Genomic DNA, 57,671 nt, shown 5'->3' with positions numbered 1-57,671 from the left:
ACCTTGCAAATCGGCTGCACCGCCTGCTGCAAAGCCGTGACCGAGCCATAGCGCAGGATCGGCCCCAGCAGGTCGCGGCGGATGCGCCACTGCCCGCGCCCAGGGCAAAGCTCCGGCACGCGGCGGGCCATGTAAACGGCTGCCAGCACGGCGCTGGCGGCCTCGGCCGCCACGGTGGTGACGGCGCTGCACACGATGCCGAAGCCCAGCCCACCTATCAGAATCAGGTCGAGCACGGCGTTCAGCACGGCGGAGAACGCTAAAAATTTCAGCGGCGTTTTGCTGTCGCCGACGCTTTTCAGCCCCACCGCCAGCGCGTTATAGAAAAACGTGAACGGTGCGCCCAAAAACGTGATGCGCAGATAGATGGCTGTGATGCCGAAAATCGCATCCGGCACGGCCAGTGCGCGGAGTATCCACGGCGTCGCCACACAACCCAGCGCCGCAGCGCCGCAGCAGAGCGCCGCCCCGAACAGCAGCGTCGTCGCCAGCGTTTCTTGCAGCCGGTCGGTTCGTTTGGCCCCGAACGCCTCACTCATCAGCACGCCCGCGCCGATGCACAGCCCGCTGATGGCCAAAATTACAAGGTTCATGACCGGCCCGGCCACGCCCTCGGCGGCCAGGGCATCCTGCCCGATGAACCGCCCCGCGATGATGGAATCCACCGCATTGTACGCCAGCTGCAGCCAGTTCCCCAGCAGCAGCGGCACCGCATACAGAAAGAGGTGCCCCAGCGGGGCACCCTTGGTCATATCACGCATCATTATCAGCTCTCAAAACGGAAAATCTGCCACCTTCAGCGTGACAACGCCGTCGATGGTCTGGATACAGCCATCTGCCGGGTAGTTGGGCATGGCCTTGAACGCGTCGGAATTGCTGATGGCACGGACAGTCTCGTCCGCGCATTCGTTGAGCTGGACGCCCAGCTCGTCCCACACCAGCACATACCAGCCGTGGGCGTTGAACGTCGGGTCGTAGGAGAGCGGGCCGAACTGCGCCAATTCCCCGGCCATAGGCTTGAGCGGGGATTCCTCCGGGTACGCGCCGCGCTTCGGCTCGCCCAGGATCACGACCTCGGCGCCGTTCTGGTAGTCGGCGTTTTCTTCCAGCCGGGTACACAGGCGGTTGGCGAGGTTCACAACGGTGGTCTTTTGTTTCAGCATGACCGCCGCGTCGTTGTTGACCTGCACGGCAAATCCGCGCAGCAGCACCGCACAGAACGCCGTGCAGAGCGCCATCCCCCAGGAGAACGCCCGTTCCGTCAACGCGGGAGCCGCGTCGATCACGGCGATAGCAAACGGCACCACGATGGCCAGCGAGCCCGCCATCCGCAGCGCCACAGTGGCCCCGGTGTTGATAACGTCAGTCACATTGGCTGCGGCGGGCAGCAGGGCCACCAGCATCACCGCCGCAGCGGCGGCCTTGCGGTCATGCAGCACGACGAGCCACCGCAGCCCAGCCAGTGCCGCCAGCACAAACAGCAGCAGGTAGCCTGCGATCTGCCCATAGTGGTTTTGGGCAATGCCGTGGGTGAAGAAGTAGGCGTAAAAATCAAAGTAGGCGTTTTTCAGGCCCAGCGGCAGACTGCGCAGCGTGTCCAGCCCCACAGCGTTGATGCCGTTCACACCGGACAGGCCCACATCGTACAGCCGCAGGAACACCTTTAAAATCAGCATATACAGCACCGCGCCGCTGCCGCCCATCAGCACCATGCGCAGAGTGGTCAGGCCGGTGGCTTTCCACGCGCCGGGGCGGCGCAGAACCGCCAGAATCAGCAGCATGACGCACAATCCTGCCGCCGTACCCAGGTTGGCCTGGTACATACCCAGCGAGAACGCCATACAGACCGTGCCCGCCAGCCAGGCAAAGCGTAGACCGCAGACAGCGGACTGCACCGCCAGCACAGCCAGCAGGAAGGACAGCGCATAGGACACGCTGCAATAGTGGAAAAACTCGATCTCCGCCACATAGGGCGCACAGACCAGCGTGAGGGGAATCAGATATTTTGCCGTGCGGCTGCGCACGCCGAACAAATCCGTCAGCAACACACCCGCCAGCGCGTAGAGGAACAGCATCAGCAATGCAGAAAGTGCAGGCTGGTTGATGCCGCCGCGCAGCATATCCACCAGGTGCAGTGCCCAACGGCCCTGCTCGGTTTCCCAATACAGGTGCTCGGGCCAGCCGTCGGCAATGTACAGTGCGCCGATGTGTACGGCATCCATCGTGCCCAGCTGGTTAGCGTAGATCGTGTAATGTACGCCGCAGCCGACCAGCAGCGCCACGACCAGCGGGCGGAAGTTTTTGGCCCACCACAGGCTTACTTTTTTCTGCCAGTCCATCGTTTATTTTTTATCCTCTTCGGTCTCGGCCACAATGTAGATGGGGCGGTGCTTGACCTCTAAGTAGGTTTTGGCCAGGTACTCGCCCACGATGCCGGTGCAGAACAGCTGGACACCGCTGCACAGCAGAATGATGCAGACAAGGCTTGGCCAGCCGGAGGTCGGGTCGCCGAACATCAGCGCCCGGACAATGACAAAAATAATGCCGATGAACGCCAGCAGGCAGAACAGCACACCCACGCCCGCCGCCATCAGCAGCGGCGTGGTCGAGAAGCCGACAATACCCTCGATGGAGTATTTGAACAGGCCCCAAAAGTTCCACTTGGTCGTGCCGGCCACGCGCTCAATGTTCTCGTAGTCGAACCACTTGGTCTTGAAGCCGACCCAGCTGAAAATGCCCTTGCTGAAGCGGTTGTACTCGGCCATGCTCAAAACCGCGTCGGTCATTTTGCGGCTCATCAGGCGGAAATCCCGCGCACCATCGACAATCTCCGTATCAGACATCTTGTTGATGATCTGGTAGAATTTGCGGGCGAACCAGCTGCGCAGCGGCGGCTCGCCCTTGCGGGTGGTGCGGCGGGTGGCGGCGCAGTCGTATTCGCCGGTCAGCAGCGTGTCCAGCATCTGCGGCAGCAGCGCAGGCGGGTCCTGCAGATCGGCGTCCATCGTGGCGACGTAATCCCCCTTGGCGGCCTGTAAACCCGCGTAGATACCGGCCTCCTTGCCGAAGTTGCGGCTGAACGAGACATACCGCACGCGGGGGTCTTGAGCGTGCAGCTCACGCGCGACGCGCAGGGTGCCGTCGCGGGAGCCGTCATCCACAAAGATGAACTCAAAATCCGCGCCGTGGCTGGTTTTCATCTCAGCCGCCACGCGGGAGGCTTCTTTATAAAAAAGCGGCATCGCTTCTTCTTCATTGTAACAGGGTACGATCAAACTGATGAGCATGGTGTGACCTGCTTTCGTCAAAATATTGTATCTTTTATTATAGCGTAGTTTGGCGGGTTTGTAAACAATGGATGTGGCGGGGTTCCTAAAGCCTTGGCCCCGCAGGGCCGGATGAGGGGCGCGTGTGCCGCAGCCGCCCAGTAGCGGGTTGTAAGGCAAGGCCGCCTCTCATCAGTCAGCGGTCGGGGCCGCTGACTGAATGGCTTCTTCAACACAAAAAAGGCAGAGCTTTCGCTCTGCCTTGGGTTCGTGCTAAAAATCAGCCTTTGACCGCGATATTGACCAGCTTGCCCTTGACGTAGATTTCCTTGGCAATGGTCTTGCCGGCGATGGCTTCGGCCACGGCGGGCTCGTCCTTGGCGGCAGCAATGGCGTCCGCGCTCTCGATGGCGGCGGCCACCTTGATGCGCACCTTGACCTTGCCATTGACCTGCACGGCAATTTCAATCGTCTGCTCCACGCACTTGGCCTCGTCGTAGGTGGGCCAGGCGTGGTAGGCCAGCTGCTCGGTGTGGCCCAGCTGCTGCCACAGCTCCTCGGTCATGTGGGGGGCAAACGGGTTCAGCAGCTGCAACAGCAGCTCGTACTCGGCCTTGGTCGCACCACCGTTATCGCTCAGCGCGTTGACATAGATCATCAGCTGGGCGATGGCGGTGTTGGCCTTCAGTGCGTCGATATCCTCGCCGACCTTCTTGATGGTGCGGTTGGCAACGGCCTCCAGCGCAGGGCGGACGCCCTCGCCGGGAACGAGCTTCTCGCTCATGGACCAGATCTTATCCAGGAAGCGCTTGCAGCCCTTGATGGAGGAGGTGTTCCACGGAGCGGCCTTCTCGAAGTCGCCGATGAACATCTCATACAGGCGCAGGGTGTCGGCACCGTACTCGTTGACAACATCGTCGGGGTTGACAACGTTGCCCAGAGACTTGGACATCTTGACGATCGGGTGCTCGGCCATCTCGCCGTACTTCTCAACAAGGGCCTTGCGTGCGCCCTTCTCATCGCCGTACTCGGCCAGCAGGCGCTTGCGCTCGGCGTCGGGCTGGTTCTCAAACGCATGGGGGTTCAGGCCCAGAATCATGCCGTGAGAGGTACGCTTCTGGTACGGCTCCTTGGTGGGGACCACGCCGATATCATACAAGAATTTATGCCAGAAACGGCTGTACAGCAGGTGCAGGGTGGTGTGCTCCATACCGCCGTTGTACCAGTCCACCGGGCTCCAATACTCCAAAGCCTCTTTGCTGGCGATGGCGTCGTGGTTCTTCGGGTCGCAGTAGCGCAGGAAGTACCAGCTGGAACCGGCCCACTGGGGCATGGTGTCGGTCTCGCGCTTGGCGGGGGCACCGCAGCAGGGGCAGGTCGTGCTGACCCACTCGGTGTGGCGGGCCAGCGGGCTTTCGCCGTTCTCGCCCGGCTCAAAGTCCTTGATCTCGGGCAGGCGCAGGGGCAGCTCGCTCTCGGGCAGGGGCACCCAGCCGCACTTGTCGCAGTAGACCATGGGGATAGGCTCGCCCCAGTAGCGCTGGCGGCTGAACACCCAGTCGCGCAGCTTGAAGTTGACCTGCTTGTGGCCCTTGCCGTTCTCCTCGAGCCAGGCGTACATCTTGTTCTTGGCATCCTCAACAGACAGGCCGTTCAGGAAGTCGGAGTTGACGAGCGTGCCGGTGGCCACATCGGTGAAGGCCTCCTTGTCGAGGTCGCTGGGCACAGTGCCCTTGACGACCTCGATGATGGGCAGGCCGAACTTTTTGGCAAACTCCCAGTCGCGGGTGTCGTGGGCGGGCACGGCCATGATGGCGCCGGTGCCGTAGGTTGCCAGGACGTAGTCGGAGATAAAGATGGGGATCTCCTTGCCGTTGACAGGGTTGATGCCCTTGACGCCCTCGATGACGACACCGGTCTTTTCCTTGTTCAGCTCGGTGCGCTCGAAGTCGGACTTGCGGGCGGCTTCCTCCTGGTAGGCAGCAACAGCGTCGGCGTTCTTGATGAGACCCGCATCGACCCACTTTTTGATGAAAGCGTGCTCGGGGCTGATGACCATGTAGGTCGCACCGAACAGCGTATCCGCGCGGGTGGTGTAGACGGTCAGGGTATCACCGGCGGTGGTGTCGAAGTTGATCTCGGCACCGTGACTGCGGCCGATCCAGTTGCGCTGCTGAGTCTTGACGCGGTCGATGTAATCCACATCGTCCAGGTCGTTGATGAGGCGGTCAGCGTAGGCGGTGATTTTCAGCATCCACTGGCTCTTGTTCTTCTGCACAACGGGGCTGCCGCAGCGCTCGCAGACGCCGTTGACAACTTCCTCGTTGGCCAGAACGACCTTGCAGCCGGTGCAGTAGTTGACGGTCGTTTCCTTCTTATAAGCCAGACCCTTTTTGAACAGCTGAATGAAGATCCACTGCGTCCACTTATAATATTCGGGGTCGGTGGTGTTGATTTCACGGTCCCAGTCGAAGGACAGGCCCAGGGCTTTCAGCTGGCTCTTGAAGCGGGCCACGTTCTGGGCGGTGACGATCTCGGGGTTGATATGGTTTTTCAGGGCGTAGTTTTCAGTGGGCAGACCGAAAGCGTCCCAGCCCATGGGGTACAGGACGTTATAGCCGCACTGGCGCTTTTTGCGCGCGACGATATCCAGCGCGGTGTAGCTGCGCGGATGGCCGACGTGCAGACCGGCGGCAGAAGGATACGGGAACTCGACCAGAGCATAGAACTTCGGCTTGGAATGGTCGATTTCAGCGTGGAAGGTATCCTCGTCCTCCCACACCTTCTGCCATTTGGCCTCAACGGTTTTAAAGTCGTACTTCATAAATTTCTCCCCACAGATAAATTTTTGATGGGTCGTAACCTTCTTAAAGCCTTCCCCCGAGGGGCTGCGCCCGCAGGCGCGTGTCGGAGCGCAACCGCCGAAGGCGGCTCTTAGCGCGTAGACTGAAGGTGGCCCCGCAGGGCCGGATGAGGGGCGCGTGTGCCGCCGCTGCCCGTTTATAGGCTGCCACGGGAAAGTCTGCCCCTCATCAGTCAGCGGTCGGGGCCGCTGACAGCTTCCCCCGAGGGGGAAGCCGTTCCGCATTTTTACTGCTCGTCCGCACCTTCGTCCGGCATCCACTCGCTGGCGGGCACGACCGTGGCATCGGCCCAGAGGTGCTCGAGGTCGTAGTAGTCGTGGGCCTCCTGCGTAAAGACATGGACGATGACGCTGCCGTAGTCCAGCAGCACCCAGCGCTTGCCGTCGTGGCCCTCGGTGCGCAGCACCTTGACGCCCTCGCGGTCCAGCTGGAACTCGGCTTCATCGGCCAGGGCGCCCACATGGGTGGTGGACATACCGGTGGCAATGACAAAATACTCGGTAACGGTGGTCAGGTCCTCAACAGCCAGGATATGGACGTTGACGGCCTTCTTCGCGTCCAGCGCACGCGCCAGACGAATGGCAAGTTCTTTGCTTTCCATAGTGTAAACTCCTAGTGTAAATTACGCGGCGGGCTGGCTTTCGCTCTCGGTGGAATTGCTGCTGCTGTCCGCGGTGTCGGTGGACTCGGAATCAACATACTCCACCGTGTGCGAGCCGTCCAGGTTCTGGTTCTGCTGGGCGTCTGCGGCCTCCTGGTTCAGCTGGCCCATATACTGCACGTTCGCGTCGGTTGCCGTGTAGCCGCTCAAATCAAAGCCCAGCACAGACGCATCGTCGCAGAGCTGCAACTCGCTGGCATCCACAAAGCCGGTATTCTCGCGGAAATACTGGTTCAGAATGTCGGCGTCCTCCTGGCGGGCCGGGTAGACAACGGACTCTCCGTTGTACTTTCCGGCCATCTTAACGGGCATCTGGCAGATCATGATCTTGCTGGAGTCGATCTTCAGCATACTGACCGCAAAGCTGACAAGCTTCGAGGCGCTCAAACTAGTCTCCATATAGTTCAGCACGGCGGGGGTCAGCTTGGCGACGTCCCAGATGTTGCCGATGCTCTTCAGGCGGCGGAACAGTGCCGAGTAGAACTGCCGCTGCATATTCAGGCGGCCAATGTCACCGTTGTTGTAGACATGGCGGGTACGCAGCAGGAACTCGCAGGCGTCACCGTTCAGCGTCTGGTAGCCCTGATCCAGGTGGCTGCCTTTATAATCCATCTCCTGCGGGACGTACAGTTCAATGCCGCCGAACGAATCGACCAGCTGCACCAGCATTTCCAGACGGATGGTCATATAGCCATCGATCGGCAGCTGGTACATATTCGAAATCTGCTCACACAGGGCGGCCATGTTCATGCTGTTGCTGTCCGCGGCCTGCGTCTTAGCGATGTTATTGATGCGGTAGTTGCCCGACACGCTGCGGTCGGTCGTGACCATCGTGTCGCGGGGGATCTGCAGCATCTTCATCTCGCCCGTCTCGTTGTTGAAATGGACGTAGAGGATCATATCGGTGTTGCCGTCATCGACGCCTGCATCATTGAGGTCGTCGCCCTCCTTCTGGGACGAGCGGTCGATGCCGACCATCAGGAAGTTCAGCTCCTTGCCCTGGAATTCCTTCGGCGTGTTGATGAGCTGATTCAGCTTGATGCTGCCGCCTGCCGGGGCGATCGATCCCATAATAAGCGCGAACGCGCCGCCGAAGATCAGCGCAATGACCAGCAGCGTGATGAGCAGGATCTGCCACCAGCGGATCTTTTTCTTCTTTTTGCCATTGCCGCCCTTGCCGTCGCCGCCTTTTTTGCCGGACTTTTTCCCTTTGGACTTGCGCGGGGCGTCGCCGGTATCACGCGGGGGCTTGCGGCCGCCATTGCCGCCTGCGGCGGTTTTGGGCGCACCGGCGCGTTTGGCGCGGCGCGGTGCGGCGTCTTCCAGCTGAATGCCGCCTGCGGCCTCGATGTCATACATCGGCTTGCTGCCCTGGGCGGCGCGCAGGTCCATTTTCTGCACTTGGGCGCGGGGGCGCTGAGCGGCGGGCTGCCGCGAGGCTGCCGCAGGCTGGTCGTACAGGCGGTTTGCGGCCTGCTGTGCCTGCTGCGGGGCCGCCGTCTGGGCTGCCTGCGGGCGGTTCACGGTACGGCGGGGGCGCTGCACCTGGAACTGCAAGGTATCGCCGTATTTGCGCTCAGCTGCGGCGCGGTAGGCCATGGCCTGGCGCTGGGCATAGGTCAGCTCACGCCGGGCGTCAGGCTGGGGCGCGGCTTGCTGGACAGGCTGCTGCACCGGCTCCTGTATGGGTTCCCGGATCGGTTCCGGCTCGGGCCGGGCCGCCGGGCGCTGGCTGATGTGCCGCCCCTGGGCCGTGCGCATGGGCTGCTGCACCGTGCGGCGGCGGGCATTCTGTTCGGCCAGCTGCTGGGCGCGGCGGCGGGCAGCCTCGTACTGCTCCTGCTCGGAGCTTCCGGTCGCGCCGGCGGTATACAGCTTACGCGGTTCGCTCATTGTTTTTCCTCCCTGCTGTATGGAGTGTTTTTACTTTAGCTGTGCTTTTGCATACTCGTAAGCGGCTACGCTTTCAGGGTCCAGCGTGCCGCCCTTTTCTTCCACAAAATCGATGCTCCGTTTTAACGCGTCGCAAAGGGCCCGGTCCAGGTCCTGCATTTCCAGTTTGCGCAGTTCAACCACGCCGGGCCAGTCGCGCTCGGCGCTGGTCATATCGGCCAAGTAGATGATCTTATCGAGCAGGGACATATCCGCTTTGCCGGTGGTATGGCAACGGATGGCGGACAAAATCTCCGGGTCGGTAATGCCCCACTGGGTCTGGGCCAGGATGGCGGCGGCTATACCGTGCCACACCGGCGAAGGGCGTGCAGGGGCATTTTCTGCTATTATAGCATTATCGGCGAAAATCTGCAACAATTCTTGTTTAGGCAGTTCCTTGGCGGAATCATGCAAAATTGCCGCCATAGCGGCCTTTTCCGGGTCAGCACCCCAGCGTTTGGCAAGTTTTACTGCCATTTTTTTTACATTCTTCGTGTGGGTCCAGCGTTTTTCGCCGAGTCTTGACTTCACAAGCTTCTTGGCTTCGGTGTAATCCATGCTATATATTCCCCTCTCCTTGGCGGTAGGGGCCGGGCATGCCCAGCCCTCAACCTTGCCTTACCTGCCCTTGAATGGCCAGCAGCTTTTATGCGGAGGGCCGGGCATGCCCGGCCCCTACATGGCACCATACAATTTATTTTTCCGGATAACCGCCAACACTTCCGGCGGCAAAACCTCCGGCCACTTTTCCGGCGGTATCTTCCCGCTGCGGATATCGCTGGACGCACAGGGGTAGCTTTCGGCCTGGGCAAACAACACCGTGCCGCCCGCCTGTTCCAGCTTGGCAGCAGCGGCGTGCAGGGCGGCATCGTCCGTGCCGGTACGGCTTTCCACCACCAGCGCGGCCATTTTTAACATATCCTGCCAGCGGTACCACTCGCCGAACGTCAGCAGCATATCGCTGCCGACGCAAAGATACAGTTCCGCGCCGGGGTTGGCGTCCCGCAGCATTTCCAGCGTGTGGACGGTGTAGCTGCGGCCGCCCTGGCGTATCTCCCAATCGCTGACTTCCACTGCCGGGGACAGCGCCCTAAAGCACTGGCACATCTGCAAACGCAGTTCCGCCGGGGTGGCACTGGCGTGTTTGTGGGGCGGCGTGCCCGCCGGCATGACGATGGCCCGGTCGGGCCGCACCCGTTCCAGCGCAGCCCGCAGGTTGTTCTTGTGGCCGTTGTGGGGCGGGTCGAAGGTGCCGCCGTAGAGCAGTATCTTCATTTTGCCAGCACAGCGGCGTAGGCGCTTTCCTTTTTTTTCTGCTTGAACAGGACGAACTTGCGGCCAATGACCTGCACGCACTCGCAGCCGACGGCCTCACAGAGGATATCGGCGGCCTGGCGGGGGTCATATTCGCTGTTTTCCAGGACTTTGACCTTGATAAGCTCGCGGGCGGCGATGCAGTCGGCAATTCCTTGGATCAGGGTCTCGTCGATCTCGCCCTTGCCGATCTGGTAGACAGGGTCCATCGTATTGGCTGCGCCGCGCAGAGCCGCGCGCTGTTTGCTGGTTAAAGACATAGGGTTTCTCCTTTATAATTATCGTATATATCGTATCGCGGTAGGGGCCGGGCACGCCCGGCCCTCGGCCTTGCCTTGCCTGCCCTTGAACGGGTAGTATTTTTCATGTTGAGGGTCGGGCATGCCCGACCCCTACGGACTGTTATTACTTCAAAAACGCGGGCAGCTTTTCTTCCAGCTTCTCCATCGCCCGGCCTCTATGGCTGATGGCGTCCTTCTCGTCTGGGGTAAGCTGGGCATAGCTGCGGGCCTCGGCGTTGGGGTGCTTGCCATCGGGTGCGCCATACTCGTCGGGGATGAACAGCGGATCGTAGCCAAAGCCGTAATCGCCGTTCTGCAGGCTGAACGCAATGCGGCCCGGGCACTCGCCCTCGACTTCCAGTGCGCGGCCATCGGGCAGCATAAAGCAGACCGCCGAGACAAACTTTGCGCCGCGCTGTTCGGCGGGCACATCGGCCATTTCTTGCAGCAGCTTTGCGTTGTTGGCGTCGTCATCGCCGTGATGCCCGGCATAGCGGGCGCTGTACACACCGGGCGCACCGTTCAATGCATCGGTGCAAAGGCCCGAGTCATCGGCCACGGTTGGCAGGCCGCTGGCCTTGCAGAAGGCCTCAGCCTTGATGCGGGCGTTTTCGGCAAACGTCGTGCCGGTCTCCTCGGGGTCCAGGGTGATGCCAAGCTCCCGCAGACTCTTGACCTCATGCCCCATGCGTTCCAAAATGCGGCGCAGCTCTTTCAGCTTGCCCGCATTGTTGCTGGCGGCGCAGACGATCATGCTTCGCCCTCCTCTTCTTCTTTCTGTTCCTCTTTCTGCAGGGCCGATTCCGGCAGCAGGCTTTCCACAAAGGTCTGGGCGTCAAACTCCATCAGGTCGTCGATTTTCTCGCCGACACCGATGAACCGGATGGGCAGGCCCAGATTCTCCCACACCGAAACCGCGCAGCCGCCGCGGGGCGTGCCGTCCAGCTTGGTCAGCACCACGCCGGTGGCGCTGGCAGCCTTGCAGAACTCCTCGGCCTGGCTGATGGCGTTCTGGCCGGTGATGGCGTCCAGCACCAGCAGCACCTCCAGGCTGGCCTCGGGGCTGGCCTTTTTGACGCTGCGGGAGATCTTGGACAGCTCGTCCATCAGGCCCTTTTTGTTGTGCAGGCGGCCTGCGGTATCGGCAATGACCATGTCATAGCCGCGGGCGTTCGCACTCTTGACCGCATCAAAGATGACGGCGGCGGGATCCGCGCCCATGCCAGCCTGCACCAGCGGCACACCGGCGCGGTCAGCCCAGAGTTCCAGCTGCTCGCTGGCAGCGGCGCGGAAGGTATCGCCCGCAGCCAGCATCACGCGGCGGCCCTGCTTTTTGTACAGCGCGGCCAGCTTGGCGATGGTCGTGGTCTTGCCCACACCGTTGACGCCGATGACGAGAATGACGGCGGGCTTGCCGTCCAGCTCCATCGGGTAGCGGGGGGTCAGCTCCTGGCAGATGATGCCGCGCAGGGTGTCCAGCGCCTCCTGGCCGGTTTTCAGGTGCTTTTCCTCGACCTCGTCGTGCAGCTCATCCACCAGGCGCACAGCGCAGGCGGGGCCGACGTCGGCCAGAATCAACTGCTCTTCCAGCTGGTCGTACAGGTCGTCGTTGATCTGCGCGTGGGTCAGCGTGTTGACGATGTTCTGGAAAAAGCCGGTGCGGGTCTTTTCCAGCCCGCGCTTGACCTTTTGCTGTTCCTGAAATTCTTCTTCTGAAATATCACGTTTGAAAAAGTTGAAAAAGCCCATGGCGGCCTCCTTTTTTTAGGGCAATACCGCACAATTCTAAGTGCCGATACGGCGAGCGAGGTGCGGCAGATGCTAAGCCAAAAGCGCAGATAATACTTTGTGTATTATCGAGCATTTTGGCAACGCAGATGCCGTGCCGCACACCGAGCCGCAGCGAGGCGCTTCGGAGCGCAACCGCCGCTTGCGGCGGCTCTTGGCGCGGAGATCCGCCGAAGCGGTGCTTAAGCCGTCAGGCGGGAATTGTGCGGTGTTGCCTTAGGTAATCAAATCCGCACTGACATTATCCAGATCCAGCCGCAGAATCTTCGATACGCCGTCTTCCTGCATGGTGACGCCGTACAAAACATCGGCGGCTTCCATTGTGCCGCGGCGGTGGGTGATGACGATGAACTGGGTGTGGTCGGTCATGCGGCGCAGGTATTGTGCGTACCGCGCGACGTTGACGTCGTCCAGTGCGGCCTCGATCTCATCCAGGAAGCAGAACGGCGCGGGGTTGACGTTGAGGATGGCAAAATAGATCGATATAGCGACCAGTGCCTGCTCGCCGCCCGAAAGGGCAGACAGGTTTTTGATGACCTTGCCCGGGGGCGAGACCTCGATCTCGATGCCGGATTCCAGCACGTTCGCCTCGTCGGACAGGTAGAGCCGCGCGTGGCCGCCGCCGAACAGTTCCCGGAAAATCTGCTGGAAGTGGGTGTTGATCTGCTTGAAGCTCGTCGTGAACAGCTCTTCCATCTCGCTGCACAGCTCGGCAATCATTTTGGTCAGTTCGCTCTTGGCCTTTTCCACGTCGGTGACCTGGGCTTTCAGGAAGTCATAGCGCTCCTTGACCTCTTTGTATTCCTCGATCGCGCCAACGTTGACATTGCCCAAGCCGCGAATTTTGCCGCGCACCTCAGTCACGCTGCGGCGCAGCTCGGTCAGGCTCTCGAAGGGCACACACTGGCTGCGGGCTTCGCTCTCGGTCAGCTGGTATTCCTCCCACAGCTTGCTGTTGGTGTCGTTCAGTTCAGTCTCGGCGGCGGTGCGGCGCTCGGCCAGGCGGGCCATTTCGCCGCTCATCCGCTCTCGCTCGTCGGTCAGGGCACGGTTGTCCTGGCCCAATTTGGCGATGGCGGCTTCCTTCTCCATGCGGGCCGCATTGGCGGAACGGATGGTTTCCTCCGCCGCTGCGATCCTCTGCTGGTTTTCGCCGCGGGTGCGCTCCATCTCGGCGATTTTCAAGGTGTTTGCCTCGATTTTCGCCTTGGCCGCGTCGATGGCGGCGTGCAGCTCCCGGGCGCGGGCCTCGGCCTCGCCGGTACGGCTCTGCAAGCCCTCCAAAGCGGCCTCATGCAGGCTGATGTCCTTCTCGTCGGCCAGTCGCTGCATCTGCTTTTCAGAGAGCTCGCCGGTGATTTTTTCTCGTTCTGCCGTGAGACTTCCGGTGCTCTCCCCCAGAGCCGCCAGCTCTGCGGTGTACCGGACCATCTCGGCTTCGGCGTCGGCCTGGGCCTTTTCTGCCTCAGCACGGGCTGTCTCGTTCTGGGTCACGGCGGCCTGCTGGTTCGCAATTTCGGCTTCGATGTTGCGGGCCGTCTCCTCGTACTGGGCGGCAGCTTTCGTCAGGCGTTCCAGTTCCAGCCCGGCGCGGACGTGTTCGGTGGCGGCGTTCATGCCCTCGCCCTCGGCACCCGCCAGCTGGGCACTGAGGTTATCTACCTCGGCCTTGCGGGCGGCCAGTTCCTTTTCGGCTTCGGTGCGCTTTTCTTCCAGCTTTTTCAGCCGGGTGCGCAGCTCGTCCAGCTCCTGTTTGCGGCTGAACACGCCGACGCTGCGGGCCGTGGAGCCGCCCGTGAAGGAGCCGCCCGCGTTGATGACCTGGCCGTCCAGCGTGACGATGCGGTTGCGGTAGCCGAGGTTCCGCGCCACGGCGGAGGCCTCGGTCAGGTCCTCGACCACGATGATGCGGCCAAGTAAATTGTCGATAATATGCTGATATTTTTGGTTTGTCTTAACGAGATCGGCGGCGACTTCCGCCGTGCCGGTCAGGCGGCCTGTAAAGCGGCTGCCCTGCACGGTGTCCAGCGGCAGAAACGTTGCGCGGCCTGCGCGCTCGTCCTTCAAAAAGCCGATGGCGGCGCGTGCACAGCCCTGATCCTCGACCACGATGTTTTGCAGCGCAAAGCCGAGGGCCGTCTCGATGGCTGTCTCATAGCCTTTTTCGACGGTGATGATGCCCGCCACCGGGCCGATGATGCCCCGCAGACGCCCGCCGCCTGCGGCACGCATGACGGCCTTGACGCTCTGCTGGTAGCCGTCCATGTTGCGCTCCAGATCCTCTAAAATATGGATGCGCTGGGCGGCGGCGGATTTCTCGCGGTCAGCCTTTTGCAGGTTGTCGGCAGCTTCGGCCTGCTGGCGGCGGCGGCTGTCGAGCTTGAGTTTTAGGCCCGCCTTGATGTTGTCGTTGCGGGTCACGGCCTCCTGGGCGTCCTTGAAGCGGCGCTCGGCGCGGCGGCGTTCCTCGTCGGTGGCAGCAGCGTCGGTCTGCAAAGTCTCGGCCTGCTGCCTGGCTTCGGCCAGGCGGTTGGCGGCGGCCTCCCCTGCCGACTGTGCCGACGCGGCGCGGACCTTGGCGGCGGTGGCGGTGTCCTGCAGGCGGGCCATGGCGGCGTCAATGACGTCGCGGCGCTCGCCGCTTGCGGCGGCCTTTTCTTCCAGCGCGTGCAGGGCCTCGCGCAGCTCGGCCACGCGGGTGTCCAGCGCAGCCATGCCGTCCTTTAAAGCGTCGATGGCGGCACGGTGGTCGGCGGCCTCGCGGTCAATGCTTTCCCGGCCCTGGCCCGCGCGTTCCAGCTCGGTATTTGCCTCGTCGATGCGGAACCGGCTGTGCTCGCTCTCGTTTTTCAAGACGGCGATCTCGCTCTCGCTGCCGGCGTTGGCCTCGGTAATGGCGCGGATATCGGCATTGGCCTGCTCGACTTTCAGCATGAGCTGCTGCGTTTCTTCGCGCAGATCCGCGTTTTTTTCATCAAAAGCGTCCAGCTGGCGGCTCAGACGGTCGTAGTCGGCCTCTGCGGCCTCGTACTTGCGCTGCTGATCGCGCAGTGTATCGTTGGCGCGGCGGATGGCATCGACCCACAGCGTAATTTCCAGACTCTTGCGCTTCTCGCTCAATTCCAGAAACTGCTGGGCCTTCTCGCTGTCGCGCTTCAGCGGGCCGACGCGCTTTTCCAGTTCGCCCAAAATGTCGCGCAGGCGCTCTAAGTTGCCCTCGGCGGCGTCCAGGCGGCGCTCGGCCTCATTTTTACGGTAGCGGTATTTGGCGATGCCGGAGGCTTCCTCAAAAATTTCACGGCGCTCTGCGGATTTTGCGCCAACGATCTCGGCAATGCGGCCCTGGCCGACGATGGCGTAGCCGTCGCGGCCAATGCCGGTGTCCAGCAGCAGCTCGTACACGTCCTTTAAGCGGACGCTCTGGCCGTTGATGGAGTATTCACTTTCGCCGCTCCGGTAGTAGCGGCGACCGATGGTGACTTCGTCGGCGTCCATGTCCAGGCCGTGGTCGCTGTTGTCGATGGTCAGTGCGACCGACGCATAGCCCATGGCACCGCGGGTCTGGGTGCCGCCGAAGATGACGTCCTCCATCTTGCCCGAACCGCGCAGCTGTTTGGAGCTGGTCTCGCCCAGCACCCAGCGGATGGAGTCGGAGATATTCGATTTGCCCGAGCCGTTGGGTCCGACAACGCCGGTAATGCCCTGCCCGATCGAGATCTTCGTCTTATCGGGGAAGGACTTAAAGCCTTGGATTTCCAGTTCTTTCAGGCGCATTGAAGTAGTGTTACCTTTCGATTCTGTCTGGTCGTAGGGGCCGGGCATGCCCGGCCCTCAACCCCGCCCTGTATACCCGTAAACGGGCTGCGATTTTTATGCCGCGGGCCGGGCATACCCGGCCCCTACAGAGCATCATTAAACGGCAATATTACTGCAGTTTTTCCAGCGCCACCTTTGCGGCGTGCTGTTCGGCGGCTTTCTTGCTGCGGCCTTTGCCCTCGGCCAAAAGCTGGCCGTTGCGCCAGACGCAGACGGTGAACTGCTTGTCGTGGTCGGGGCCGGTCTCGCCGGTGACTTCGTATTTCAGCACGGCGCTGGGATCCTGCTGCACGACCTCCTGCAAACGGGTCTTGTAGTCGTCCTCGGCGGTCTTGCCCTCGGTGATGAAGGGCAGGATGAAGCTGCGGGCGGTCTCCATGCCGCCGTCCAGATACAGTGCGGCAATGACGGCCTCGAACGCGTCAGACACGACGCTGGGCCGGTTGCGGCCGCCGCCCAGATCCTCGCCGTGGCCCAGGCGCAGGTACTCGCCCAGGTGGATCTCCTGGGCAAACTGGAACAGCGCGTCCTCGCTGACAAGGCTTGCGCGCATCCGGGTCAACTCGCCCTCGGGGCGGCCGGACTGGTGGAACAGGTAGTCCGCCACGACGACGGACAGCACGCTGTCGCCCAGAAATTCCAGCCGCTCGTTGTGGGTGGTAGCGACCTTGCTCTCATTGGCAAAGCTGGTGTGGGTCAATGCAATGCGCAGCAGCGCAGGATTTTTGAATGTATAGTGCAGGACTTCCTGCAATTCTTCCGGCTTGTGGGCCATTTCTTTCACCTTTCCGGTTAATCCGTAGGGGCCGGGCACGCCCGGCCCTCAACCTTATCTTGCTTGCCCTTTTACAGGCTGTATTTTTTATGCTGCAGGCCGGGCATGCCCGGCCCCTGCAAGGCAGCTTTACTTTTAAGCGTCCGCTTCTTCTTCCTTCTGCGCGGCCACCTCGCCCAGCGCCTTCTCCATCGTGCCGCACAGGTCGTTGGCTACACAGAGCTTGGCCTGGCGGATGGCGTTCTTGATGCCCTTGGCGTGGCTGGAACCATGAGCCTTGATGACCGGCTTGGCCGCGCCCAGCAGCGGTGCGCCGCCGACTTCCTCGGAGTCCATCATCCGCTTCAGTTCGCCCAGGCCGCCCTTGATGCCCAGGTAGCTGAGCTTCGTGATGAGGTTCTGCAGGAAGATCTTTTTCAGCATCCCCAGCAGCGTTTTGGCAACACCCTCGGTCAATTTCAAGACCACATTGCCGACAAAGCCGTCGCAGACCACGACGTCCACCTCGCCGTCCATGATGTAGCGCGGCTCGATGTTGCCGGCAAAATGGATACAGGGGTTCGCCTTCAGCAGCTGGTGCGCCTCGCGGTAGGTGGGGGTGCCCTTGGTGTCCTCAGCGCCGTTGTTGACCAGTGCAACTTTGGGCGCTGTGCGGCCCATGACCTTTTCCGCGTAGACGCTGCCCATCGTGCCGAAAGCATTCAGCATTTCGGGGCGGCACTCGACATTCGCGCCGCAGTCCAGCAGCAGGAAATTCTGCTTGGCGCCGGGCATCGGGGTGGCCAGCGCCGGGCGCTTGACCCCCTTGACGGTGCGCACGATCAGGCTGGTGCCGACATGCAGCGCACCTGTGGAGCCGGCGCTGACAAAGGCATCGCCCTCGCCGTTCTTCAACATGGTCAGGCCCTTGACAAGGCTGGAATCCTTCTTGTGGCGCACAGCCTTGACCGGGTCGTCGTGCATATCGATGTTCTCGGTGCAGTTGATGATTTCAAACGGTGCAAGGTCGATTTTATTTTCTGCCGCGCAGTCGCGGATGGCTTTTTCCTCGCCCAGCAGCGTGAGAGTCATGCCGTCGCCGAACTCTGCTGCTGCCTGGCTTGCACCCTGCAATACACACAGCGGGGCGTTGTCACCGCCCATGGCATCCACTAAAATTTTCATTTGTATTCCTCCGTCCATGCACGCATGGCATCTTGGGCGTTCTGCGAGAGCGCCATGTAGCGCTCCCGCTTATCGCGGATAGCGTTGATCTCCTCGGTGCGGGGCAGGATGCCCATGTTTGCACCCATCGGCTGGAAGTCTTTGTTCGGCGTCGTGATGTAGTCGAGCAGTGCGCCGCACATCGTCGCCGCCGGGGGCGGCGGCAGTTCGCCTCCTTGCAAGCGGGCCAAAATCTGGTGGGCCGCCAGCAGGCCGCTGGCCGCGCTCTCCATATAGCCCTCAAAGCCGGTGATCTGCCCGGCAAAGAACACGTTGGGGTGATCAGCCAGGAATTGCTGCTTGGTCAGCACCTTGGGGCTTTCCAAAAACGTGTTGCGGTGCATGACGCCATAGCGCACAAACTCGGCGTGTTCCAGGCCGGGGATCATACTGAACACCCGCTTCTGCTCACCCCACTTTAAGTTCGTCTGGAACCCAACGAGGTTGTAGAGCGTGCGGGCCGTGTTTTCTGCCCGCAGCTGCACGGCGGCCCAGGGGCGGTGGCCGGTGCGCGGGTCCCGCAGGCCGACGGGTCGCAGCGGCCCAAAGCGGATCGTATCCGCGCCGCGGGCGGCCATGACTTCAATCGGCATACAGCCCTCGTAGACGGTCAGGTCTCCGTCAAAGTCGTGGAGCGGCGCACGCTCGGCGGCGATGAGCGCCGCGTGGAAGTTCTCATACTCTTCCTTATTAAAGGGGCAGTTGAGGTAGTCGGCCTCGCCGCGGCCATAGCGGGATGCAGCAAAGACCTTGTCATAGTCCAGGCTCTCGGCGGTCACGATGGGCGCAACAGCGTCGTAAAAACTCAGCCGATGGTCGCCGGTCAGCGCCGCCACGGCCTGGGCCAGCGCCCCCTCGGTCAGCGGGCCGCTGGCGACGAGCACCGGAGCGCTCTCGTCCAGAGCCGTGACTTCCTCGCGATGGACCGTGATGTTCGGGTGCTTTTCCACCATTTCCGTCACGGCGGTGGAAAACACATCGCGGTCGACGGCCAGCGCACCGCCTGCCGCCACGCGGGCGGTCTCGGCGGCGTCCAACAGGTGGCTGCCCATCATCTTCATCTCGATTTTGAGCAGGCCGGATGCGGAATCCGGGCGCTCGGCTTTCAAGGAGTTAGAGCAGATGAGTTCCGCAAACCCCTCGCTTTTATGCGCGGGGGAAAATTTTGTGGGTTTCTGCTCGTACAGGTCAACCTGCACGCCGCGGTCCGCCAGCCACAACGCCGCCTCGCACCCTGCCAGGCCGGCACCGATAATGTTAAGTTGCATACTTGTCCTCTCTCAGGCTCCCCTTTGCGGGGAGGCTTTAAAGCGGTCATTTTTTCTCAATCGCCTTCACAAACCCGCAGCCCTCTTTGGCGCAGTACAGCTGGCCCTTCTTTTTAAACAGGGTGCTGCCGCACTGGGGGCATTTTTCGGGCACAGGCTCGTCCCAGGTCATATAGTTGCACTTGGGGTAGTTGCTGCAGCCGTAGTACACGCGGCCCTTGGCGCTCTTGCGCACCAGCATATGGCCGCCGTCCAGTGGGCACAGGCCGCCAGTGTCCTTGACCAGCGGGTGGGCGTTGCGGCACTCGGGGAAGCCCGAGCACGCCACAAACTTGCCGTACCGGCCCGATTTGATGACCATGGGGCGGCCGCATTTTTCGCAGATCTCATCGGTCGGGATATCCTCGACCTTGATGCGCTTGCCCTCCATGTTCTTCTCGGCCTGTTCCAGGCTCTTGGAAAATCCCTGGTAGAAATCGTCGATGGTCTTGACCCAATCGGCCTGACCGGCTTCGACGACGTCGAGCTTTTTCTCCATGTCAGCGCTGAATTTCACGTCCACGATATTCGGGAACTGCTCCATCATGACCGTGTTGACGGCCTGGCCCAGCGGGGTGGTTTTCAGCTTTTTCTGGTCCTTCTCCACATAGCCGCGGTCGACGATGGTCGTGATGATGGGCGCGTAGGTGGATGGGCGGCCGATGCCATTTTCCTCCAGCGCATGGATGAGCGTCGCCTCGGTGTAGAGCGGCGGCGGCTGGGTGAATTTCTGGTCCGCCGTCAGTTTTTTCAGCGCCAGTTTCTGGCCCTCTTCCAGCGGGGGCAGGGCCGTTTCCTTCTTCTTCGTGTCGTCGGTGGATTCCTCGTACAGCGCGGTGAAGCCGTCGAACGCGACCCGGAAGCCCGACGCGCGGAACAGGTAATCCCCCGCCGTGATGGATGCGGACACCGTATCCTGGATGCAGTCGGCCATCTGGCTTGCCATAAAGCGGCTCCAAATCAGGCGGTAAAGCTTGGCGGTGTCGCCGCTGATGCTCTGCTCGACCTCGTCGGGTGTCAGCTCCGGCATAGACGGACGAATGGCTTCGTGGGCGTCCTGGGCGGCGGTGGCGGAACGGCTCTTCCACTTGCGGGCGGTCTTGCAGACGTAATTCTCGCCCCAGCGGTCAGCAATAAAGGTCTTGGCCGCGGCCTGGGCCTCGGCGGCGATGCGCAGAGAGTCAGTACGCATATAGGTGATGAGGCCCACGGTGCCGTGGCCCGTGATGTCCACGCCTTCGTACAATGTCTGGGCGGCGCGCATCGTGCGGGTGGCCGAGAAGCCAAAGGCGCGGCTGGCGTCCTGCTGCAAAGTCGAGGTGATGAAGGGCGGCGCGGGCTGGCGGCGGCGCTTGCCTTTTTCAATTTTGGTAATGGTGTAGTCCTTGCCGTCCAGCGCGGCCAGGATGCCGTCGGCCTGGGCCTTGTTCGTCACCGTCAGCTTTTTGCCGTCGGCGGTGGCGGCCAGGCGAGCGGTGAACTCGCTCTTGTCGCCCTGGGCGTGGAGCAGCGCGTCGATGTTCCAATACTCGTCGGGCTTGAAATTTTCAATTTCAATTTCCCGGTCGCGGATCAGGCGCACAGCCACACTCTGCACGCGGCCTGCGGACAGGCCCTTGCGGACCTTGCGCCACAAAAACGGGCTGAGCTTGTAGCCCACCAGGCGATCCAGCTCGCGCCGGGCCTGCTGGGCGTTGAACAAGTCAATGTTGATGGCGCGGGGGTGGGCCATGCCCTCCTTGACGCCTTTTTTGGTGATTTCATCAAAGGTCACGCGGTTGGGCGCGGCAGGATCCAGCCCCAGAATGTTCGCCAGGTGCCAGCTGATGGCCTCGCCCTCGCGGTCCGGGTCGGTTGCCAGCAGCACGCCGTCGCACTTTTTGGCTTCGGCCTTCAGTTCTTTGACGAGTTTCTGCTTGCCCTTGATGGTGATATATTTCGGTGTATAGCCATTTTCGACATCAATGCCCAGCGTGCTGGCGGGCAGGTCGCGCACATGGCCCATGCTGGCTGTGACCTTATAGCCACGGCCCAGATACTTGCCAATGGTTTTCGCCTTGGCAGGGGATTCCACGATGACTAATTTCGGCATAAGCTACCTCAATGAAAAAGTATTTTAGATAATAGATAAGAGATAAAGGATAAGAAAGATTGTGGATCGCAGGCCGTTGGCCTGCTCAAAATTTTGCGCTGTGCGCACTCCTTTTTTTATTATCTATTATCTTTTATCTATTATCTTATAGCGCAATATATCTGCGTCCCGGCTGGGCCTGTGCACCGCCCATAAGTTCCAGCTCCGTACAGGCCGCCAGCACGCGGCCGGCGGGCAGGCGGGCGGCGGCACACAGGGCGTCGATGCCCTGGGGCGTGGGCTTCAAAACGGCGTAGACTGCCTGCGCGTCGGGGCTGACGGCGGCGGGGTCAAACCGCTGCTGTGCCGGGTCGGCGGTCTCTGCGCCAATCCCCAGTATGTCCAGCGCGTCGGCGGCTTTGCACAGCGGCTCGGCGCGGTGGGTACACAGCAGTTCGTTCGTGCCCTCGCTCAACGCACTGTAAATGCTGCCGGGCACGGCCAGCACCGGGCGGCCCAGCCGCTCGGCGTGGCCCACGGTGTTCAGCGTACCGCTGCGGGTGCGGGCCTCGGCCACGCAGAGCACCTCGCTCTGGGCGGCAATCAGCCGATTGCGGGCCAAGAATGTGCCGGTCGTGCGGCCTGTGTAGCCGGGCGGGTACTCGCTGCAGACCGCACCGCCGCCCTTTTCGATGGCGGTGCGCAGCTTGGCGTTGGCGGCGGGGTAGGTCTTATCGATGGCCGTGCCCAGGAACGCCACGGTGGGCACCTCCGCCTGCACGGCGGCGCGGTGGGCTTCGCTGTCCAGGCCGTCCGCCATGCCGCTGACCAGCACCACGCCCGCCTGTGCCATCGCCAGAGACAGGTCAAACGCCGCCTGCCGCCCGTAGGCGCTGGGGCGGCGGGTGCCCACCATGCCCGCGTACCGCCCGCCGTTCAGGCAGGCAGCGCTGCCGGTCACGTAAAGCACCAGCGGCAAATCGGGCAGATCACGCAGGCGGTCCGGGTAGGTGCCCTCGTCGGGCGTCAGGATATCGATGCCCGACAACAGGCAGTGGTCGAGCCGTTCCTCATAGTCAAACGGCGTCGTATCCCGCAGCTGTGCCAGCGCGTGGGCGCTCAAACAGGCGGGCGGGGCCTCGGTCCCGACACGCAGGATATCGTACAGTTCCGCCGGGTCCGGGTACAGGTCCAGCAGTTCCCGCGCATATTGGCACCCTGAACCGACGGCATCCGCCAGCCAGAGCCAAGCCAGTGTTTTGTCCATGGTGGATGCCCCCTTTTATCCTCTCGGCTGCATAGCGGCGGGCAGAGGACTGCCCGCCCTACGCCCGCTGTTGCCCCGTAGGGAGGCCAGTCCTCTGGCCGCCGCGCAGCAGCTTCCGGATGTCTGCTTACACGCCCCTGAAATGCCACAACAGCACGCTGCCCGCCACGGCGGCGTTCAAACTCTCGACACGGTCGGTCATCGGGATGCGCACGGCCATGTCGCAGGCTTCGACGGTGGCATCCGTCAGGCCCTGGCCCTCGCTGCCGATGACGACGCACAGCCCGCCCGGGAAGTCGTTTCCGGCCTCGTCCAGCGGGCGGGAACGGTACAGCGCCGTTGCCAGCGTCGTGACGCCCCGGGCACGCAGCTTTTGCAGCGCCGCGGGTAAATCCTCGGTGTGCAGCGTCGGCAGTCGCCCGGCCGCGCCCATCGAGGACCGCAGCGTTTTGGGCGACAAAGGCGACGCGCAGCCCGGCCCCAGCACGACGGCGTCAAAGCCGAAGGCCGCGGCGCTGCGCAGCAGCGTACCCACGTTGCCGGGGTCCTGCACGCCCTCCAGCGCCAGGATGCGGCGGGCCGTGTTCAAAATGTCAGCGGGCGGCACGGGCGTCTCAAACAGCGCAAACACGCCCTGGTTGGACTTGGTACCGCTGAGCTTTTCCGCCACATGGGGCGCGATCTCGGCGGGGTCGAATCTTGCCAGTTCCGGCGTTTTGGCCAGCGCCGCCGCCGTGGCATACACCACGCGCGGCGTGCAGCTTTTCGCCAGTTCCAGGCAGAGTTTTGGCCCTTCGGCAAAGAACACGCCGTCGGCGGCACGCTGCTTTTCGGTATCGCGTACAGCACAGGCGTATTTGATCTTGGCGTTATCGCGGCTGGTGATCGTTTCCATTGTAGCGCCCCTTTTGTATAAAATCAACTAAATTGTGTGAATAAAGAGAAACGGCAGTCTGCCGGAAGGCCGTCCCTCATCCGTCGGCGGTCGGGGCCGCCGACACCTTCCCCCGAAGGGGAAGGCTCCACAGCCTCAAGCCTTCTCCCCTTGGGGGAGAAGGTGGCCCGCAGGCCGGATGAGGGGAGAGCTTTCCTTGGTTGCCCGCTTTTTTGCCATTTTCCCCTTTAAACACAAAAGGACTCGCGCGTGTGCGCGAGTCTTTTTAGCAAGCTATTACAGAGCCTTCTTGGCGGTCTCAACCAGCGCATTGAAGCTGGCGGGATCGTGGATGGCCATCTCAGACAGCATCTTGCGGTTCAGCTCGACGCCGGCCTTCTTCAGGCCGTTCATGAAGGTGGAGTAGTTCATACCCTGAGCACGAACAGCGTTGTTGATGCGGGTGATCCACAGGTTGCGGAACTGGCGCTTCTTCTGCTTACGGCCAACGAAAGCGTAGTTGCCGCTCTTCATAACGGCCTGCTTGGCCATGCGGAAGTGCTTGGACTTAGCACCGTAGTAACCCTTTGCGAGCTTGAGAGTCTTAGCACGACGCTTGTGCGTCATGGTAGCGCCTTTAATACGAGCCATGTTTTATATCTCCTTTGTCTATAACTGGTAGTAAACTGACCTTTAAATGTCGTAGCGATTAGCCACCGTAGGGCATCATTTTCTTGACAGTAGCCTCGTTGGTCTTGTCAACGTACTTGGGCATACGCAGGCCACGAGTGAGCTTGGTGGTCTTCTTGGTCAGAATGTGACGGCGCTTGGACGCATTGCGCTTGATCTTGCCGGAAGCAGTCATCTTGAAGCGCTTCTTGGCGCCGGAAAGGGTCTTGAGCTTCATTTTAGCCATTGTTGTTTCCTCCTAGAGAGTTTACTTTCTTACTTGTTGGGAACGGGGGACATGAACATCATCATGCTGCGGCCCTCAAGCTTGGGCTGCTTGTCGATGACGGCCTTGCCCACCAACGCCTCGGCAAAACGCTTATGGACGTCCAGACCTAAGCTGGTATGCGCCATTTCGCGGCCGCGGAACCGGATGCTCACCTTGAGCTTGTGGCCCTGCTGCAGGAACTTTGCAGCCTGATTCACCTTGGTGTTGAAGTCGTTGGTGTCGATGTTCAGAGACAGGCGGATTTCCTTGAGTTCAACCACTTTCTGGTTTTTCTTGGCTTCCTTTTCCTTTTTCTGCATCTCGAACCGGTATTTACCGTAATCAAGAATTTTGCACACCGGCGGCTTGGCCTGCGGTGCGACCTTGACCAGGTCAAGGTCCTTGTCGATAGCCATTTTCAGTGCATCGCGGGGGCTCATAATGCCCATCTGTGCACCGTCCGCGCCGATCAGGCGGATCTCTTTGTCGCGGATCTGCTCATTGATCTCCAGTTCGTTGGATTTGCTGTTGCTGGCGATTGTAACACACCTCCCACAAGTGTATGATAAAGACAAAAGCGGCTGCCATTGAAAGCAGCCGCCGAACATACGAAGTTGCGCACCTAGTGCGTATCATGGTATGACCCGGGGTTTTGACAAACCCTGCAAGGTGAGCCGACGGCCTACTGCCGGTTGCTGCTTTTTTTACATCGATTAGTTTACCACAAAAGCAAGTGCCTGTCAATAGGGTTTTTGCAGATTTTTCCGCCGAGCGGCTTCCCCCTCGGGGGAAGCTGTCAGCGGCCCCGACCGCTGACTGATGAGGGGCGGGCTTGCCGCTATAACCCCTACACGAGCTGCCGCGGCAGGCTCTCCCCTCATCCGGCCCTGCGGGGCCACCTTCCCCCATGGGGGAAGGCTTTGGGGGTTCACATCCTCGCCAGATCAAACAAAATTTTTGCAATCACGCACCAACTGCACCCGGCGCGGCGCAGCATCCCGGGCAGGGGTTTGGGCACGCCGGGGCAGTTTTTGACCCAGGCTTCGGCGTCGGCTTCGGTCGCCCAATGTTCCGCCGGGGCGGGGGTGTCGGTGGGGCCGCGCTTGTCGTTCATGCCGCGCCAGCCGTCGCGCAGGTAGCGCTGCACCCAGCGATAGACCTGGTGGTAGGCCACGGCGTATTTCTGCGCCATAGCGCCGTAATTTTTCTCGTTTTCCAGGCAGTCCAGCACAATGACCAGCCGCTGCGTCGGCGGCACAGTGCGCTCACGCCCCTTGGCGCGGCTTGTGCCCTCGCTGCTGTGGCGGGCGTCGTGCAAAGCGGCCGCCCCGCCCGCGCGGTACTGCCCCACCCACCGTACAAGCGCCTTATAGTCCACGTTATATTTTAACGCAGCTGCGCCGTAATCGCAGCCGTTTTGCAGGCATTCCCGCACGATCTTTTCCCGGTCGGCGGCCGTGGTGTAGGCCGTACCCTTGTGGCGCGACGCCCCATGGTAGCCGCGCAGTGTGCCGCCCGCCTGCACGGTCTCGACCATTTTTTGCAGGTTTTGGGTACTGCGGATGCCGTATTTTTTGCAGATATCAAACAGCGAGCCTTCCCCCGCCAGGTAGGCGGCGACGGCGGCCTGTTTTTCCTCGGCGGTCAGGTGGCGGGACGTCGTGCGCGGGGCCAGACCGTCCGGGCCTTCGGCCTCATAGATGCGCAGCCATTGGCGCACCGCCGTGACACTGACGCCGACGCTTTTCGCCGCCGCTTGGCGGCTGGTCTCTCCGGCCAATATTTTTTCCACGATTATAAGTTTTTGTTGTGGAGAAAGTTTAGGTGTTTGGGGCATGGTAACCGCCTTTCGGAGGTTGTAGGGGCGGATTGTCGAAAGGCCTCCCTTGTCAAAGGGAGGTGCCGAGCGTAAGCGAGGCGGAGGGATTCCTGCCCGGCTGCGGGGGTGACGGCGTGCAGGGCAAGGCCCATCCGAATCCCTCCGGCCGCCTTCGGCGTCCACCTCCCTTTGACAAGGGAGGCTTTTCTGCGGGAGGGATAAATTCCTTCCCTACGGCTGACCCGGGGCCGCGCGGCTATGGCAAGGCTGCGGGCCGGGCATGCCCGGCCCCTACAGAGCGGGTATTATAAGGTAGAGGCTATAAAAAATCCCACCACGGAGGTGGTGGGAGAACATTTAGATAAAGGAATTAGCCGTTGTTGCCCGGGGTGTTACCACCGGCAGCATTTGAAGCACTGTTGTAGACATAGTAGTTACCATTAGTCTCAATTGCCGTACCTGCGTCAGTAGGAGTAGAAGTGCTGTAATAGCAAGTCTTTCCATCTTTGTAAATCAACTGCTTGAGTTTACCGTCCTTGGTAATCATAACGCCAGAAATCTTGGTCTGATCCAATTCTGCCAGTTTAGCAATTGCTTCGTAAGTAACATTCTTATCGCCAACAACAACCTTGTCAGTTGCAGCAGTCGTCGTGTCCTCAACAGCCTTCGACGTATTAGCGTAAGCCTCATCAACCAACGTCTGTGCCGCCATAACAGCGGAGCGCGTCTCAGCGACAATCTGCTTGTTGCGAGCCTTATCAATATACCCCGTCAGCGCGGGAACCAGCAGCGCGGCCAGGATAGCCAGAATGACCAGAACAACGATCAGCTCGACGAGGGTGAAACCCTTTTTGTCTTTCAGTTTTTTGAACACCTTGTTTTCCTCCAAATTTTTCTCTTTTACACCAACATTTCAGCGCCACGTCGGCATTTCATATTGTCATTTTATAACACATTTTGTGCTTTGTCAAGCCAAGTCGTGCTTTTGCAACTCGTTTTGTGTTTTTCTGTTATTCTCAAACCAAAGTTTTATGGAAAAAGGCAAATTTATGGAATTTAACGAACGTTTACGCTATTTGATTGACTGCGAAGAAATCAAAATTAAAGATCTTGCACCCAAATTGTGCTTGAGTGCCTCGACGCTCAGTAACTATACACAGGGCATCCGTGAACCTGACTACGACACCCTGCGGCGCATTGCGGATTATTTTGGGGTCAGCATCGACTATCTGCTTGGCCACAAGACCCCGGCCGAGGACGATGAGCGTCAGCTACTGGCGCTGTTCCGCAGCTTTACCCCCAGCCAGCGGCGGCTGCTGCTTGATCAGGCCGAGCTGCTGACCCACTACAAAATCAAGCTGGACGACTGACCTGCCGGGATGGCGGGTCGTTTTTTGTTTTATAGCGGCCTTCGGTTGTAGGGGGCGGCGTCCTCGACGCCCCGCAGGGTTCCCTACATGAAGCTGCGGGCCGCACATGTGCGGTCCCTACAGGGCGGCGGCGTTTTGGCCGTACATCTGCCTAGGAAGTCCGCCGGGCGGGATAAATCTCTCCCCCTACGATATATTCGCCTAAAAAATCGTAAAAATAATCTAGCCAACGGCCGCATAATATGTTATGATTATAAGCTGAAGACTTGTAGTGTGCCCCAAGGGGCCGCGCAATTTTACAAAGGGAGTCTTTTTGATGAATAGTAATTCCAAGCTGCGCGTTGCGCTCTTCTTCGGCGGCGTCTCCAGCGAGCATGAGGTCAGCTGCGTGTCGGCCTCGGCCTGGCTGCGCGCCCTGGGCCAAAGCCCCTGCGCAGAACAATATGAGGTGTTCCCGGTGGGCATCACCAAGACCGGCCGCTGGCTGGCCTGCCACCCCACGCCCGAGGCCATGGCCGACGGCAGCTGGGAGCAGGGCAGCTGCACGCCCTGTGTGCTCAGCCCGGACCGCGCGGACCACGGTATCTGGCTGCTGAAAGACGGCAAGGCCGAGCTTGTCCGCATTGACATCTGCGCCCCGGTCATGCACGGCAAAAACGGCGAGGACGGCACCATTCAGGGCCTGTTTGAGATGGCCCGCATCCCCTACGTGGGCTGCGGCGTGCTGGGCAGCGCCGTCTGCATGGACAAAGCCGTTGCCAACGCCCTGATGGACGCTGCGGGCGTGCCCCACTGCAAGTGGGTGGCCGCCAGCCGCGCCGACCTTGCGCTGAACGGCCCCGTGGTGCTGGACGCCGTGGAGGCAAAGCTGGGCTACCCCATCTTTGTCAAGCCGGCCAACGCCGGCTCCAGCGTGGGCATCAGCAAGGCTGCGGACCGCGCCGCGCTGGAAAAGGCCGTGGAGATTGCTCTGCGCGAGGACGACAAGGTCGTGTTTGAGGAGTTCATCGACGCGCAGGAGGTCGAGTGTGCCGCCATCGGCAACCCTGACGACCCCGCCAGCGTCATGACGACCCGCCCGGGCGAGATTCTGGCCGGGGCCGAGTTCTACACCTACGACGACAAGTACAAAAACGGCGTGTCCCAGACCGTCATCCCCGCCCATTTGAGTGAGGAAAAGCTCGACGAGGTGAAGGCCGAGGCCCGCAAGGCCTATCTGGCGCTGAACTGCGCGGGTCTGTCCCGCTGCGACTTCTTTGTGGAGCGCGGCACCGGGCGCGTTTTGTGCAACGAGCTGAACACCCTGCCCGGCTTTACGCCCATCAGTATGTACCCCAAGCTGATGGAGCACGAGGGGCTGAGCTATGCGGCACTGGTCGATAAGCTGCTGCAGCTGGCCCTGCACCGCCGGAAGGGGGCCTACTGATGGACCCGCGCCCCATCGGCGTTTTTGACAGCGGCCTGGGCGGGCTGACCGCCGTGCGCCAGCTGCGCCGCGTGCTGCCCGGCGAGGATATCGTCTACTTTGGCGATACCGGCCGCGTGCCCTACGGCAGCCGCGGGCGGGACATCATTGTGCAGTACGCGCGGCAGGATATCCGCTTTTTATTGCAGCAGGACGTAAAATTCATCATTGCTGCCTGCGGTACGGTGTCCTCGACCTATCCGCCCGAGGAAGCCGCTAGGCTGCCCGTGCCGTTCACCGGCGTGGTGGGCGCGACGGCCCGCGCGGCAGTGGATGCGACCCGCAACAAAAAAGTGGGTATCATCGGCACGGCGGCGACGGTGCGCAGCGGGTCCTATGCGGCGGTCATCCGCGACATGATGCCCGAGGTGGAGATTTTCGCCCGGGCCTGCCCGATGTTCGTGCCGCTGGTGGAAAACGGCTATTTCAACGACGGCAACCCGGTCACAAAGCTCATCATTTCGGAGTATCTGCAGGAGCTGAAGGACGCGGGCGTTGACACGCTGATTTTGGGCTGCACGCACTATCCGCTGCTGAAAAAGATGATCGGCGATTTTATGGGCGGCGACGTGCATCTGGTGGATTCCGGCAAGGTGACGGCGCAGGCCGCCGCGGCCGCGCTGGACGACCTGGGGCTGCTGAACGGCAAGACCAGCGGCGGCACGGCGAAGTATTTTGTCAGCGACACACCGGACAATTTCGACGAGCTGGCCCACACGTTCTTAGGCGAATACGCCGGCGGAACGGTGGAAAGAATTGCGATTGAGACGTACTAGGGGAAAAAGGGCTTCCCCCGAGGGGGAAGCTGTCACCGAAGGTGACTGATGAGGGGCGGGTTGCCGTGGCCGCCCATTTACCGGGCAACGACGGAAGGTCTGCCCTCATCCGGCCCTGCGGGCCACCGCACCCCTTCTGGCGCTGCGCGCCACCTCCCCCGTATCGGGGGAGTCTGTCCCCGAGGGGGAAGGCTTTTAGTAGAGGTACACCATGGAAGAAAAATATCTGATCACCATCAAGGGCACGATGGAGCAGCGCGGCGACACAGACACCGTGGAGCTGATGACGCGCGGCTCACTGGTACACAAGGATGGCGCTTACTATATTGTATACAAAGAGACCGAGGCCACCGGCTACGAGGGCTGCACGACAACGGTAAAGGTGGCCGACGACGCGCGCAAAGTCTCGATGCTGCGGTTCGGCAAGCAGACGAGTCAGCTCGTCATCGAGAAGGGCACCCGCCACCTCTGCCATTACGAGACGGGGTACGGTGCCATCAGTCTGGGCGTGTCCGCTGACGTTATCGAGCACGCGCTGGACGAAAACGGCGGCAAGCTGCAATTCAGCTACACGCTGGATTCCGGTGCTGAGAGTTTCATCAGCCGGAATCTTGTTGACATTACGGTCGATAAGCTGCCGGAATCTTAAAAACGCGCTGTCCCTACGGCTCTCAACCTACCGGAAAGCACTTTGTAAAGGCAAAGCCGCGGGCCGGGCCTGCCCGGCTCCTACGGCGTTATCATAGAAAAATCCCCCACAGGAGGTTCATCATGGATTATAAAAACTACAACCCCCGTGCGGCGGCGCTGGCACAGGCGCGTGCGCTGCTGACCGATGCCGTCAAGGCAGCCGTCGCTGACGGTGCCCTGCCCGAGGCTGCGCTGCCCGACTTCATCGTCGAGATCCCGGCCGACGTCAAAAACGGCGATATCGCATCCAATGTTGCCATGGCCGGTGCCCGCGCGTTCCACAAGGCCCCGCGCCAGATCGCCGAGGCCATCACCGCAAAATTGCAGCTGGGCGGCAGCCTGTTTGACCGCTTCGAGGTCGCAGGCCCCGGCTTCATCAACCTGTTCCTCGGCCAAGACTGGTTCACCAGCGTTGTGCGTGCCGCCGTGGCCAACCCCGAGTACGGCCGCACCGACGTTGGCGCAGGCAAGCGCTACAACGTCGAGTTCGTTTCGGCCAACCCCACCGGCCCCATGCACATGGGCAACGCCCGCGGCGGTGCCCTGGGCGATGGCCTGGCCGCCTGCCTGGACTGGGCCGGTTACGACGTGACCCGCGAGTTCTACATCAACGATGCGGGCAACCAGATCGAGAAGTTCGGCAAGAGCCTTGCCATCCGCTATTTGCAGCTCTACAAGGGCGAGGACGCCTGCCCCCTGCCCGAGGAGTGCTACCAGGGTGCGGATATCATCGCCCGCGCCAAGGAGTTTGCCGCCGTCCACGGCGACGCCTACGTCAACAAGGACTTTGACGAGCTGAAAAAAGCCATTGTGGCCGATGCCCTGCCCAAGAACATCGCCGGTCTGCAGCGCGACCTCGGCAAGTACCGCATCGAGTACGATGTCTGGTTCCATGAGAGCGACCTGCACAACTCCGGCGCAGTCAAGGCCGTGGTGGACAAGCTGCTGGAGACCGGCGCCTGCTACAAGGCCGAGGACGGTGCCATCATGTACCGCAGCGCCCAATACGCCGCCAAGTACGGCGTTGTGAACAAGCGCAAGACCGAAGACGGCAGCGAGGAGGAGGCCAAGGACGAGGTGCTCGTCCGCGCCAACGGTATCCCCACCTATTTTGCGGCCGATATCGCCTACCACTACAACAAGCTGGCCGTGCGCGGCTTTGACAAGGCCATCGACGTCTGGGGCGCCGACCACCACGGCCATGTCGCCCGCATGAAGGGCGCGATGGACGCCATCGGTCTGGACGGCAGCCGCCTGGACATTGTGCTGATGCAGATGGTCAACCTGATGCGCGACGGCAAGCCCGTGCGTATGAGCAAGCGCACCGGCAAGGCCATCACCCTGACCGACCTGCTGGACGAAGTGCCCATCGATTCCGCGCGGTTCTTCTTCAACCAGCGCGAGAGCTCCTCCACGCTGGACTTTGACCTGGACCTGGCCGTGCGCAACGACAGCGAGAACCCGGTCTACTACGTGCAGTACGCCCACGCGCGCATCTGCTCGGTGCTGAAAAAGCTCGAGAGCGAGGGCGTAAAGTTTGCAGGCGCGGACGCCGTGGACGCCAGCGTGCTGACCGACCCCGCCGAGCAGGCACTCATCCGCCTGCTGGCCGCCTTCCCCGCTGAGATCGCCGCCGCCGCCGAGAAGTACGACCCGGCCCGCATCACCCGCTACTGCATTGATGTGGCGTCGGCCTACCACCGCTTCTACAACGCCTGCCGCATCCTGGATGCCGAGGGTACCGTGCAGCAGGGCCGCATTGCCCTCTGCCTGGCCGTGCGCGGGGTCATCCATAACATTTTGACGATGTTCAAGGTGAACGCACCGGAGACGATGTAAAAAAGCTCCACGCCTTCCCCCTCGGGGACAGACTCCCCCGATACGGGGGAGGTGGCGCGCAGCGCCAGAAGGGGTGCGGTGGCCCCGCAGGGCCGGATGAGGGGCGAGTTTGCCTCAGCAACCCGTTCATGGGCAATTACAGTAAGTTTGCCCCTCATCAGTCGGCGAGCGGGGCCGCCGACAGCTTCCCCCTCGGGGGAAGCCAATATAGCGAAAAACCGCTGCTTCTTTTTTCCAAGAAGCAGCGGTTTTATGTTGGCGTACACGCGCCCAACATATTTATTATACCACTTTTGATATGGAACAATCAATCCTGATTATGCACAAATATTGCATATAAAGCTTGTGCGGTCTGCGAATAGACGAAATCCCAAGGCTGTGATATAGTATAGTCACAGAAAGAAAACAGCCGGAGATAAGGAGTTAAGAACTCCAAGAGTTGCCACTTTCCAACAAATCTTCATAAAGACCGATCGTGAACAGACCGACATCTTAAAGAAGATCTTCCAGAAGTTCCCTAAAGTCGGGGAGTGAAAAAGGAAGCACTTTAAGGACTCCGATCCAGCAGCACGAGGGCAGAAGACGGAAAGACAAAGTAAAGGCCGCCGGCTAGGATTCGTAAGGAAGGAGGCTCAAGTCCAATGGCAAACTTCAAAGATCCCATTCACCACCGGCGGGCCTGGGCCTGCTGACAAGATAAGGACCGCATCCAAAGCCGCAGGTCATAACCTGTACAGAAAGCAAAAAGAACGCGATGCACGGTTGCTTACAACTTCGTTTAGCAGACCCAGGGGCCGTCAAAACAGACCCCCAGCATAACATATAGATCAGGAAGAAAGAAGGCTGGTAGAGATGACCGTCACCACTCCGCCGAACAGGAAGTACCTGAATTTCACCTGATTACCAAGGAGAAACTCCAATGTACTAGAGTTAAGAGGCTTTGGTCCTCAGCATCAGACCCAGACCCCAGGAACGATCTTAATAACGACCATTACTCCGTTCCACAAATGCTTTTGAGCAAATAACGAACCAGAGGGTAAGTCCAATGAACAGTTAGTAAGATCCTGAAAGGGCAATCAAAATTCGCAAAAAGATAGGATGATTCCCATGACGATGCGGAAACAGTCCGAAAAATAACGAAAAAGGGTTATGAGGCTATGACTCCGAAGAAGTAAGACCGCCGGGGCGAACGAAATGTTCGCCCCGGCTTTTTTGTTTGGGTTGTGGGATTTGTAATGGATGTAGGGCGGCCAGTCCTCTGGCCGCCGTGCCCATTTGCGGGAGTGAGAAACTTTGCGGGTTATGCCTATAGGGGGCGGCGTCCCCGACGCCCCGCAAAGGGGTCAAGCCCCGCCCTGCAAATCAACCGCGAAAGGGGTGCAACCGTAAACCTGCGGGCCGGGCATGCCCGGCCCCTACAGAGCGGTTTTCACAGCATACACCGCATAACTTTCGTTGCTTCGACAAAATCCTGCGACTCGTAGAGTTTTACAGCGCTTTCATTCTGGGCTAAAACATTCAGCTCTACGCATTCCAGCCGCCGGTTCCGGGCCCAGCGCTTGGCGGCGGCCAGCAGTTCGCCGCCGATGCCCCGGCCACGGTAAGCCTTGCCGACGACCAGATCTTCCAGCCGGGCGTAGCGGTGGGGCAGCACGCAGCTGTACGCGGGCGTCCACCCGGCGTAGGTGACAAGCGCAAAGCCCACCGGTGTGCCGTCCTGCTCAGCCAGCAGAAAATCCGCATCCTGCGCCTTGACGGCGCTGCTGATCTCCGCTTCTTCCCGCGGGGCCTCGCAGAAAAACTCCGGCTGCAGATCCACCATGGCGGCGTCCAGCTCGCGGTACAGCGCAATGATGGCGGGGATATCCCCCTCCCCCGCCGGGCGTATCACGGTCTTTTGCATTCTTGCCTCCCCCTTTGCCATAACCAAAAACCGGCGGACGCAGTTGTCCGCCGGTGCAAATTACTTGATTTCCTGAATGGTGTAGTTGAAGCCGTACTCTTCCTGCAGCTTCTTCACAGCAGGCTCGCAGTCCTCAATAAAGGTCGCGGAGTAAACGCTCTGGCCGTTGTGGGCCTTCTTGTACTCCTCCACGATCTCGTTCAGCTTGTTCCAGCCCTCGTCAGCCTTGGCCTGATCCATATCCTGCGGGAAATCAATGATAAATTCGCGATGTTTAGGGATACGTGCTTTCATGGTAAGTCACTCCTGAATTTTTTATTCAATATACATCTGTATATTACAGCATTTTACACGCCAAAGCAAGCCCTGGCGTTTTGGGCGGTCTGGTCCAGCACAGCCTGGGCGTCCATGTCCCAGATCGTACCGATGTACGCCGCCACGTGGGCAATGTTGCGGCTGTCGTTGCGGGTGCCGCGCACCGGCTCGGGAGCCATGTAGGGGCAGTCGGTTTCCAGCAGCGCCTGCTCGTGCGGGATGGCGGCCAGCACCTTGGCCGCACGCTTGGCCCCTTTGTAGGTCACAGCGCCGCCAAAGCCCAGGTACATACCCTGTTCCACCAGCCAGGCCGCGTCGTCGGCGCTGCCGCTGTAACAGTGCAGTGCGCCGCGCGGCTTATATTTGCGCAGCAGCTCGTACATTTCGGCGTGGGCCTCGCGGTCGTGGACCGACACCGGCAAATCCAGCTCTTTCGCAAGTTGTAATTGTGCCTCAAACAGGTCGTACTGCTCCTGCCGGGGCACCGGCCAGTGGTGGTCGAGACCGATTTCCCCCACCGCTGCGACCGACTTATCTTCAAACAGCGGGCGCATGGCGGCCAGCTCGGCACGCCAATCGCCGTGATAAACGGCCACCGTGGCGGCGTCCTCCTCGATCAGGCTCTCCGGGTGGATGCCGATGGCTGCGTGGAAGTACGGTGCACTGTGCGTCAGTTCCAGCACGCGGGCGGCATCGCCGGAGTGGGTGGCACATTCCAGCACGCCCACCACGCCGCCCGCAGGCAGAGCAGTCAACAGTGCGGCGCGGTCAGCGTCAAACTGGCGCGAGGAATAGTGCGCGTGGGTGTCAAAAATGTTTGTCATGCCTTGGCCTCCTGCGGGGCGCGGTTGACCAGATAAATGCCTATGCAGACCAGCAGCAGCGCGGCGAGGTAGTTCCACTCAAACAGCGGCTCGCCGTTCAGCAGCGCCGACAGCAGTACATTCATGACCGGAATGATCAGACCGAATACCGCAATGCGGGAGACCGGGTTGTTTTTCATCAGCAGCGCCCAAATCACATACCCCGCACCGGAGATAAACGCCAAAAACAGCAGCACTGGGATACCTGCGGCGCTCTCGGGGTGGAGGCCGCCGCCCATGGCAAAGCCCATCACAGCCAGCACCAGACCACCAACACCGAGGTTCAGCACACAGACCGAAAAGCTGTCTGCATACTGGGTCACGGCCTTGTTCCACGGCCCGGCCGATGCAAAGATTGCGGAGGCAATCAGCATGAACGCCATCCCCTTTGCGCTGCCGCTGCCGTGGTTGCCCAGCGTGGCAATCAAAACACCGCCAAAGCCAAGCGCACAGCCCAGCGCCTTGCGCGGGGTCATCCGGTCGGCCTTGCCGTACAAAAAGTGCGCCAGGATCACACCCATAAAGCTCTGGGTGCTGTTCAAAATACCGCCCATCGCGCCGGTCAGCAGCGCCACGGCGGAGTAGTAGAAGAAATACTGTGCAGCGGTCTGCCACAGGCCCAGCCCGCAGGCCGAAGCCAGCGTTTTGCCGTGCGGCATCGGCAGCGGGCGGCGGTTCAGCGCCAGACCGGCCAGCCAGACCAGCGCCGCGCCCATCATAAAACGGACACCCGCGAAGCACAAAATCGACGCCGTATCGGCGGAATCAATCGCAAACAGGCGGTAGCCCAGCTTGATGAAGGGGAACGCCGACCCCCACAGCACATTGCAGACAACGGCCATCAAAACGGCCGCCGCCGGGATGGAGAAAAATTGGTCTAACTTAGATTTTTGCATAGCACCGCCTTAGTGGATGCGCGCGCCGGCGGGGGTGCTGTCCGGGAAGAACGCGATGGCGCAGCCGCCGTCCACATCGGTGTCAGCGGCAAAAATCATACCCTCGCTGACATACTTGCCCTTCATCATCGGGCGGGGGGCCAGGTTGGCGACAATGCCGATCTTCTTGCCAATCAGATCCTCGGGCGCAAACCACTTGGCAATGCCAGACAGGATGCAGCGCTCGCGCTCGCCGTCGAACACGGTCAGGTGCAGGAGCTTCTTGCTCTCCTTCATGCGCTCGCAGGCGCGGACCTCGGCCACGCGCAGCTCAACCTTGCAGAAGTCATCGAAGGTGATTTCTTCCTCATGCTCACCGATAAGCTCCGCAGAAGCAGCGGCAGCCTCCTCTTTCTTCGGCTCCTCGGCAGGTGCGTTGGCAGCCTGGGCGGCGGCCTTCTGGGCAGCCTCCAGGGCCTCCAGCTCAGCCAGCTCCTTTGCGGCGTCAATGCGGGGGAAGATGTTCTCGCCCTTGTGCAGGGTGGCGTTGGCAGGCAGGGTTCCGAAGACGGCGGCGCTGTCCCACGTCTTGCCGTCGGCGGCAACATTCAGCTGGGCAAAAATCTTCTCGCAGGTGTCGGGCATGAACGGCTGCAGCAGCACGGTGCAGATGCGCAGCGTTTCGGCCAGATTGTACAGCACGCGGGCCAGACGGGGCTTGGATTCCTCACTCTTGGCCAGCACCCACGGTGCCGTGGCGTCGATATACTTGTTTGCGTTGTCGATGACCTCGAACACATCAGCCAGCGCATTCTGGAAGGCATAGGCCTCCATGTCGGCCTCATAGCGGGCGCGCAGGGCGGTGGCCTTCTCGATCAGGGCAGCATCCTCGGGGCCTTCAGCCTGCTCGGCAGGCAGCTCGCCGCCAAAGTACTTGTCGGCCATGGCGGTGGTGCGGCTCAACAGGTTGCCGAGGTCATTGGCCAGGTCCATGTTGATGCGGTTGATGAGCAGTTCGTTGGAGAAGTTGCCGTCCGAACCGAACGGGAAGTCGCGCAGCAGGAAGTAGCGCAGCGCGTCGGCGCTGTAACGCTCGGCCAGCAGGTAGGGGTCAACCACGTTGCCCTTGGACTTGGACATTTTGCCGCCGTCCAGCAGCAGCCAGCCGTGGCCGTAAACGTGCTTGGGCAAGGGCATATCCATACTCATCAGCATGGCAGGCCAGATGATGGAGTGGAAGCGGACGATTTCCTTGCCGATAAAATGCACGTCAGCAGGCCAGAAGGTCTCGTAATCACTGTCGGGGTACTTGTCATTCATGAAGCCCAGCGCCGTGGTGTAGTTGAACAGCGCGTCGATCCAGACGTAGACGACATGCTTGGGGTCGAAATCGACCGGGATGCCCCACTTGAAACTGGTGCGGGAAACGCACAGATCCTCAAGGCCCGGGTCGATGAAGTTGTGTACCATCTCGTTGACGCGGGAGCGCGGCAGCAGGAAGTCGGTGTTGACCAGCAGGTCGCGCACGCGGTCGGCATACTTGGACAGACGGAAGAAATACGCCTCCTCCTCGGCGTCGACAACGGGGCGGCCGCAGTCGGGGCAGCAGCCGTTGACGAGCTGGCTCTCGGTCCAGAAGCTCTCGCAGGGGGTGCAGTACTTGCCGACGTACTTGCCCTTATAAATGTCACCCTTCTCGTACATCTTTTTGAAGATTTTCTGGATGGCGGCAACGTGGTAGTCGTCGGTGGTGCGGATGAACCGGTCATAACTGATGTTCATGAGCTTCCACAGATCCTTGACGCCCTTGGGGCCTTCGACGATGTTGTCGACGAACTGCTGCGGGGTGACGCCTGCTTCTTTGGCTTTCAGCTCAATCTTCTGGCCGTGCTCATCGGTGCCGGTCAGGAACTTGACGTTATAGCCCTGCAAGCGCTTATAGCGTGCCATAGCGTCGGTGGCAACGGTGCAGTAGGTGTGGCCGATATGCAGCTTATCGCTGGGGTAATAGATCGGCGTAGTGATGTAAAATTTTTTCTGATCCATTTGTGATTTCTCTCCTTATATAAACAAACCGTTTTTGGTGTGTTTTTTGCGTTTATGCTGAATTTTATATTCTGGGCATTCGGGCGAAGCCCGCAAAAGCCTGCCCTTACAAGGGCGATGGCCGAGCCGCGAGGGCGAAAGGGCTTTGCCCGTTCACTGCAGCCACACGCGCCCGGGCGGTTTCGCCGCTTCGTAGGGCGGCCAGTCCTCTGGCCGCCTCCTCGCGCCTTTAGAACCCCACCGGTTCCACTCCGCACGCTTCCAGCGCGTGGCGGCACAGTACCTCGGTGCTGTCAATAAAAAACTTGCCCAGGTGCTCGTCCCGCTTGACCAGGCTCAACTCGGTGCAGCCCAGAACCGCCATATCGCAGCCCTGCTTTTTCAGGTCGTGTACCGCCGCGCCGAACTTTGCCATATCGGCACGCTTGCCCTGCTTGATGTCGTCGTAAATCACCGACATGACTTCCTGCTGGTGTTCCTCCGACGGTACCGCCCAGTCGATGTCCTGCGCCTGGCAGGCCAGCTGGTAGGTTTCCGCCGCCAGCGTGCCGTCCGTCGCCAGGATGCCCAGCTTCGTGCAGCCCGCCGCCTTGGCGTCGGCCACGGTCAGCCGGGGCATATTCAGCACCGGTACCGGCAGCGCCTCAGCCAGGCGGTCGTAAAAATAATGCGCTGTGTTGCAGGGTATCGCCAGCACTGTGGCACCGTAGTGTACCAGGCTGAAACCGTCCTGCTCCATCACGGCAAAGGGGTCATCCTTGCTTTTGCCCATGATGAACGCCGTGCGGTCGGGCGTCGATGCCCGCGACGAAATAACAATGTCGATGTGGTCCTGATCGCAGCTGGCCGGGGTGTGGTCGATCAGCATTTGGTACAGGTAACAGCTGGCCGCAGGCCCCAGCCCGCCCAGTATGCCCAGCACCTGTTTTTGTGGTTTGGTCTGCGCCGTGGCACACCCCTCCTTATAATAACACTTATAGTATATTATAAGGCCTGCAGCGAAATTATGCAAGGGCAAGGGCGACGGTTTTCGGGTTTTCGGGAGATTCGCAATAAAAAACACCCTGCATTTTCATGCAAGGTGTCTGTGCTGCATCCTATCGGAGCAAGCCGCGCCCGCCCCCTCTGCCTCCATTGTCAAAGGGAGGTGGCGCCGCAGCGCCGGAGGAATTCCTACCTGTTGTCGACTGCTTTCCTTTAACCGCCCAGTAGGGGCCGGGCATGCCCGGCCCTCCACTGTATCTCTATCGCCCCCTTCCCTTTCACACCATAGGGGCGGATTCCATATCCGCCCGCGTACCTTCGCCTTTACGCCCTACTAACCCCCGCGTTGCTTTACTCTACTCCCTCTACGTTCGCGCCGTGCGGGAATCTCCCCCGCCCTAAAAACAGCCCGCAGGGCTGTTTTTGCCCCGCGGTACACAGACGCGGAGCCCGGGCTTTTCGATTCCTGCACTCCTCTACTCCTTAACATGTATAATAAAAAGAAAAAAGCTCAACCTCTTGCGAAGTTGAGCTTTCTGGTGACCCGTGCGTCCATCTCCCGCGGACTAAAAAACAATCCGCAGGATTGTTTTTTGCCGCCTGCGGGCGACCGTCCTGTTCGATTCCTCGCACGGAAGCACCAAAAAAACTCCCCAGCCTAAGCTGGGGAGCATTTTTTGGTGACCCGAAGGTTTCAATATCCGAACCATTCTCTTTAGAAAGCGCGATGGGCTTGTCCCCATCGCGGAGGTTTAAGTTTACAATTATTTTGTCCTCAAAGACATATACTGTGTTCACGAAGCACTCAATTACTTGCCTCTGTACCTTAGGGTCCCGCAAGTCGCGCTGCTTGAATGATTCCAGCCACTGTACAACGTACTCTTTTGTCAGCTTGGGATGAGAGGTTTCTTCCTCAAAGATGCTGATTTGCAGTTCATCGCGCTGGGCTTCCAATGTGGTCAGGCGCTCTTTCGTCGTTTGGGTGATGATGCCCTCTTCTATCGCCGCGGCAATGTTGTCAATTTTCTTGTTGACCTTTTTCAGTTCTTCTTGCAGCGCGGGCAAGTGCGTGTTTTCTCGCTTTTGATTTTCCACAAGGGCATCCGCCAGCATCGCAATCACACTGTCTTGCAACACATACCCAAGCGCACGCTTGACTACAAACGATTCAATCAGTTCTTTGCGGAATGCTTTCATGCGGCATCGCTCGCCCTCTTTGCGCTTGCGATGCCCACATTTATAATAGTAGTAGGTTGCACCGGTATGGCTTGTACCACTGTCGCCCACCATCAGCGCACCGCAGTTGCCGCATACCAACTTGCCTGTCAGAATGAAGTCTTCGTCACTCTTCGATCTGGCAGGCGCTTTTTTATTTGCTTTCATACGAGCCTGCACCTTGTCAAATGTCTCTTGGTCGATCAGCGCCGGGAATGCGTTTTCCGTGACAATATCCCGGTAGCGGTACTCACCCAGATAACGGCGGTTCCGCAGCATATTTTGGAAGCTGCTTTTCACAAACTTTCTGCCGTAGCCGGTTCGTATGCCGCGAGCGTTCATACCCACACAGAGTTCCTTGATGGATTCTCCCCCGGCGTAGCGCTCGAACACCTCTCGAACAATGGGGCTCATCACTGGGTCAGGCTCGTAGTGGCGTTCCTCGTTGATGCGGTAGCCCAGCGGCACAGAACCGCCATTGAACTTGCATTTCAGCGCATTGTCCGTATGGCCACGCGTCACTTTCTCCGCCAGTTCAGCCGAATAATACTCCGCCATGCCCTCCAACATACTTTCCAGCATGATTCCCTCCGGCGTGTTGGAGATGGGCTCCGTTGCGGAAATCACCTTGACGTTGTTCTTGGAAAGTGCGCGCTTGTAGTATGCGGAGTCAAAGCGGTTGCGGGAAAATCGATCCAGTTTCCACACAAGGACGAATTGGAACCTGTGGGCGTTGCTGTCCTGGATCATCTTCTGGAACTGCGGTCGCGCGTCCGTTTTTGCTGACAATGCACGGTCAATATAACTGCCGATGATCTTCATATCGTTGCGTTCGGCATAGGCTCTGCACTCGCGCAACTGACCCTCGATGGATTCTTCACGCTGGTTGTCGCTGCTGTATCGAGCGTATATCACAACATTACTGGTTGGCATCCTTGCGCCTCCTCTCATGCCATTTTATTACTTTATACGCTTTGAATCCCTTAAAAGCAACAATTGAGACCAATTTTTTTATTTATTCTTTTTTGGTTGGTTATTCGTTTCACTTGCTTTTGATTCTCATAGAATTTCTATCTTTTTAAAATTCGCACAGTTATTTTGCGTTTTATACTGTAGTTTCATTTTTCTTATTTTCTTCTGCATTATTTATTTGATTTTTCAACTGATCTATTTCGTTTTCCAAATTGTCTATTTGATTTTTGTAATACCCCAATATATTAGCAACAAAAACTATTCTATCTTGTGAAGATTCAATTTCTGTAGCTATATTTAATATCTGTTCTGCCATTTGCGTCTTTTGAGCATACCCATAATTTATTGCAAACAATGCCTTTTGATAGTCTACCTTTATTCTCTGAATCGATTCCATGTAATCGTCATCGTCCATCATCTCTACTGGAGGCAAGTGATAATATGGCAATTGGGGATCAAACAATAGCTGAATCATAAACGCCACTATAGAATCTTCCGATGGGAAAAGAACTTCGTTTTGCATCTGCTCCCACAGCAAATTATAAAATTCATCTTCACCAACATTTTGTTTTATTAAATTATCAACTATTTTTTCTATAATCACTCGATTGGTATCCATCAACTCTTGAAACACATTCGGAGAAGTTATAGTTTCTATTTTCAATGTTTGGTCACTTTGTATAAATCCACAAGCCTCATAAAATTCTCGTAATTTCTTTGCTGCTTCCTCTGATGTTGTAGACGGTTTTAGATAGTGCAAATAATAAGCTTGACAAACATCATAAATTTTACCATCCGCATGCTCAAAAAACTCTATCGAAGAAGTAGGATATTCTTTCACAGTATATGCCTCCTTATATATTTCCCAAAACGCATTTTACATAGTTTGAGATATTTTCATTATCAATCCGAACGGAGCTTAGCCCACTGTCTCTCATGATTTTTCTGCCACTTGTCAAGTGTTTTTTTGTAGAATCATTAATCCACGTAACTTTTATGTGTAATGGTTCTTCGATAGCGAAAATCCTATCTTTTTCAAAGGCTTTCGTATTAAGTATAACATTTTGTTCCAATATTGTTCTATTTTGCAAATAATATGTTGTTCCTACGCGTGTTAAAATATAATACTTAAATTTACCAGAACGAATAAATTCCACCATTCCCGCATCTGTCATTCGCTTCATTATCCCTGTCAAGGTTGCTGAACTGATGTCAATCATTTCTGCAAGCCGTGCATGTTGTATTCTTGGGTTCTTATAAATCACTTCTAAAATTTGCGCCACATGTGGAATGTTCTCCCATTCTATAGTTTTCAAACATTCTCCAATATTAAGTTGCTTATAGTTTTCTTTAACAATAACTTCCACAACTTTTAGTACTCCTGCTAAGAACCCTGCACTATATTGAACCGGTGCGTCCTTCTTTATTATTTCCAAACAATAAGTGCTATTAAGTTTTTCTGTTTCCATCCAATTTTCTAACGCACTATAGTTTTTTTGCCTATACAAGTTAATAGCATATTTCGTTACCGTTCGTGCGTAAGTTGTAACACGATTTTCGTCTTTTTCTAATATGGCCGTCTCCATATCATAATTTGGAAGAAGTTTTTCTCTATATTTTTCCATTAATAGAAATCCTCCCATTTACAAATCATTTAATAAATGCGTGCATTTGGCTCCAATGTCTTGTCTTCGACTCTCCCCCGCGCAATTCAACGGAACTTGAATAAGGAACGCACATTTTTCCGAGCACTTTCCTTCGCACTCCAGTTCAAAGCGTACTGTAAGTGCTTCATGTCCGATATTCGGTAAGCGTATCGCACCTGTATAACCTGTATTTTCACAGGGATATAAGGCTGAGCAGCTATTTCCCCACAAAGTTGTTGCTTGAAACTGTACTCCTGCCGATAAAGCCAATTCAAAATTCGCAGATCCAACGCTATACGATGGGCAAAGGATTAATGTGGCATGCAGTACACGAATCAATAAGTCTTGATAAGCTGGTGTCAAAAAGTCCTTACATATTGGGAACGCTATTCTTCCCCAATATGGAATGTGTAGAATTACTACTCGATAAATACGATTCTCTAAATTCTCTTGATATTTTTCTTTGCCAGTGTCGGTAATCTTTTTCGAATACGTAAACGGACATTGCTTATCCTGTTCAAGTAAAAGTTTTCCCCTTCGGTCAAAAGCCCTAACAGTATTCCTCCCATCTTTCCAAAAAGAAGGTGTCAATATCAATGCAGGTGCTCGTTCGTGCAGTTTCCTTTTTTCTTTCGACCACTGGTGCAAGTATGTATTATAGCCAAAATCGTCAACTTCATATAATGACTGTGGGCAAAGCATCTCTGGTCCCATTACGATGTCTGCATCCATCGCACATGCTCGGTGATAAAGATTCTTGTATGCTTCAAAGCACAACTTTTCTTCCTTTAATTCGTCAATCGAAAAGAAATTATGTGCCAGTCCATGTTCATCTTCTCGGCTAAAACAATTAATCTTCAGCACATCCTCCATTTGTAAGCTAGTCAGCGGTGAATACGCCACTAATAGTTGTTCTCGATTTCTATTTCTGTGTTCCACTTGATAAATAACATTCTCTAACTCATATTGTATACCGTTTATTTGTAGATTTTTTTCTTCAATATAATAGCAATTTCTAAAATCACTATTTAACGATTCGCTAAAGGAGTCTGCTGTTTGTCTCACACGTCCTTCAAATTCTGTTCGTGGCGACGGTATATTCGGGAGTATTCTAAGTCCCGTTTCTTCGATATTTGTATTTAAAGCTTGAAATCGAACTTCTTCGTCAAACTCTTCTGAAATCTGTTCCCAAGTAAAGTAATTATCTAGCACGAGCAAAATTTTGTAGAGAACGTCAAAGGGAAACTTTTTGCACTGCTCTATAATAGCATCCGATGTTTGCGAAGTAACACCAATTGTGGCTGCTTCAGACATTTCATCTTGGTAGGGTTCTAAAACCGCAATTGCTTTATCAAAACATCTTTTATCTTCTTTGCTTTCTAGAGGCTGAACTTCAACAGGCTTTTTCTTTAAAGTTAATGCCAGCAATTTTGCCAATAGATTAAACGGATTATTATCTGACGTATACACTTCACAGCCTCCATGCTTTTTCTATATTATAAATCAATTACCACCACAAGTCAATGAATACCATTTGAACATTGTTTGATTTGCTTTTCGCCAAACAATATTCAAACAATGCTCAAGTGATAGCAATCATTTTTCACTAATATGTAACCTTATTTACTTTTCGCCCCTTAGACCAACAGCAGCGCCGCAAAGTAACAATGTCGTCACTTTGCAGTGCTGCTGTTGAAGCATTTTATAAGATATCATCCTTCGTTAAGCACGATTGTCTTTTTCACCGGATATAGCGAGAATACAATCTGTGTACGTTCCGTTTCCAGCTTTGCAAACTCTTGTGTACTCCAGGGCATCTCCAAAATTTGATAAGGAATCGTCAGTTCGATATCATGACCAGGCAACATCACTCCGGCAGATGGCTTTTCTCCATTAAGTAATGGATATAATGGAATGTAACACATATAGCTGCACAAATAGTCTCCCATTTGTAGCAGCATCTGTCCCGCAAAATCAACATTCACATTATGATCCGAGACATTTTTTGCGTACATCGTAAAAACAATGATTTTAGATTCCTGACCGCTTGCTTTCACATGAATAGGATCAATTTCGTATTCGTCGCAAAACTCATCTTGGGACAGCACTTTGTAGTCAGTCAAAGTGTACTCCACGCCATTATGCAAAACAGTATCGCCAAGACTATATTGCTCAACCTGAGCTGGTGGGCACGCCTTATTAACCGCTATATATCGCCACGCAAATATTACGATTGCCATTACGCCAACTATGATTCCAACTATGAGTTTCTTTCGATTTGCGAAGAGATGCCACATATCTTTCCCTCCTCTATTGTTATAATCTGATCTGCAAGACTTTCTAATTCTTCTGTATCATGACAAGCTATCACAATTAATGCGCCGCGTTGTTTTTCTTCTTGTAGGGCTTCCCAAATTTTCGGGACTCCTTTTTCATCAATTGCGTTAATTGGTTCGTCCAGCAGAATCACATCCGGACATTCCATCAATGCACAGGCAATGCCCAAGCGTTGCTTCATTCCCAGTGAGTATTTCCGATAGGTTCGCTTATCATTGGGATTAAGTCCCATACGGCTCATCGTTTTTGTAATTTGCGTTTTGTCTGCTCTGCCCATCAAACCTGACAGCAGTTCAAGATTCCGCTGTCCCGTGTATCCCGGAAGAAATGCCGGATTCTCTATTAAAACTCCAATACTTCTAGGTGCTGCGATATCCCGGTGTAAAATTTCACCATCTATGCTGACTGTGCCTTCGGTGGGATAAATAAGTCCAGCCATCATACGCATCAGCATGGTCTTTCCGCAACCATTTTTTCCTTTTAAGCCATAGATAGTTCCAGACTCAAGCGTCAGCGATATATCTTTCAATACCGTTACGTCATTTATTGTTTTTGTCACATTTTTCAATTCTACTATCATAAGTGAATCCTCATCTTATCAAATCTTTTTTCGACAAATGCCTCGCACCTACAATAATACTGAGCGCAGAAATAACTCCCGTCCATAATGTCGTTTGCTTCATGGTGATTCCATCTCCTGTAAATGCGGACAATCGCTGCATCATTGCGTGCCCGCAAAACAGTATGGGTTCATCTAAAAAAGCCCCTGATACTACAAAAGCTATCGCAAAAATCAATCCAAGCGTATCACCGGCTACAAGCTCCAAAAGCAATTGTAATAATGCAAGTGCTATAGCTGCCAGCACAGGCGATAGCAACAATGAAAGTACTTGCATATAGCCGGTTCCTGGCCACGAAACAAGCTCTGGAATTGCCAATCCCCTGTAATCACAAATTGCAAATGGCCCTCCCACAGCAAGGCAAAATACCATTATTGTACCTATTATAGCGGTTTGCTCAACTATTGCTGCTATAACTGCCATCAAGCAATGTGCCAACCACCAAACCGAACGATTGGGAATACGCGTGAATATTTCATATCCATATGGTTCGAACACCGATGCCGTCGTGTTCCCCAACGCAAATAAAAGCACTAAGTTCGTAATCAAATACGCAATTGGCATTTCGAAAGATTCCTGCCAACTTGGTGTAAACGGCGGAATACCGCGATAAAAATAAACAAGCTGGTCCCAAAAGGATGGAATGATTCTATCTTCCACTAGAGCTTTTTTATAATACCATGAGTAGAACGACACGCACATTACAAACGCAATTCCTACACTTATAGAAAACAGAAGTAATAATCTTTTTCGATTTGTCGCAACTTCCAGTCGAAGCATTCTAAAATACATCATGTTTCTTCACCGCGCAGGTCACTGCTAGTAGAACCGAAATCGCCAGCAGACCGCAAAGTTCAATTATCATAATCGGCAGAGACAGATAAACGTCAGAGTACGGCGGCAAGATACAGCTTGGCTCCCATTGGGAAGCACTAAAGGTATTAAACAAGAACCCGGTAAAATAAAATACCGCAGTTGGGCCTATAAGCGCGATAAATGGGTTTCCTGTATACCATCCAAATGGAAGTGCCAGCGTTGCTATTCCCGCCAAATAAACTGCATCATACAGATTATACAAAAGCAAGTACCAAAACGGGTGTACTGCATAAAATGAATGCCCCACCTGCCCCACAGCCATCATCGGGAATGTATAGGATGCAATTTCAGGGGCTATTGTCGGAAGAAACATCATGCTGAATACCATTTGTCCAAAGGTAGCTGCCATTACCAGCAGAAATGCTCCCACAAAAATAGAGATGTACCTCGACAAGATCACTTTTTTCTGTTCTTTCCGAACTCTCAGATTTTTTATATATCCATTCTTAATATCCGTAGCCATCGATATTCCTGCCGGCAGTGTGGCTATCAGCGGAAATAGCGAAAACAGCAATATTGAAGGAAGATAAAGTCCATCTGCTGAGATGCATGAGTTATAAACAGAAGACGGATAGCTGTAAGCAATCGTTTGTGTCTGCAGGGCTTCCATATTCGCATTGTGCGCCTGCACATTCAGCACCAAATCCCAGATACCAAATACCGCGCATACTCCAACCGCAATCTTAAACATAATCCCATTAAACTGCCGCTGAAAATCAAGTTTCAGAAGTTCTCTCAAAGGGCTCACCTGCTTTCAAGCATAGGAAGCTTTACCACAACTTCATGTACATCACCAAATTCCTCTTTTGGAAAGCACTGCCACTTAAGATATAGTGGCTTATAGGTTGCAAATGCGGACTCTGCCTCAAAGGCGATTGTATAGGTTTCTTTTTCCCCCGCAGCCAACCGGCATACTGCATAATCATGATTATTCGGAATCGGATCTGTAACATGATCCTGATAAGTCATTTCAGCTCCCTGTTCAATCTCTGTTTTCGGAAATGCTATTAGTATGCCATCATTGATGTAGACTATATGTTCCGCTGTATCTGTATTTTCTGCCTGCAAAGTCATATAAATGTAAATCGGATCTTTTATGTCCGACCTCAATTCGTAGTAATTTTCTTGCATATTGTCTGTTGTTTTTTCATACCAGACGTCTTGCAGAGTAAACGTAATGCCCGAATCCTCAAATGTTGTGCCTACCCCCTCAAATAAGTATCCATCATCCATTATATTGCGAAAACTGTCGCGATATGCTTGAAGTCCTTCCTTAGTATATATTTTTTCCCCATTTTGATCCGTCGCATCGTCCATTGCACCATTTAAAATTTCTTCTATGGTATAACAATTCTCATCTGAATTTTTCTGTGATACACTCAAATTTTCGCTTTCACTCGAAGATATGCTTTCTGGCGCCAGCGAATTTGACTCAGAAATGCTTACTGTCGATTCGCCGGGTGTTGCTGCCGAACACCCCGCAAGAAGCACGGTCAATGCAATAATACTACCGCGATATTTTTTCATAATCATGTCCTTTCAACCTATTTATGCCGGGTGCGGTTTCAACCGCACCCGGCAATATAGCTTCTGCTAATTGTATAATGTATCAGATCTGTGCTACGCCACTCTGGTAAACGCTGTCCGGGCTCCACAAGCCGTGGAAGGTTGAAGACCAAGTAGACGAGAAACTCAGCGTTGCATATTTGTAGCCAGCTTCTTTCACATTATTGTAAATGAAGTAACTCGTTCCTACCTGCATTGTTCTTCCGTTACTCAAAGAAGAATTGCAGATTGACCATGTAGTGTCAGGGGTTTGACTACGGCCACCACGCGCGTTCACTCTTGCAGTCTTTACTGACGAATTTGTAGAGCTCTGAATCCAGCAGTAAATCGAGCTTGTGTTTTCCTTCGCGCGAGCAGGATTAATAAACGCTTCACCTGATCCACCTGCTGTTGTAAAGTAGAACGTCGTGTCCGTGCTTGATGCGTAAGACGGCAGCGCAGCGCCAATGGCCATGATAGCTACCAGTGCTACCACCGCAAACAGCTTGAAAAGGCGACTTTTCTTGAAAGACATAGTCATTTGATGTACCTCCTTAAATTTACAATTTGCGAATATCGTAAAGCACCTGTGCACCGATACTTTATAATATCCAAAAGGCATTACTGCCTTTGTTGTTTACACTCTACCATACCTTTTTCTCGATTTCCAATTAAACGGCAAAACTGCAAAAAAAGTGGTATAACTGCAAGAAGCGGATGCTAACGCACCCGCTTCTTACAGTTATTTTAAAAATTGTTCAATTAATCGAAAGACCAGTTCCTGCTGTTCCTGCGTAGGCTGTGTCTTCGTGGCCGTATAACGCGCTTGGTTTTGCTTTTGCAACGCACCTATGAGTTCCACAAGAAGTCTTATTTGTTCTTCTTTTAAGCCTTCTGTACTAAGAACCGATGCTTTTTCACCACAGGCCAAATAATCTATTGAGATTCCAAAATAATCCGCCAGATATGCCGCCACCTGCAAGTTTGGAATCGTACGCCCGCTCTCATACTTTGCCAAGGCAGCTTCGCTCAGGGGCTGCCCCAGATTCGTAATCTTTTGGGATAATGTTGCCTGAGAGTAGCCTTTTTCAAGGCGAAGCTCGCGAAGTCTATCCGAAAAGTCGATAACCAACTGTATCAGCCTCCTATACATATATAGTGTACAGGTTGACTGCGGACAATAATTCGTATATTATCATTATAATCAGTCGATTTGTCCGATTTCGATTTTTACATATTGACAGGAAATGCGAGGTGCGCTATTTTGGGTACACGATTAGACAAGGAAATTTTAACAAAAGCAGGAGAAAATATGCTGCATATTCTGATTTGCGATGATGACCGCACATTTGCTGATTTTCTTTCACAGCAGATTACTTTGCTGCCTGAATTTGATCGCCGCTACATGAAAATCACGACCCTCGATGATCCTCGTACAATAGATAAATCCGTAATCGAAACATCCGACTTGATTTTCTTGGACATCGATATGGGTGACATCAACGGTCTGTCATTGGCCCGTAAGATGCGAAGCATAAGCAAAAGCTTCATTCTGATTTTTGTAACAAATTATGGCGAATACGCAGCTGAGGGCTACGAGGTAAACGCCTTCCGCTTCCTGCCCAAGCTGCAACTAAAAGTGAAATTGCCAGATTACTTTAGCAAGGCTCTGGCAGCCTGCCAAAGCAAAAATCGTACAATAAATGTTTTTTGTGAGGGTGAAAGTACCTCCGTTTTTCTGGATCAGCTTGTTTACGCAGAAACAGACGGACGTGCCGCGATTCTGCATATAAGCGATACTCCGCCCAAAACCTTGAAGGTTCGTATGCCACTTCGGAGTATGGAAGACAAGTTGTGTGACGAAGGTTTTTTACGAATTCATAACAGTTATCTTGTAAATATGAACTATCTTTCTTCTCTCCAAACGTCTGGTGCCACCTTAACAACAGGTGAAATGCTCCCCTTGAGTCTTCATAATTACAGAGCTATAAAGTCAAAATACTTGGAATGGAAAGGTCGCACATAAGAATGGTTTATCTGCTAAGTTCTTTACTGAACAGCATCCAGATGTTGTTATACATGTTCTTTATGAATGCCTTTTTCGTGCGCCGCCACAACTCCCGCTTGTTTTGGGGATACTGGCTTTTATGGGCACTTATTGCTACAGTCGCCACAAACGTGTTTCCCAGCAGTATTCAATTAAATGGTCCTTTTGTTTTTCTTATGGAAATTGTCATTCTGTACGGAATGAATGTCACGCTCTATTATGGTCGTTGGGATCGTCGTTTGTTTACTGTCGTCACATCGTATGCCGCTATATATTCCATTAGTTCTTTGATGGAAACCTTGTTGCTACGCATTACTCACATGACACGCGCAGAATATCTAAACAACGCTCCTCTGTATATTCTTTTTTGCTTTATTCGTTTAGGTGTTCTTGGCATAATAGTTGCCCTCATTAACCGCTTTCACGCCCCGCTAAAGGAGCTTGGAAAGCCGCGTGTTTGGGTTCCGTTCGCAACATTTTTCCCCTTATGCACGCTGTTTGTTTTGCTCATTCTTCAGACCTCATCTTCCGAAAACAGTTCTTGGACATTCTGTCTGTTTGTTATGTGCGTGGTGGATGTCGTTGCTCTATTTCTATTCGACAATATCGAAAGTACCGCACAAACTCGCGAAGCTCTTGCTGTCGCAAGGCAGCGTACCGATGCACAGGCTGCCGGCATGCAGGCCCTTAGCGATTCCTATGCTGCTCAACGGAAAATGACACATGAATTCCGTGGTTATCTTTTTACTTTGTCTACGATGTTAGATCATGGAGAAATTTCTGCGGCCTCGGAATATCTTAAACAGCTGCAGGTACAGCAGACCGAGCGAATTTTGTTGGTTAACAGCCATAATCCATCTGTTGATGCTGTTCTGAATCAAAAAGGATATGCAGCAAAAAATTCCGGCATTGATATACGGTTTGAAGTGAATGACCTGTCCGAGATAAAAGCCTCTCCTGTTGATTTGACTATCATTATTGGGAATTTGTTAGATAACGCCATTGAAGCCTGTGAAAAGCTGCCTACTGATCACCGTTGGATTACTGTTAAAGTAATTCGTGACGCTAATGCTTCTCCTACTTCCATTTTTCTTTCTGTCGAAAATTCCAGTTTACCTGTAGCAATCGTCAATGACCACATTGCAACAACGAAGCAAGAACCAGAACTTCATGGCTTTGGACTTCGCAATGTAATGGAAACTCTGCACAAATATGATGCCTTTCATCTAATGTCCTACAAAAACAGTTCCTTTTTGTTTTGTGCTGAATGGTATGAAGAACGTACTGACTCAATAATTAGATCACTCAAATAATTGCAGTTATGCACGCCAAATTGCAGTTACGCCACTTTTTTGGACATTCTTGCTTCGTTATAGTAGTGTAATTGCAAAGAGGTGATGGACATGGAAAATTTGGCAGAAAAGATTACCATTTTTCTTGCAGCGCACAACTACATAGCAGAAGATAAAAAAGATTGGTGCCATTATGTAGTTATTAAGTTTCTCATGTCTGTCCTTTCTCTTTGCCTCTTGATTCCTATCGGTTCGCTCATCGTCGGATGGATTGGATCCATCTTATATACTTTTACATTCCGTTTTTTGCGTGCTCGTACCGGGGGATATCACGCAAAGACACCTCATGGATGTCTGATTACATCCGTTATCCTTCAAATACTGTTTCTTTCCTTATCCATTTGTATGCCAGATGCAAGTTTGTTTATATTTGTTGCAATTATATCCGGACTTTCTATTGCCTTAATCGGTCCGGTAAACCACCCCGAATTGCATCTTTCCTCTGCTGAAATGTCCGCATTACGGCCACGTATTTATTTGCGTGTTGCCTTTATTTTAATAGCGTTTTCCCTCATCCTTTTTGTAAATCCTATTTGGGCGGGATGTATCGCTTTTTCTACTTTTTCGGTTGCGCTATTGCTGGCATTTTCCGCATATGGATTTGGCGTGCAATAATTTTGCTATATGAAGTCTATCATTTTAAAGGAGGCCTCTTCAATGGAAAAGAAAGAATCTGCTATTCACAAAATTGGCCGGCAGGCCCTTGATACTGCTATCCGCCACGAAATCGATGGTTGGCCGCCGTACTCTATCATGGGCATTTATCAGCCGCACCGCCCTGAAACGCATCCGGACTCTCCGCAGCCACAGGAGAAGAATAATAAGTGATTCCTCGTATTTACCGTCCCGGTTCACTTATTATCCTCGCCACATAAAACAGCTTTAGCGCTTTCTGCGCCGCTTGGATTTTTTCCAGCGGCGCTTTTTTCTTTATATTTTAAAAAATCGTCTCTTGTACGCCAGCTCTCATGCGAAAAAGGCAGCCGCACAAAATCCGCATAAAATTTGCAGAACCTATGTATTTTTTCTTCACAGCAAACATGGTAAAGTAAATATGCGCACAAATGTTGTGCTTCCATCGGTGTTTTTACTCCGAATCGCACAACCTGATTTTAGGCCTTTAATCCTTGTTTCCTTCCGAATTTTTAAAACAAACACGTAGTATAAGCTCAATGCGTATAGCAAACGTAATGTTTGCGTATTATCACTTTCTCCTGTCGGAAAATTATCTTAATACGCATATTATACGCCTGCTTATACGTCATCACGGAGGTACTTTTGAATTCAGATACACTTTTAACTCATATCCGCTTGGAGCAGCGCTGTCTTATCGACATCGATAAGAAACTGCACGAATTGGAATGCCTACTCTCCTGTTCGGATCCTATTCGATTTTTTGAAGTAGCCAAGAATACCGCTTTACTCAGTGAGCGCAGCACCGCCCAGCTTCGCAATTTTCTGTTTACCGTTTGCGGCGGGATGCCGCAGGACTACTATCTGCAAGCTGCCGAGATGCAGGGCATATGCGTTGATGTAACGGACAGTATTCTGTCCGTCAGGCTACCCGCACTGCTACCTAAAAAGACCCGCACCGAGGGCTTCAAATTTTTGCAGCCAGCGCTTCATGCGGCACTAAAGCAATATGCCGAACAACAAAATCTTCCCCACTTCCGCGAATGCACCGTCTGCATCGAACATGTCTATGACCGCTGCCTGCCCATTAAAGCCGTACGCGATTATGACAATCTTGAAACGAAAGAAGTTCTTGACATTATCACGCTATACTGCATGACCGATGACACCGGCGCTCTGTGCGATCAGTTCCAGACAACACGGTTTGCAGATTCATCCTGTACCATCATTTCCGTCATGCAAAAAGAGAAATTTTCTGCATGGCTGGACATGAAAAATCCGGCAAAATCCGTAAAAAGCTGACCTCCATTTCGTCTGAAAATTCTTCAAAAAATCTCTACTTGCACATTTTGGTGACTTTTCCGCGTCAGAATCGCTTTTTGGGCGTTCCTCACGAAAGCGTTGCACCGAGGATAATGTGCTTACGGTAGGAAAACGAGGTGATTCCTATTTCTTCACAGTCTCCAACTTTACCGTCTCACAACAGTCTCAATTATGAGCTGTTGTCGCTCACGGCCATCTGCGGCGAGGTTCCTTGCGCCTGTTCTTCCCACCTTACCGCGAGTGAAAGTTACCGCAAAAAAGTCGTCACGTCCTTGACACATGACAAGCTCCTTCGTATTTTTTCTCGTCAGCATCTTCGAGGCTATCGGCTCGGTGTTCGTGGCAAGCGTCTGTTATTGCAGCAAGAACCCGCACGCTTTGAATTTTATTTATCCGGATGCAGCGATACGAACGCCATCAAGTCAGAGGTCTCTCGCCGTATCCGGCTGCACCGTATTGCGCAAACCTATGTGACGATGCTGAATGCAGGCGCACTGATTTATCGTGACGAAAAACCGCCAATCTTCTCCCCATCCGCAAGAGGCCCGTTCTGCATCGAACAGCCCTGCTTTTATGACTCCCGCGAGATGAAAGAAGCCGAACTCGAAACGCTCAAGATTCGTGGTTCTCGTATGGCAGGCACGTTGTTCACGTCCAGCCGCGTTTTCGCCGTGTACAACAGCATGGAGTTTCTGCCGGTCTTTGAGCCGCAAGTCGAGCAACGTGCCAAAGCCATGTTGGAGCAAATTTATCGGAAAAAAGTTTCTTTCAATCCAAAAACAAGTGGTCTTTTACTCTCAGACAGTGTGGACACTCTTCGCACCCTGCTAGAGCGTTCCCAGACTCACAAACGCGACCACTTCCTGCTGCATGACGGCTACGAACATTTTTACTTTTTGACAAACGATTCCTATGGGGAGGCGCTCTTGCAGATGCTTTGCCTCCCCGAAATCGTCGAACAAGTAAACGCCATACTTCGACAGGAGCTTCAGCCGCCATCTTCCGGCAGTCACTTTGAACACGATGCCCTCACCGACTCAGGCGCGCCGGTTCTGTTCAGCTATCTGCCGGACATTCCACGCCTATTTCGTTTTATCTCTGCTATAAATTTTCTGAAATACAGCGGCATTATCGTCTGCTTCGATTTTCAGGCAGACGCGCTGCGGCCACTCTGCGGAGATTCCATCGAGTTGCAGATTATCAACTTCCGAGAATTTCAGGAAACATTTAATCTCTGAAAGGATTTTGTCCATGTCCGAAAGCCACAAATACTACTACATGAAGCTGAAAGAGACCTTCTTCAATGATTCTAAAATTCTGCTCTTAGAGCAAATGCAGGACGGTCCTTTATACATTCTCTTGCTGCTCAAATTCTACCTTATCTCTTTGCCCTATAATGGTCTCCTGTTGGTCAGTGAAAACATGCCGCATACATTCCAGACTCTTGCCATTGTCACGCGCTATCAGGTCGGCACCGTTGAACGTGCCATCAAGATTTTTCTTAAATTCGGGCTTATAGAGATTCTTGCAAATCGCACCTACTATATGACCGATATTCAACTCTTTATCGGTCAATCTTCTACCGAGGCAGAACGCAAGCGTATGGAGCGGCTTCGTCTCCAACAACAGCTCCCATCTTTTACCGTAAGGGCGGACATTTGTCCACCAGAGATAGAGATTAGAGATAAAGAAAGAGATAGAGATAAAGTCAGAGTGAGAGAGAAAGAGGGACAGCCCATCCGCTCCGCATTCGGAGCCTATCAAAACGTCTTTCTTTCTGACAGCGAATTAGTTGAATTGCAAAATAAACTACCAACCTCATGGAAGCATTACATTGACAGGCTCTCCGAGTACATGACATCCAGTGGACGTCAATACCAAAATCACGCTGCGACGATTCGTCGTTGGGCCGCTGCTGATCAGAAGAAAAGCCATCAGCAGACGTACAGCCGTGATTACAGCGTGGAGGAGGGCGAAACTGTATGAAAGAGCTTTCTTCCGAGATTCACGTACTGCTCAACAGCGCTGCACAAAACATCGTGCTAGCCGCAGATGAGTACATCGACCCCGCCGATGGCCTGATTCACTGCAAGTCCTGCGGCGGGCAAAGACAGGCTGTAATTCCTATTCACGGTATTGCAGAGCACTTCACCCCTCGATGCCTTTGCCCCTGTCTGGCGATTGCAGAACAGCGCCGCAGAGAGACTGAAGAACAGAGAAAACGTATTGAGCGCATCCGGCGCAGGCGTGAGCAAGGCCTGCAAGACCGTCACCTATACAATTACACCTTTGCCAACGACAATGGGCAAAATCCATTGATGGAAAAGGCCCGTGCTTACGTTGATGGCTGGGATAAGGCCTACACTTCAAATACTGGCTTACTTCTTTTCGGGGATGTTGGCACAGGAAAATCCTTTTTTGCCGGGTGCATTGCCAATGCACTGCTGGACAGGGATGTTTCCGTGATGATGACAAACTTTCCCACCATCTTATCCCGCCTGACGGGGATGTTTCCCGAAGAGCGAATTGACTACATAGATTCCATCGGACGTTACGATTTACTGATTCTTGACGATTTGGGTGTGGAACGCAACACCTCTTACGCTATGGAACAGATGTTCCAAGTCGTTGACCGCCGCTACCGCAGCTGTAAGCCACTGATCGTCACAACCAACCTGTCGTTAGAGCAGATGAAAAACGCTCCCGATGTCGAGCATTCGCGTATTTATGGTCGTATTTTGGAATACTGTGCGCCCATCCTCTTTTCCGGCAAAGATATGAGGAAAAACAATGCGGATACAACCAAAACTACTGCCAGAGAGATTTTATCCACTAAAACCACACTTTAATTTTTGATAAAAAGAAGGAGCTTTTGCATTGAACAATCAAAAGAAAGACGTTTCTAAATATTTTCACGATACTCTGACGCTTATGAAAAACTACCGGGATGCACTATGGAATGTAGAAGTTGCAGAACGAAATTTGCATGCCGAGTTTCACGCCGCCTATGGAGCTTCTAATAGGGCATCTTTTGACGATTTAGCTCTCCCAAATCCGCACCTTGAAGGGTACGCACAATCCATATCACGCAGTAAAAAGATGTTGTCTGTTATAGATTCATCCGTTAATCTGATGCGGGAAAAGCACAAGAAAGGTGAGCTCTACTATTGGATTCTCTATTATTCATATCTTTCTCCACAGCGCTATGAAAACGCTAATGAGATTCTGTACGCCCTCGATGGAAAAGGCTTCACACTTTCCATACGCACCTATTACAGCCGCCGCGAAGAAGCTCTAAGCATTCTCAGTTCCGTTCTATGGGGTTACACTTCCGTGAAATGTAATGATATTCTCGACTTATTTATGGTTGACTAAAAGGAGTTCTATTTGCCGCAAAAGTCTTCTGATAATGCATCTATTGACGCTCAGATCATCCCCACCATCAAAGACCCGCAGATTGATTCTGCCTACATAAATCAATTTGCAAAGTTTATTCTCCCCTATATCCAGCAGGACTACGAGCGCGAGCTATCTCAAAAGGATATGCCAAAAGAATCCAATTAGCCCTTTATATGCAATCCGGGCGGCAGTCACATCGACTGCCGCCCGGATTTTTTGCGCTATTTCGTATATAAATCACTGATACAAAAACATAATCCGAACCCATTCTCATAAAGAATTAAGTTCGGATTATGCTGTCTTGGTGACCCGTGCGGGAATCGAACCCACGTTAACGGCGTGAGAGGCCGCTGTCTTAACCGCTTGACCAACGGGCCATAATAAAAAGAGAAGCCGGCATCTACC

Annotated in this window: 55 protein-coding genes and 1 tRNA gene (1 of these 56 running past the window's edge); 14 read left to right on the top strand and 42 right to left on the bottom strand. The window is 55.3% G+C overall.

Annotated features, from left to right (window positions below; all coding sequences use genetic code 11):
* From ACZO0A_RS03545 to ACZO0A_RS03435, 23 genes are all read right to left on the bottom strand, one after another.
* Positions 1-764, bottom strand: partial view of an MATE family efflux transporter gene (locus ACZO0A_RS03545; RefSeq protein ID WP_368043164.1) — the 5' portion only. It extends 568 nt beyond the left edge of the window; only the first 764 of its 1,332 coding nucleotides appear in the window; the start codon lies at positions 762-764; the stop codon falls past the left edge of the window.
* A gap of 9 nt (positions 765-773) precedes the next feature.
* Positions 774-2,339 (bottom strand): glucosyltransferase domain-containing protein, encoded by a 1,566-nt coding sequence (locus ACZO0A_RS03540; RefSeq protein ID WP_302376074.1) that lies wholly within the window; start codon positions 2,337-2,339, stop codon positions 774-776.
* A 3-nt stretch (positions 2,340-2,342) separates the two neighbouring features.
* Positions 2,343-3,287, bottom strand: a complete 945-nt coding sequence (locus ACZO0A_RS03535) for a glycosyltransferase family 2 protein (RefSeq protein WP_302376125.1) — start codon at positions 3,285-3,287, stop codon at positions 2,343-2,345.
* Positions 3,288-3,546: 259 nt separating this feature from the next.
* Entirely contained in the window at positions 3,547-6,090 is a 2,544-nt protein-coding gene (leuS, locus tag ACZO0A_RS03530) for a leucine--tRNA ligase (protein WP_302376075.1), read from the bottom strand.
* Between the two features lie 266 nt (positions 6,091-6,356).
* On the bottom strand, positions 6,357-6,731 hold the full coding sequence (rsfS, locus tag ACZO0A_RS03525) for a ribosome silencing factor (protein ID WP_278517668.1): 375 nt from the start codon (positions 6,729-6,731) through the stop codon (positions 6,357-6,359).
* 21 nt (positions 6,732-6,752) lie between these two features.
* Complete coding sequence (locus tag ACZO0A_RS03520) at positions 6,753-8,684, bottom strand: LCP family protein (RefSeq protein WP_302376076.1); 1,932 nt, start codon at positions 8,682-8,684, stop codon at positions 6,753-6,755.
* Between the two features lie 30 nt (positions 8,685-8,714).
* A complete protein-coding gene (yqeK, locus tag ACZO0A_RS03515) occupies positions 8,715-9,281 on the bottom strand; it encodes a bis(5'-nucleosyl)-tetraphosphatase (symmetrical) YqeK (RefSeq protein ID WP_486846042.1) in 567 nt (188 codons plus the stop codon).
* Between the two features lie 117 nt (positions 9,282-9,398).
* Positions 9,399-9,998, bottom strand: coding sequence for a nicotinate (nicotinamide) nucleotide adenylyltransferase (gene nadD, locus ACZO0A_RS03510; RefSeq protein ID WP_294780657.1), 600 nt, complete (start codon positions 9,996-9,998; stop codon positions 9,399-9,401).
* Positions 9,995-10,297, bottom strand: coding sequence for a YhbY family RNA-binding protein (locus ACZO0A_RS03505; protein ID WP_215692919.1), 303 nt, complete (start codon positions 10,295-10,297; stop codon positions 9,995-9,997). Before ACZO0A_RS03505 ends, nadD begins: the two co-directional genes overlap by 4 nt.
* A gap of 145 nt (positions 10,298-10,442) precedes the next feature.
* Positions 10,443-11,072: an RdgB/HAM1 family non-canonical purine NTP pyrophosphatase gene (rdgB, locus tag ACZO0A_RS03500; protein WP_215692921.1), complete on the bottom strand. Its 630-nt coding sequence runs from the start codon at positions 11,070-11,072 to the stop codon at positions 10,443-10,445.
* The gene (gene ftsY, locus ACZO0A_RS03495) at positions 11,069-12,067 is read right to left on the bottom strand and encodes a signal recognition particle-docking protein FtsY (protein WP_486846041.1); all 999 of its coding nucleotides are present in this window, start codon (positions 12,065-12,067) and stop codon (positions 11,069-11,071) included. The genes rdgB and ftsY overlap by 4 nt, the downstream gene beginning before the upstream one ends.
* A gap of 255 nt (positions 12,068-12,322) precedes the next feature.
* Positions 12,323-15,880: a chromosome segregation protein SMC gene (gene smc / locus ACZO0A_RS03490; RefSeq protein WP_486846040.1), complete on the bottom strand. Its 3,558-nt coding sequence runs from the start codon at positions 15,878-15,880 to the stop codon at positions 12,323-12,325.
* Between the two features lie 151 nt (positions 15,881-16,031).
* The gene (gene rnc / locus ACZO0A_RS03485; RefSeq protein WP_302376079.1) at positions 16,032-16,697 is read right to left on the bottom strand and encodes a ribonuclease III; all 666 of its coding nucleotides are present in this window, start codon (positions 16,695-16,697) and stop codon (positions 16,032-16,034) included.
* A 135-nt stretch (positions 16,698-16,832) separates the two neighbouring features.
* Positions 16,833-17,861, bottom strand: coding sequence for a phosphate acyltransferase PlsX (gene plsX / locus ACZO0A_RS03480; protein ID WP_302149747.1), 1,029 nt, complete (start codon positions 17,859-17,861; stop codon positions 16,833-16,835).
* Positions 17,858-19,168 carry a methylenetetrahydrofolate--tRNA-(uracil(54)-C(5))-methyltransferase (FADH(2)-oxidizing) TrmFO gene (gene trmFO, locus ACZO0A_RS03475; RefSeq protein ID WP_302149746.1) on the bottom strand — a complete coding sequence of 437 codons (1,311 nt, stop codon included), beginning with the start codon at positions 19,166-19,168 and terminating at the stop codon, positions 17,858-17,860. Before trmFO ends, plsX begins: the two co-directional genes overlap by 4 nt.
* A gap of 46 nt (positions 19,169-19,214) precedes the next feature.
* On the bottom strand, positions 19,215-21,299 hold the full coding sequence (gene topA, locus ACZO0A_RS03470) for a type I DNA topoisomerase (protein ID WP_294780660.1): 2,085 nt from the start codon (positions 21,297-21,299) through the stop codon (positions 19,215-19,217).
* Positions 21,300-21,444: 145 nt separating this feature from the next.
* Positions 21,445-22,545, bottom strand: a complete 1,101-nt coding sequence (locus ACZO0A_RS03465) for a DNA-processing protein DprA (protein WP_291208566.1) — start codon at positions 22,543-22,545, stop codon at positions 21,445-21,447.
* Positions 22,546-22,672: 127 nt separating this feature from the next.
* The gene (locus ACZO0A_RS03460) at positions 22,673-23,440 is read right to left on the bottom strand and encodes a TrmH family RNA methyltransferase (protein ID WP_215692937.1); all 768 of its coding nucleotides are present in this window, start codon (positions 23,438-23,440) and stop codon (positions 22,673-22,675) included.
* Between the two features lie 276 nt (positions 23,441-23,716).
* A complete protein-coding gene (rplT, locus tag ACZO0A_RS03455; RefSeq protein WP_078783376.1) occupies positions 23,717-24,070 on the bottom strand; it encodes a 50S ribosomal protein L20 in 354 nt (117 codons plus the stop codon).
* Between the two features lie 58 nt (positions 24,071-24,128).
* Complete coding sequence (rpmI, locus tag ACZO0A_RS03450; protein WP_291208555.1) at positions 24,129-24,335, bottom strand: 50S ribosomal protein L35; 207 nt, start codon at positions 24,333-24,335, stop codon at positions 24,129-24,131.
* A gap of 29 nt (positions 24,336-24,364) precedes the next feature.
* Positions 24,365-24,931 carry a translation initiation factor IF-3 gene (gene infC / locus ACZO0A_RS03445; RefSeq protein ID WP_374116781.1) on the bottom strand — a complete coding sequence of 189 codons (567 nt, stop codon included), beginning with the start codon at positions 24,929-24,931 and terminating at the stop codon, positions 24,365-24,367.
* 353 nt (positions 24,932-25,284) lie between these two features.
* The gene (locus ACZO0A_RS03440) at positions 25,285-26,193 is read right to left on the bottom strand and encodes a helix-turn-helix domain-containing protein (protein WP_302376080.1); all 909 of its coding nucleotides are present in this window, start codon (positions 26,191-26,193) and stop codon (positions 25,285-25,287) included.
* A 352-nt stretch (positions 26,194-26,545) separates the two neighbouring features.
* Positions 26,546-27,064 carry a type II secretion system protein gene (locus tag ACZO0A_RS03435; RefSeq protein WP_302376081.1) on the bottom strand — a complete coding sequence of 173 codons (519 nt, stop codon included), beginning with the start codon at positions 27,062-27,064 and terminating at the stop codon, positions 26,546-26,548.
* Positions 27,065-27,224: 160 nt separating this feature from the next.
* Here ACZO0A_RS03435 and ACZO0A_RS03430 point away from each other — a divergent pair, with 160 nt between their 5' ends.
* From ACZO0A_RS03430 to argS, 5 genes are all read left to right on the top strand, one after another.
* Positions 27,225-27,545, top strand: coding sequence for a helix-turn-helix domain-containing protein (locus ACZO0A_RS03430; RefSeq protein ID WP_302376082.1), 321 nt, complete (start codon positions 27,225-27,227; stop codon positions 27,543-27,545).
* Positions 27,546-27,861: 316 nt separating this feature from the next.
* Positions 27,862-28,971, top strand: a complete 1,110-nt coding sequence (locus ACZO0A_RS03425; RefSeq protein ID WP_294719323.1) for a D-alanine--D-alanine ligase family protein — start codon at positions 27,862-27,864, stop codon at positions 28,969-28,971.
* The gene (gene murI / locus ACZO0A_RS03420; RefSeq protein ID WP_302376083.1) at positions 28,971-29,786 is read left to right on the top strand and encodes a glutamate racemase; all 816 of its coding nucleotides are present in this window, start codon (positions 28,971-28,973) and stop codon (positions 29,784-29,786) included. Before ACZO0A_RS03425 ends, murI begins: the two co-directional genes overlap by 1 nt.
* 211 nt (positions 29,787-29,997) lie before the next feature.
* Positions 29,998-30,435, top strand: a complete 438-nt coding sequence (locus ACZO0A_RS03415; protein WP_215692944.1) for a YwiB family protein — start codon at positions 29,998-30,000, stop codon at positions 30,433-30,435.
* Between the two features lie 122 nt (positions 30,436-30,557).
* A complete protein-coding gene (gene argS, locus ACZO0A_RS03410) occupies positions 30,558-32,315 on the top strand; it encodes an arginine--tRNA ligase (RefSeq protein WP_302376084.1) in 1,758 nt (585 codons plus the stop codon).
* Positions 32,316-33,744: 1,429 nt separating this feature from the next.
* Here argS and ACZO0A_RS03405 read toward each other — a convergent pair.
* The 17 genes from ACZO0A_RS03405 to ACZO0A_RS03325 all read right to left on the bottom strand — a co-directional run bounded on the left by ACZO0A_RS03405 (position 33,745) and on the right by ACZO0A_RS03325 (position 49,644).
* Positions 33,745-34,218 carry a GNAT family N-acetyltransferase gene (locus ACZO0A_RS03405; protein ID WP_302376085.1) on the bottom strand — a complete coding sequence of 158 codons (474 nt, stop codon included), beginning with the start codon at positions 34,216-34,218 and terminating at the stop codon, positions 33,745-33,747.
* A gap of 60 nt (positions 34,219-34,278) precedes the next feature.
* On the bottom strand, positions 34,279-34,512 hold the full coding sequence (locus ACZO0A_RS03400; protein WP_294828092.1) for a methylenetetrahydrofolate dehydrogenase: 234 nt from the start codon (positions 34,510-34,512) through the stop codon (positions 34,279-34,281).
* A 53-nt stretch (positions 34,513-34,565) separates the two neighbouring features.
* Positions 34,566-35,357 (bottom strand): TatD family hydrolase, encoded by a 792-nt coding sequence (locus ACZO0A_RS03395; protein ID WP_486846036.1) that lies wholly within the window; start codon positions 35,355-35,357, stop codon positions 34,566-34,568.
* Positions 35,354-36,292 carry a DMT family transporter gene (locus ACZO0A_RS03390; RefSeq protein ID WP_215692953.1) on the bottom strand — a complete coding sequence of 313 codons (939 nt, stop codon included), beginning with the start codon at positions 36,290-36,292 and terminating at the stop codon, positions 35,354-35,356. Before ACZO0A_RS03390 ends, ACZO0A_RS03395 begins: the two co-directional genes overlap by 4 nt.
* A 9-nt stretch (positions 36,293-36,301) precedes the next feature.
* Positions 36,302-38,317: a methionine--tRNA ligase gene (gene metG / locus ACZO0A_RS03385; protein ID WP_302376087.1), complete on the bottom strand. Its 2,016-nt coding sequence runs from the start codon at positions 38,315-38,317 to the stop codon at positions 36,302-36,304.
* Positions 38,318-38,546: 229 nt separating this feature from the next.
* Positions 38,547-39,239 carry a cysteate racemase gene (gene cuyB / locus ACZO0A_RS03380; protein ID WP_291208517.1) on the bottom strand — a complete coding sequence of 231 codons (693 nt, stop codon included), beginning with the start codon at positions 39,237-39,239 and terminating at the stop codon, positions 38,547-38,549.
* A gap of 545 nt (positions 39,240-39,784) precedes the next feature.
* Complete coding sequence (locus ACZO0A_RS03375; RefSeq protein WP_486846034.1) at positions 39,785-41,449, bottom strand: recombinase family protein; 1,665 nt, start codon at positions 41,447-41,449, stop codon at positions 39,785-39,787.
* Positions 41,450-41,621: 172 nt separating this feature from the next.
* Positions 41,622-42,329 (bottom strand): hypothetical protein, encoded by a 708-nt coding sequence (locus ACZO0A_RS03370; protein WP_302376089.1) that lies wholly within the window; start codon positions 42,327-42,329, stop codon positions 41,622-41,624.
* Positions 42,330-42,342: 13 nt separating this feature from the next.
* Positions 42,343-43,113, bottom strand: coding sequence for a winged helix-turn-helix domain-containing protein (locus ACZO0A_RS03365; protein WP_302376090.1), 771 nt, complete (start codon positions 43,111-43,113; stop codon positions 42,343-42,345).
* Between the two features lie 18 nt (positions 43,114-43,131).
* Complete coding sequence (locus ACZO0A_RS03360; protein WP_302376092.1) at positions 43,132-44,604, bottom strand: hypothetical protein; 1,473 nt, start codon at positions 44,602-44,604, stop codon at positions 43,132-43,134.
* A 242-nt stretch (positions 44,605-44,846) separates the two neighbouring features.
* The gene (locus ACZO0A_RS03355; RefSeq protein ID WP_302376093.1) at positions 44,847-45,431 is read right to left on the bottom strand and encodes a DUF5028 domain-containing protein; all 585 of its coding nucleotides are present in this window, start codon (positions 45,429-45,431) and stop codon (positions 44,847-44,849) included.
* Positions 45,395-46,051: an ABC transporter ATP-binding protein gene (locus ACZO0A_RS03350; protein WP_302376095.1), complete on the bottom strand. Its 657-nt coding sequence runs from the start codon at positions 46,049-46,051 to the stop codon at positions 45,395-45,397. Before ACZO0A_RS03350 ends, ACZO0A_RS03355 begins: the two co-directional genes overlap by 37 nt.
* Before the next feature lie 10 nt (positions 46,052-46,061).
* Entirely contained in the window at positions 46,062-46,871 is an 810-nt protein-coding gene (locus tag ACZO0A_RS03345) for a hypothetical protein (protein WP_302376097.1), read from the bottom strand.
* 1 nt (position 46,872) lies between these two features.
* On the bottom strand, positions 46,873-47,706 hold the full coding sequence (locus tag ACZO0A_RS03340) for a hypothetical protein (RefSeq protein ID WP_302376099.1): 834 nt from the start codon (positions 47,704-47,706) through the stop codon (positions 46,873-46,875).
* Positions 47,707-47,711: 5 nt separating this feature from the next.
* Complete coding sequence (locus ACZO0A_RS03335; protein WP_302376101.1) at positions 47,712-48,494, bottom strand: hypothetical protein; 783 nt, start codon at positions 48,492-48,494, stop codon at positions 47,712-47,714.
* An 82-nt stretch (positions 48,495-48,576) separates the two neighbouring features.
* Positions 48,577-49,053: a DUF2712 domain-containing protein gene (locus tag ACZO0A_RS03330; RefSeq protein ID WP_302376103.1), complete on the bottom strand. Its 477-nt coding sequence runs from the start codon at positions 49,051-49,053 to the stop codon at positions 48,577-48,579.
* Positions 49,054-49,254: 201 nt separating this feature from the next.
* Positions 49,255-49,644, bottom strand: a complete 390-nt coding sequence (locus tag ACZO0A_RS03325; protein WP_302376105.1) for a helix-turn-helix domain-containing protein — start codon at positions 49,642-49,644, stop codon at positions 49,255-49,257.
* Between the two features lie 180 nt (positions 49,645-49,824).
* Between ACZO0A_RS03325 and ACZO0A_RS03320 the strand changes: the two genes are divergently transcribed.
* From ACZO0A_RS03320 to ACZO0A_RS03305, 4 genes are all read left to right on the top strand, one after another.
* Entirely contained in the window at positions 49,825-50,538 is a 714-nt protein-coding gene (locus ACZO0A_RS03320) for a LytR/AlgR family response regulator transcription factor (protein WP_486846032.1), read from the top strand.
* 2 nt (positions 50,539-50,540) lie between these two features.
* Positions 50,541-51,872, top strand: coding sequence for a sensor histidine kinase (locus tag ACZO0A_RS03315; protein WP_302376109.1), 1,332 nt, complete (start codon positions 50,541-50,543; stop codon positions 51,870-51,872).
* Positions 51,873-51,962: 90 nt separating this feature from the next.
* Positions 51,963-52,526 carry an accessory gene regulator B family protein gene (locus ACZO0A_RS03310; protein ID WP_279024745.1) on the top strand — a complete coding sequence of 188 codons (564 nt, stop codon included), beginning with the start codon at positions 51,963-51,965 and terminating at the stop codon, positions 52,524-52,526.
* Positions 52,527-52,568: 42 nt separating this feature from the next.
* Positions 52,569-52,739 (top strand): hypothetical protein, encoded by a 171-nt coding sequence (locus tag ACZO0A_RS03305; RefSeq protein WP_270461905.1) that lies wholly within the window; start codon positions 52,569-52,571, stop codon positions 52,737-52,739.
* Positions 52,740-52,762: 23 nt separating this feature from the next.
* On the opposite strand, the gene ACZO0A_RS03300 is transcribed toward ACZO0A_RS03305, so the two are convergent.
* Positions 52,763-52,990, bottom strand: coding sequence for a hypothetical protein (locus ACZO0A_RS03300; protein WP_486846031.1), 228 nt, complete (start codon positions 52,988-52,990; stop codon positions 52,763-52,765).
* 199 nt (positions 52,991-53,189) lie between these two features.
* On the opposite strand from ACZO0A_RS03300, the gene ACZO0A_RS03295 reads away from it, so the two are divergent.
* The 5 genes from ACZO0A_RS03295 (at position 53,190) to ACZO0A_RS03275 (ending at position 57,242) form a co-directional block, all read left to right on the top strand.
* Positions 53,190-53,846 carry a DUF6100 family protein gene (locus ACZO0A_RS03295; RefSeq protein ID WP_302376115.1) on the top strand — a complete coding sequence of 219 codons (657 nt, stop codon included), beginning with the start codon at positions 53,190-53,192 and terminating at the stop codon, positions 53,844-53,846.
* Positions 53,847-53,983: 137 nt separating this feature from the next.
* On the top strand, positions 53,984-55,105 hold the full coding sequence (locus ACZO0A_RS03290; protein ID WP_302376116.1) for a hypothetical protein: 1,122 nt from the start codon (positions 53,984-53,986) through the stop codon (positions 55,103-55,105).
* A gap of 13 nt (positions 55,106-55,118) precedes the next feature.
* The gene (locus ACZO0A_RS03285) at positions 55,119-55,853 is read left to right on the top strand and encodes a phage replisome organizer N-terminal domain-containing protein (protein ID WP_302376118.1); all 735 of its coding nucleotides are present in this window, start codon (positions 55,119-55,121) and stop codon (positions 55,851-55,853) included.
* Positions 55,850-56,716 carry an ATP-binding protein gene (locus tag ACZO0A_RS03280; protein ID WP_317318096.1) on the top strand — a complete coding sequence of 289 codons (867 nt, stop codon included), beginning with the start codon at positions 55,850-55,852 and terminating at the stop codon, positions 56,714-56,716. The genes ACZO0A_RS03285 and ACZO0A_RS03280 overlap by 4 nt, the downstream gene beginning before the upstream one ends.
* A gap of 28 nt (positions 56,717-56,744) precedes the next feature.
* On the top strand, positions 56,745-57,242 hold the full coding sequence (locus tag ACZO0A_RS03275) for a hypothetical protein (RefSeq protein WP_302376122.1): 498 nt from the start codon (positions 56,745-56,747) through the stop codon (positions 57,240-57,242).
* A 326-nt stretch (positions 57,243-57,568) separates the two neighbouring features.
* Here the strand turns inward: ACZO0A_RS03275 and ACZO0A_RS03270 are convergent.
* Positions 57,569-57,643 (bottom strand) — tRNA-Glu (locus tag ACZO0A_RS03270).
* Positions 57,644-57,671 lie beyond the last annotated feature (28 nt).

It is taken from the genome of Gemmiger sp. (assembly GCF_057431175.1).
This window is presented reverse-complemented; position numbering and strand designations above follow the sequence as displayed.

Excerpts from the sequence above, each read along its gene's own strand:
- ACZO0A_RS03540 (WP_302376074.1), bottom strand. The coding sequence starts at position 2,339 with ATGGACTGGCAGAAAAAAGTAAGCCTGTGGTGGGCCAAAAACTTCCGC.
- ACZO0A_RS03535 (WP_302376125.1), bottom strand. The coding sequence starts at position 3,287 with ATGCTCATCAGTTTGATCGTACCCTGTTACAATGAAGAAGAAGCGATG.
- leuS (WP_302376075.1), bottom strand. The coding sequence starts at position 6,090 with ATGAAGTACGACTTTAAAACCGTTGAGGCCAAATGGCAGAAGGTGTGG.
- rsfS (WP_278517668.1), bottom strand. The coding sequence starts at position 6,731 with ATGGAAAGCAAAGAACTTGCCATTCGTCTGGCGCGTGCGCTGGACGCG.
- ACZO0A_RS03520 (WP_302376076.1), bottom strand. The coding sequence starts at position 8,684 with ATGAGCGAACCGCGTAAGCTGTATACCGCCGGCGCGACCGGAAGCTCC.
- yqeK (WP_486846042.1), bottom strand. The coding sequence starts at position 9,281 with ATGGATTACACCGAAGCCAAGAAGCTTGTGAAGTCAAGACTCGGCGAA.
- nadD (WP_294780657.1), bottom strand. The coding sequence starts at position 9,998 with ATGAAGATACTGCTCTACGGCGGCACCTTCGACCCGCCCCACAACGGC.
- ACZO0A_RS03505 (WP_215692919.1), bottom strand. The coding sequence starts at position 10,297 with ATGTCTTTAACCAGCAAACAGCGCGCGGCTCTGCGCGGCGCAGCCAAT.
- rdgB (WP_215692921.1), bottom strand. The coding sequence starts at position 11,072 with ATGATCGTCTGCGCCGCCAGCAACAATGCGGGCAAGCTGAAAGAGCTG.
- ftsY (WP_486846041.1), bottom strand. The coding sequence starts at position 12,067 with ATGGGCTTTTTCAACTTTTTCAAACGTGATATTTCAGAAGAAGAATTT.
- smc (WP_486846040.1), bottom strand. The coding sequence starts at position 15,880 with ATGCGCCTGAAAGAACTGGAAATCCAAGGCTTTAAGTCCTTCCCCGAT.
- rnc (WP_302376079.1), bottom strand. The coding sequence starts at position 16,697 with ATGGCCCACAAGCCGGAAGAATTGCAGGAAGTCCTGCACTATACATTC.
- plsX (WP_302149747.1), bottom strand. The coding sequence starts at position 17,861 with ATGAAAATTTTAGTGGATGCCATGGGCGGTGACAACGCCCCGCTGTGT.
- trmFO (WP_302149746.1), bottom strand. The coding sequence starts at position 19,168 with ATGCAACTTAACATTATCGGTGCCGGCCTGGCAGGGTGCGAGGCGGCG.
- topA (WP_294780660.1), bottom strand. The coding sequence starts at position 21,299 with ATGCCGAAATTAGTCATCGTGGAATCCCCTGCCAAGGCGAAAACCATT.
- ACZO0A_RS03465 (WP_291208566.1), bottom strand. The coding sequence starts at position 22,545 with ATGGACAAAACACTGGCTTGGCTCTGGCTGGCGGATGCCGTCGGTTCA.
- ACZO0A_RS03460 (WP_215692937.1), bottom strand. The coding sequence starts at position 23,440 with ATGGAAACGATCACCAGCCGCGATAACGCCAAGATCAAATACGCCTGT.
- rplT (WP_078783376.1), bottom strand. The coding sequence starts at position 24,070 with ATGGCTCGTATTAAAGGCGCTACCATGACGCACAAGCGTCGTGCTAAG.
- rpmI (WP_291208555.1), bottom strand. The coding sequence starts at position 24,335 with ATGGCTAAAATGAAGCTCAAGACCCTTTCCGGCGCCAAGAAGCGCTTC.
- ACZO0A_RS03440 (WP_302376080.1), bottom strand. The coding sequence starts at position 26,193 with ATGCCCCAAACACCTAAACTTTCTCCACAACAAAAACTTATAATCGTG.
- ACZO0A_RS03430 (WP_302376082.1), top strand. The coding sequence starts at position 27,225 with ATGGAATTTAACGAACGTTTACGCTATTTGATTGACTGCGAAGAAATC.
- ACZO0A_RS03425 (WP_294719323.1), top strand. The coding sequence starts at position 27,862 with ATGAATAGTAATTCCAAGCTGCGCGTTGCGCTCTTCTTCGGCGGCGTC.
- murI (WP_302376083.1), top strand. The coding sequence starts at position 28,971 with ATGGACCCGCGCCCCATCGGCGTTTTTGACAGCGGCCTGGGCGGGCTG.
- ACZO0A_RS03415 (WP_215692944.1), top strand. The coding sequence starts at position 29,998 with ATGGAAGAAAAATATCTGATCACCATCAAGGGCACGATGGAGCAGCGC.
- argS (WP_302376084.1), top strand. The coding sequence starts at position 30,558 with ATGGATTATAAAAACTACAACCCCCGTGCGGCGGCGCTGGCACAGGCG.
- ACZO0A_RS03405 (WP_302376085.1), bottom strand. The coding sequence starts at position 34,218 with ATGCAAAAGACCGTGATACGCCCGGCGGGGGAGGGGGATATCCCCGCC.
- ACZO0A_RS03400 (WP_294828092.1), bottom strand. The coding sequence starts at position 34,512 with ATGAAAGCACGTATCCCTAAACATCGCGAATTTATCATTGATTTCCCG.
- ACZO0A_RS03395 (WP_486846036.1), bottom strand. The coding sequence starts at position 35,357 with ATGACAAACATTTTTGACACCCACGCGCACTATTCCTCGCGCCAGTTT.
- ACZO0A_RS03390 (WP_215692953.1), bottom strand. The coding sequence starts at position 36,292 with ATGCAAAAATCTAAGTTAGACCAATTTTTCTCCATCCCGGCGGCGGCC.
- metG (WP_302376087.1), bottom strand. The coding sequence starts at position 38,317 with ATGGATCAGAAAAAATTTTACATCACTACGCCGATCTATTACCCCAGC.
- ACZO0A_RS03375 (WP_486846034.1), bottom strand. The coding sequence starts at position 41,449 with ATGCCAACCAGTAATGTTGTGATATACGCTCGATACAGCAGCGACAAC.
- ACZO0A_RS03365 (WP_302376090.1), bottom strand. The coding sequence starts at position 43,113 with ATGGAAAAATATAGAGAAAAACTTCTTCCAAATTATGATATGGAGACG.
- ACZO0A_RS03355 (WP_302376093.1), bottom strand. The coding sequence starts at position 45,431 with ATGTGGCATCTCTTCGCAAATCGAAAGAAACTCATAGTTGGAATCATA.
- ACZO0A_RS03350 (WP_302376095.1), bottom strand. The coding sequence starts at position 46,051 with ATGATAGTAGAATTGAAAAATGTGACAAAAACAATAAATGACGTAACG.
- ACZO0A_RS03345 (WP_302376097.1), bottom strand. The coding sequence starts at position 46,871 with ATGCTTCGACTGGAAGTTGCGACAAATCGAAAAAGATTATTACTTCTG.
- ACZO0A_RS03335 (WP_302376101.1), bottom strand. The coding sequence starts at position 48,494 with ATGAAAAAATATCGCGGTAGTATTATTGCATTGACCGTGCTTCTTGCG.
- ACZO0A_RS03330 (WP_302376103.1), bottom strand. The coding sequence starts at position 49,053 with ATGACTATGTCTTTCAAGAAAAGTCGCCTTTTCAAGCTGTTTGCGGTG.
- ACZO0A_RS03320 (WP_486846032.1), top strand. The coding sequence starts at position 49,825 with ATGCTGCATATTCTGATTTGCGATGATGACCGCACATTTGCTGATTTT.
- ACZO0A_RS03315 (WP_302376109.1), top strand. The coding sequence starts at position 50,541 with ATGGTTTATCTGCTAAGTTCTTTACTGAACAGCATCCAGATGTTGTTA.
- ACZO0A_RS03310 (WP_279024745.1), top strand. The coding sequence starts at position 51,963 with ATGGAAAATTTGGCAGAAAAGATTACCATTTTTCTTGCAGCGCACAAC.
- ACZO0A_RS03305 (WP_270461905.1), top strand. The coding sequence starts at position 52,569 with ATGGAAAAGAAAGAATCTGCTATTCACAAAATTGGCCGGCAGGCCCTT.
- ACZO0A_RS03300 (WP_486846031.1), bottom strand. The coding sequence starts at position 52,990 with ATGGAAGCACAACATTTGTGCGCATATTTACTTTACCATGTTTGCTGT.
- ACZO0A_RS03285 (WP_302376118.1), top strand. The coding sequence starts at position 55,119 with ATGTCCGAAAGCCACAAATACTACTACATGAAGCTGAAAGAGACCTTC.
- ACZO0A_RS03280 (WP_317318096.1), top strand. The coding sequence starts at position 55,850 with ATGAAAGAGCTTTCTTCCGAGATTCACGTACTGCTCAACAGCGCTGCA.